We start from the raw sequence: 56,152 nt of genomic DNA, 5'->3' as shown, positions 1-56,152 counted from the left end.
AGCGGGGCGACCCCGAAGTTGGACGCCGCAGCAGCGAAAAGCACCGGAGTGGCCCGACCGGCCAAGAAATCTTCCCCGTCAAAGCCGCCATTGAGGGCGACGGCCATGTCGCAGTCTTCGCGGGCGGCTTCCCACGAGTCCCCGGCGTCCAGGGCGGCCTCTTCGGGGCTCAGTTCGTCGGCCTGTGCGAGGCTGGCGCCGGCATTGGTGCGAGATAAGCGCGTGTAGGTTCCGCTTTCCGGGTTGTACAGGCCACGGAAGTCGCCTGCGATGCCCACGGGCCAGTTCAAGGGCACCGGCATCCTGCCGGTGGCATCCTGGACCTCATCTAGCAGCTGCAACGTTTCCTGTCCGGGACGGTCCCATTTGTTGAACACGGTGACCACCGGCAGCCCAAGTTCCTTGCAGACGGCAAAGAGCTTCAGGGTCTGGGTTTCCATTCCCCGTGAGGAATCGACAAGCATGATGGCGCAGTCCACGGCCGTCAGCACCCGGTAGGTGTCCTCGGAGAAGTCCGCGTGCCCCGGGGTGTCGAGCAGATTGAAAATGACATCGCCGTGTTCGAACCGCAATGCAGTGGAGCTGATGGAGATCCCGCGTTCGCGTTCCATGGTGCCCCAGTCGGACATGCTCGCCTGGCGCCCCTGCTTACCGTGCGTCACACCTGCCTTCGTGATGACCCGCGCATGCAGGGCCAAGGCCTCGGTCAATGTCGACTTGCCGGCGTCGGGGTGCGCAATGATGGCAAACGTCCGGCGCCTGCGGGCCTCGTGAAACACGTCATTGCCGTCGGTGTTGGGAGGGGAGTCGAAATCAGTGAAAGTGCTGTGAACCATCCCTAGAATCTACACTCGCGCGAGGGCTGCGCTAAGCCGAGCGGCTTCGCCTTGGACTGTCCGGGTCCGAACCTGTCCCGTAAACAGGCCTCCCGGCACCCTTCCGACCAGTGGCTTGCGCGGTGCCAGGGGGTTCCGGGCTACTGCTTCAACTCGTAGCGGAAGGTGACCCCGGTGTCTTCCATGATGCACCTGCCGCAGAGACCGGGATACGGCATTTCGCACGCGCCGTGGCCCATGATCTCGACGCCGCCGGCGCCTGGCCGGGTGCCCGAGAGCTTCTGCACAAACGACGCGGCCTGCGCGCAGCTCATGCCGGAGTCCGCCAGATCGAAGGAGCAGAGCGCGCCTGCGCGGGGGCCGCCTGCCCCCGCATCGGCCTGCGGCGTGCCCGAGGCCGCCTGCGTGGTCCGTTCCAGGGAGATCATCATCGCCTTGAACTGTCGGTACTCAGTGGTCTTGGCCGACTGCCACAGTCCTGCCGTGCCTTCCTGTTGCAAGGCGAGTCCGCTCCGGTTAATATTGGGCACCCCCAAAGCAAAGGAGAGTCCCGTGGGCAAGGTGGTCATGTACGGATCGGTGTCGGTGGACGGCTTCGTCGCGGACGAGAACGACCAGCCCGGACCGCTGTTCGACTGGTTGTCCGCCGGCGATGTGCCGCTGGATGAGAGCGGGGCGTTGAAGGTGTCGCAGGCGTCCTACGACTACACCCGGCCGTACTGGGACCAAATCGGGGCGACAATTGTGGGCCGCCACGTCTTCGACATGACCGAGGGCTGGGACGGGAAGCCCCCAAGCGGGGTAGACCACGTGGTCGTCGTGACGCACCGCCCCAAGCCGGAGGGCTGGGACCCCGAGGCTCCATTTCACTTCGTCGACGGCGTCGAGGCAGCCGTGGCCAAGGCTCAGGAGCTCGCGGGTGAGCGCATCGTCGAGGTCTCCGTTGGCGACGTCGGTGGCCAGGTGCTTGCCGCGGGCCTGGTCGACGAGGTGCGCATGGACGTCGTACCCGTCGTGTTCGGGTCAGGCAAGCGCTACTTCGGGTCAGTCCGTGCACAGCACCTGTTGGGGGATCCCGACGTCGTGATTCAGGGCAACCGGGTGCTTCACCTGCACTACTTGGTGCGCCGTTGACCGATCCGGGCCGGGGCCCCGTGGCGCCTCCACAGGAAAAATCCGAGCACGACGATGGCAACCGAGAGGAGTAGTCCCGTTGCCGGCACCTGGGCGAAGAGCGGGACGAAAGAGACCAGTGCCCCCGCAAGGAGAAGCCCGGCGGCGAGTCGCGGATAGACGCCGGCACGGAGTGTCGCGATGGCGAAGAGAACCCAGCCGACGGCGGCGATCAGGAAGGAAAGCGCGAATCCCGTGAATCCCAGCTCTCCGGTCGCCACATCCGGGGCTTGGGCCGCCAAATCGGGGACCACGAAGAACTCGAACCAGATCGCCCCCACCGTCAGCGCGGTCCCGGCGAAGGCGAGCAGGAATCCGGCAAAGCCAAGAATCCCCGCGGCCCGGGACTGGCTGGCGTACAGCCCGGTCAACCCGAGGAGCAGCAACACGGTGCCGAGCAGGTAGAAGCCAAACACGATTCTTTGCGAGACGTCGCCGGCTGCGTCGGCGGCCTCCAGGTCGACACCCAGGCTCAGCACATCCCCGATGATGGAAAGAATCCCTGCCGCGATCGCGGCCAAACCGGCTAGCCGGAGCAGCTTCTCGGATGACATGGAACGGTTCCTCTCGACGGCATTGTCGGAATCCGCACCGTCCGGTGCGCCGATCAAACAATTCCAGCCCATTGGCTGGCAAGATCTCGCGTTGACCCATTAACAGCCGCCGCGGGGCTTGATGCGTTGCCCCACTTGAGGACCTCTGCGAATCGGCACGGGATCCGATGGGGGCAACGCGGCGTTGGCTACGGAATCGGCCGGGAGCCACGCCGCCGGGCGGGGTTCGAGGGTCCGCTGGTGTCGCTGGCGCGTCAAACGCCTAGGGGTCGTACATGGGTCCGGGCGTTTCGTCGGTTTCCAGCGGCTTGAGGTCCTCGTCCCCGAGGTAGAGGTTGGTGCCCGTCTGGTCCTTGAGCGTGATCGTGGCAACCAGCGAAACCGCGACGAGCAGGAACAGGTAGGTCGACACCGCCACCGTCGTGTTGAACGATCCCACGAGGGCGGTGGCGATGGTGGGGGCGAAGGCCCCGCCGAGCACCGCGCCCAGGGCGTAGCTGATGGAGGATCCGCTGAGCCGGATGCGGGCCGGGAACAGCTCGGCGTAAAGGGCCGGCAGCGGTCCGTAGGACAGGCCCATCACCGCGCCGAAGACGATCAGTGCCAAGGCGACCATGGCGATCTCTCCGGTGTCGATGAGCAGGAAGAGCGGGTAGAGCCAGGCGAGCATGGCCACCCATCCGATGATGTACATCTTGCGCCGGCCGATGCGGTCCGAGGCCACCCCGGAGACCCAGGTGGAAACCAGCCAGGCCACCGAGCCGATGGTGATGATGTTCAGGATGGTGCCGGCGTCCAGCCCCAGGCGCTTGGTGGCGTAGCCGAGGATGAAGCCGCCGGTGAGCATGTAGCCGGCGGCGTTGTTGCCCATGAAGACCAGCGTGGCCTGGACGACCTTGCCCGGGTGCTGCCGGAAGAGGGTGGACAGCGGTGCGGTCTCGGTCTGCTTCGTGGCCTCCATCTGGTGGAAGACCGGGGACTCCTCGACCCGGGTGCGGATGTAGTGCCCGATCAGGATCAGCACGAAGCTCAGCAAGAAGGGCACCCGCCAGCCCCAGGCCAGGAACTGCTCCTCCGTCAGCGCCGCGGCGAAGATGGCCGTGACCCCGGCGGCCAGCAGCATTCCGGCCGGAACGCCCAGCTGCGGGAAGGCCCCGAACCTGCCGCGCCGATCGGCCGGGGCATGCTCGACGGCCATCAGCGCCGCCCCGCCCCACTCGCCGCCGGCGGAGAAGCCCTGGACGACGCGCAGGAACACCAGGAGGATCGGCGCCCACACCCCGATGGTGGCGTAGGTGGGCAGCACGCCGATCAGCGTGGTGCCCGCGCCCATCAGGATCAAGGTGATGATCAGTACGACCCGGCGCCCGTAGCGGTCCCCGACCCGGCCCATCACCACCGCGCCGAAGGGGCGGAAGAGGAAGCTGATTCCCACGGTGGCGAACGAGACGATCGAGGCCACCGTTCCCTCCAGCTGCGAGAAGAACAGCGGGGCCAGGACCAGGGCGGCGGCGTTGGCATAAATGAAATAGTCGTACCACTCGACCGTGGTGCCGATCATGGTGGCCCCCGCCACCCGGCGCTGTTCGGGGGTCATTCGCTGGGAGGCCTTCGGTGTGGTGCCCATGGAAATTCCTTTGTCCGGGGATGAGGGTCCCGGGTCCGGTGGGCCCGGTGCCACTCGCCTGATGCTCACATTGTAGGGCTTCCCCCACCCGCGGGCGAGGGTTGTCGAGGCCCGGGAATAGTGCCCGTGAAATGGGGTTCCCCGTACCTGTCGACGGCGCCCGGCGCCGGCCGAGGTGCGGCCCGCACCCCGGCCGGGCCAGGCCCCGCGCTCCGGGATCCCGGCCCGGCGGCCCGGCGGCTCGGCGTCCCGGCGAGCTTAGGCGGAGGCCCTCCGGTTGCGCCGGCGCCGGCGCAGCACCAGGTAAAGGCCCAAGGCCACGCAGAGCAGGTAGATGCCGGCGACGGCCGTCCACCCCAGCGCAAAGCCGCCGGCCGAGCCGACCAGGGTCCCCATGACCAGCGGGCCCACGGTGAAGCCGCCGAACTGCCCGGCGGTGACCATCCCGGTGGCCATGCCCATCGAGGAAGACGGGACGCTGCGCACCACCGCGGCCATGAGCACCACCGAGACCCCCAGGGCCGAGGCCCCGTGCAGGGCCACGGCCAGCCAGAGCAGCAGCGCCGACCCGGTGGCCCCGGCGGCCAGGAACACCCCGGCACCGGCGAGCGCCAGCAGGGCAAGCAACAGCAAAAGCGGCGGGGCCGCCATGCCGCGGGACATCATCCGTCCCCAGCCCACGCGCGCGGCCACGCCGATTGCCCCGGCCGCAGCGGCGGCCACGCCGCCGAGCACCAGGGAGAAGTCGAGTTCGCGCACCGCATAGAGCGAGAGGTAGACGTTGGTGGCCTGCACGCCCATGCCGTTGACGAAGCCGAAGGCGGCTAGCGCCCAGATCAGGAACCTGGTGCTGGGCGGGGCCGGGGCCGGGCCGCCGGCGGGCACCTCGCCCACCGGTATCGGGATCTTGGGCAGCAGCGGGACGGCCTTGAGCACGCGCAGCGCCACCACGCCCAGCAGCACCGCGGCCGCGGCACCCGCGCCGCTGGCCCCGTGCCAGCCGATCCAGGCGGCCAGGGCGGGGAAGCCGAGGCTTGCCACCAGCTGGCTGACCTGCACGCCTGATTGCTTGATGCCGATCCAGCCGATGCGCTGTCCTTCCGGGACGCGTTCGGCAAGGATCCGGTTGGTGACGCCGTTGGGGAAGGACTGGGCCAGGCCGGCAAGGCCCGAGGCGACCAGCAGCAGCACGTAGCCGCCGGGGATCGCGGCGAGCAACAGGGACAGTGTGGCCAGGGCGAAGACCAGCGCCAGCAGGCGGGCATCGGGTTGCTTGTCGGTGAAGCGGCCGAAGGCGGCATTGCCGACGGCCCCCGCGCCAAAGCAGACGGTGGCCAGCAGCCCGAACTGCGCCTCGCTGATTCCCAGCTCGGTGATGACCAGCGCGCTGACGGCGCTCAGCCCATAGGTCAACAGGGGGCCGATGCCGACGGCGACCAGCAGGATCGCCAGCAGGGAGTATCCGGGGCGCCCGGCGGGTTCCTTCATCCAGGCTCTCCTCATGTCAATGGGGCATTCCGGGGGATCCGGGGCCGGGCTCCAGTGTTTCACATCGGCGGCGGGTGACAGCTACCGCGTCGGGGCCCTTGAATGCCACCCGTCCCGGTGCTAGACCTGAAGGCACATGGCTTCGGCCCGGTGCCGGAGCGTATTCCGACCGGGCCGCGGGAGGTCCGACGAAGGGGCTCTGATTCCCATGGCAGGCAAGCCGCTGAAGGACGACGTCACCGACGAGAACCTGGCGGTGGGCCCGCCCAAGCGCAGCGCCGGGGGCCTTCCGGGGCTGTTGGCGTCCATTCCGCTGGCCCTGGGGGAAATGGGTCCGCGGCGGGCGGCCGGTACGCTGCTGCACATGAACCAGAAGGACGGCTTTGACTGCATGAGCTGCGCCTGGCCCGATCCGCCGCACCGCAAGGTCGCCGAGTTCTGCGAGAACGGGGCCAAGGCGGTGGCCTGGGAGGCCGACCCGCTGAAGGTGCCCACCGAATTTTGGGCCGGGCACCCGGTCTCCGAGCTCAAGGAACGCAGTGAGTACTGGCTGGGGCAACAGGGCCGCCTGGTCGAACCTGTCTACAAGCCCCCCAACAGCGAGCACTACCGACCGGTCTCCTGGGAGAACGCCTTCGGCCTGATCGCCAGGGAACTGCACGCGCTGGCTTCCCCCGACGAGGCGACCTTCTACACCTCGGGCCGGGCCAGCAACGAGGTAGCCTTCACCTACCAGCTTTTCGCGCGCGCCTTCGGCACCAACAACCTGCCCGACTGCTCGAACATGTGCCACGAATCCACGGGAGTGGCCATGACCGAGAGCATCGGGGTGGGCAAGAGCGCGGTCCAGTACGAGGACTTCGCCAAGGCCGACCTGATCATCATCATGGGGCAGAACCCCGGCACCAACCACCCGCGGATGCTCACCGCGCTGGAGGAGGCCAAGGAGGCCGGGGCCTCCATCGTTGCGATCAACCCGCTGCCGGAGGCCGGACTGATCAACTTCAGGAACCCGCAGCGCCCGCGCGGCCTGGTCGGACGGGGCACGGACCTGGCCGATGCCTACCTGCAGATCCGCCTGGCCGGGGACATGGCGCTGATGCAAGCGGTGGCCAAGCGGGTCTTCGAGGCCGAGGACGCAGCTCCCGGCTCGGTGCTGGCCCACGACTTCCTCGCCGAGCACTGCATCGGGCTCGAGGAGTACCGCCGCCACCTTTCCACCCTGGAGGAGGCCGACGTGCTGGCGGCCACCGGCCTGGACAGCGCGCAGATCGACGACCTGGCCCGGCGCTACCTGCTGGCCGACCGGGTCATCATCACCTGGGCCATGGGGCTGACCCAGCACACCAAGGCGGTGGACACGATCAAGGAAATCATGAACGTGCTGCTGCTGCGCGGGAACATCGGTCGCCCCGGCGCCGGGCCCTGCCCCATCCGCGGGCACTCCAACGTCCAGGGGGACCGGACCATGGGCATCTGGGAGCGGATGCCGCGCTCCTTCATGGACAGGCTGGCGGCCGAGTTCGACTTCGAACCGCCGCGGGAACACGGGTGCGACGCGGTGCAGAGCATCCAGGGCATGGCCGCGGGGCGGATCAAGGTGCTGATCGCCCTGGGCGGGAACCTCGTCCACGCAATTTCCGACACCAACGCCGCCCAGGACGCCATTGCAGCCACGCGGCTCTCGGTGCAGATCTCCACCAAGCTCAACCGCTCCCACGCATACACCGGGGCCGCCGCCCTGATCCTGCCCACCCTGGGGCGCAGCGACATCGACGTGCAGAAATCCGGGGTCCAGTTCGTCACCGTGGAGGACACGGTCTGCGCGGTGCACGCCTCCCAGGGGCGGGTCATGCCCGTCTCGGACAAGATGCTCTCGGAGGTCGCCATCGTGTCGCGCCTGGCCCGCCGGGTGCTGGGGCCCGAACACCCCATCGGCTGGGAGGGCTTCGAGGAAAACTACGACAACGTCCGCGAGCACATCTCGCGCGTGGTGGGCGGCTGCGCCGACTACAACGCGAAGGTGCGCCGGCCCGGGGGCTTTGTGCTTCCCCACCCGCCGCGGGACGAGCGGCGCTTCCCGACCCCGAGTGGCAAGGCGGTGATCACGGTCAACGAGCTGGCGACCATCAGACTGCCCAAGGATCGGCTGATCCTGCAGTCCCTGCGCTCGCACGACCAGTTCAACACCACCACCTACTCGCTAAACGACAGGTACCGCGGTGTGCACAAGGGACGCAACGTCATCTTCGTGAACCCGCAGGACCTGGCCGCGCTGCACCTGGCCGACGGCGGCTACGTGGACGTGCACTCGGAAGCCGGCGACGGGGTGGATCGGGTGCTGCGCGGATTGCGGATCATTTCCTACCCCAGCGCCCGCGGCTGCGCTGCGACCTATTTCCCCGAGGCCAACGTGCTCGTTCCCCTGGCAGCGACGGCCCAGGGGTCCAACACCCCGGTGTCCAAGGCAATCATCGTGCGCCTGGAACCCGCGACGGCGCCCGGCCCTGGCTAGAGGGACCGGGTGTCGGCGCCGGATGGCCCCGGTTCCCCGGGATATGCCGCCGGCTCCCCGGGACCCTGGTCCAGTCGGAACGGGGGATAGGCGTCGGTCAGCAGCGAGGTATAGGCCACGGTCCGTTGGATCCAGCGGTTCAGCCCCAGCAGCAGGTCGAACAGCCCCCGGCGGTAGGTGCCGGTGACCAGCAGGACGACTCCGGCGATGAGGACCAGCAGGCCGAGCAAGGATATCCCGGCCTCCTCCGTGTCCCAGGAGCCGCCGGAGAGCGCCGCGATGACCAAAAGGTGCGGCAGGGCGAGCAGCCAGGACTTCACCAGCACCTTCCAACGCGAAAGCCGTGCCGGATAGAAGACGTCGAATTGGGCGGGATAAGGACCGCGCGCCAGCGTGAACGGCGGGTAGCTGTCGGTGCCCAGCACCCCGTAGGCGTAGAACGACACCCGCCATTGCCAGCGCAGCACCCCGACGGAGAACTGGAACCACGAGGCCGGATACCGCCCGGTCACCAGGATCACCAGTCCCGCGGCGACGGTCACCACCAGGAAGGCAACCCACAGCAGGGCCAGCACCACCACGTGCGGGATGGCCAGGATCCACTTCACCAGCCACATCCAGCGCGAAAGCCCCGGGTCCAGGTGCCCGGAGAGGTGCACCGGCGTCGCCGGGACCGGCCCGGGCAGGGCGCTTGCCTGCGGGGCGCCGATTCCGATGCCGCGGCCCAGCCCCGCGGCGCCGACGAGGATGGCCACGATGCCCAGGGCGATCCCGGCGGCAATCAGCAGCGCGGACAGGTCAAGGTCGCGGAACTCCTTGATGGCCAGGGCTCCGAGGGAGGCGGGAATCAGCAGCGCCCCGAACAGCAGCAGGGCCAGATGGATTCCCGGCATGTGTCCGACGGGCGGTGTCTGAAGTGGGGGTGCTGGTGGGTTGGTCATGGCGTTCGTCTTTCGCGAAGTGAAGCGGGGTTGGGGGAGAGAGGTGGGGGCACGGAATTCGTGGCGGCGGAGGCTAAATGATGATGGCGATCTTGCCGCGGGCCTTGCCCGCCACCAGGTGCTGCATGGCCTCGGGCACCCGCGCCAGCGGAAACGACTTGTCGAGGTGGGGGCGCACGGCACCGGATTCGATGAATCCGGCCAGCTCCTCCAGATCGGCGGCGCGCTGGGCGGATGCGAGCATGGCCAGGCGCTGGCCGATGAAGGGCGAAAGTGCGACGGCTCGAAACTGCCGGCCCATCCCCAGCCACCTGCCGGCGCCCTCTCCGCCGACAATAATGGCAGTGCCCTTGGGTGCCAGCGCCTTGCGCAACCTGCCCAGGGTCGGGTTTCCGGCGATGTCCACGATCAGGTCGTAGTGCCCGGTTCTCTCGGCAAAGTCCTCGCGGCTGCGGTCGATGGCGTGGTCGGCGCCCAACGTGCGCACCAGGTCCTGCTTGGCCGGCCCGGCGACGCCGGTGACCTCGGCGCCCAGGGCCTTGGCCAGTTGCACCGCATAGCTTCCGACCCCGCCCGAGGCCCCGATGACCAGGACCCGCTGGCCGGCGGCAATGCGTCCCAGGCGAAGTGCCTGGAGTGCGGTGGCTGCCGACACCGGGATAACCGCTGCCTGGGCGAAGTCGAGGCTGGCGGGCTTGGCGGCCAGCCTGTCCTCCCTGGCCACCGCGTACTCGGCGAAGGTGCCCTGCCCGAATCCGTGGACCGCGTCGCCCACCGCAAAGCCGGTGACAGCGGAGCCCATCCCCACCACCGTTCCGGCAAGGTCAAGGCCGGGAACGGGGTTCCGGGGCCCGCGGAACCCGAAGGCCAGGCGCATGAGCAGCGGCGTGCCGGTCATGACATGCCAGGTTCCGCGGTCCAGGCCGGCGGCGTGCACCCGGACCAGCACCTCGTTGTCCCGCGGCACGGGAATGGGCAGGTGCGCCTCGTGGAGCACCTCGGCATCCCCGTAGCGGTCCTGCGCGATGGCCCGCATCGAGCGTTGGGGCGGAATGGTTCCGTTCGTTTCGAGTCCTCGTGCTGGATGTCGCTTGGCGCCGGTCATGGCGTTTCCTTCCGGGATGCAAGGCCTCGCGAGTCGAAACCTTACTTAGTACGAGAGACTAACTTACATTGTACGAAAATGCGATAGGATCGGGCCATGAAGTCCAAGGAAATCCGGGAAAAATCGACCGCCCGCACCCCGCTCAATCGGGAACGTGTTCTCACCTGCGCCGTTTCGATTGCCGACCGGGACGGCATGGGGGCCCTGACCATGCGGTCGCTGGCAACGGCCTTGGAGGTGAAGCCCATGTCCCTCTACTACTACGTGGCCAACAAGGGGGAGATCCTGGATGCGCTCGTCGACATGGTCTATGCGGAAATCGATGTCCCGACGGTAGGCGGGGAGTGGAGCAACGAGATGCGCCGCCGCGCGGGCTCGGTGCGTGAAGCGCTGGGGCGCCATCCATGGGCCATCGGGTTACTGGAGTCGCGCACCGCCCCCGGCCCGGCGACGCTTCGCCACCACGATGCGACCCTCGGCGTCCTGCGCGCCGCTGGGTTCTCCGTCAAGTCCGCTGCCCACGCCTATGCGTTGTTGGACAGCTACACCTACGGCTTCGCCATGCAGGAAGCCGCGTTGCCGTTTACCGGGCCCGACACGGCCGCGAGCGTCACCGATCCCATCGTGCAGATGTTCGCCTCGGGCGAGTACCCGCACCTCATGGAAATCGCGACGGAACACGTGCTGCAGCCGGGATATGACTTCGGCGACGAGTTTGGGATCGGCCTGGAGCTGATTCTCGAATCCCTGTCACGCTGGATCGACGAGGGCTAGGGTTCCCTCGTCCGCTTAGCTGTTCTCGGTGCCCAGCAGCCGGGCCGCGAGGTCCCTGACCCGGGCATGGATGTCATCGCGCACCAGTTCCATGCGCTCCCTGCCCTCGATGCCGCGGGCGCTTGGTTCTTGGGTTTCCCAGGTTTCCACCCTGACCCCGTCGAGTACCGGGACCTTGGCCTCGGCACCCAGGACCACCACCAAACCGGCTGCCCGCATGTTCTCCTCGGTCAGCGCCTTGGGCCGCTCCGCGCTGATGTCGATGCCCAGGTCCTGGAGGACCTCGGCGGAAAGACCGTTGATCGCGGCCCCGGGCTTGGTTCCCGCGGAGCTGACGTCCACGTCGTTGCCCGCCTCGTGCTTCATGAGCCCGGCGGCCATCTGGGACTTGCCGCCGTTCTTGACGCAGACGAACAGGACGGAGGGCTTGCGCGGTGCGCGTGGATTCTCTTCCATCATCATGCCTTCGGTTTCAGGGTTGCGGCCAGGGAATCCAGCGCGCCGGGAACCAGTGAAAAGTAGGCCCAGACCCCCCGCTTTTCGCGGTGCAGCAGGCCGGCCTCGACCATGATCTTCAGGTGGTGGGAGACTGTCGGCTGGCTCAGGCCCAGGGGCTCGGACAGGTCGCAGACGCAGGTCTCGGCCCCGGGGGACGAGGAAACGATGGAGAGGATGCGCAGGCGGTTGGGGTCGGCGAGCGCCTTGAAGCGCCCGGCCAGGGCCTCGGCCTCGGTCGCCTCGAGGGTCTCCTGTCCCGGGGCGGAAACGCAGCATGCAGCCCGCGCGACGCCGTCGGCCGCGGGGCCATGCTCGCGGTATTGGGGGTCGGCCAAGGTGGACATGGGCGCATCCATCGCTTTCTTCCGGCTCCGGGCCGGAGATTGACAATCATCGATATCTGCAACGATACTCGACATATCGAAGTTCGTCGATGTATGGATTGGGATGGAAGATCCTGGTGGCACGCACCGGCCGCCGAAAAGACGTTTCCCCCGGCCTTGACGAACGCGCCAGCACGGAGCACCCGCAGTGAACGCCAGGAGCAGCAGACCATGAAGCAGACCCACCCAGTCGTCATCATTGGTGCCGGACCGATCGGCCTTGCCGCCGCCGCGCACCTTCTCGAACGCAACCAGGAGGTGCGCGTCCTGGAGGCCGGAACCGGCCCGGGTGCTGCGATGCAGGCTTGGGGACACATCAGGCTCTTCTCCACCTGGCGCTACAACATCGATGCAGCCGCGCGCCGGTTGCTGGAAACCCCCGGCGACGGCTACGCCGGGGATTGGGAAGCCCCGCGTGAAACCAAGCTCCCCACCGGCGCACAGATGATCGGCGACTACCTCCGGCCCCTGGCCGAACACCCCGGCATGGCCCCGCATATCAGCTACGGGCACCGCGTCCTGCTTGTCACCCGCGTCCAGGCCGACGGCAGGAGCGCGGACAAGACCCGCTCGGCCGGTCGCGACGATGCGCTCTTCTTGGTGCGCACTGCCACCGCCCGGGGCATCGAGGACATCATGGCCCGGGCGGTCATCGATGCGTCGGGAACCTGGGGGAACCCCAACCCGGTGGGACGCTCCGGCATCGAGGCCATCGGGGAGGCAGCGGCCAGGGCCAGCGGCAGCATCACCGCGCCGTTGCCGGACCCGTTGGGATCGGACCTGGGGCACTTCGCCGGCAAGCGGATCCTGGTGCTTGGTGCCGGGCACTCCGCGGCCAACACCCTCATCAGCCTCGGGCGCCTGCGCCAGAAGCACCCGGAAACCACCGTGCTGTGGGGCTTGCGCGGGCCGGCCAACCCCGTCAAGCTCTACGGCGGCGGCGCGGCCGACCAGCTGCCCGCCCGCGGCCAGCTGGGCACTTCGCTGCGCCGCTTTGTGGAAAACGGCGACATCACCATCCTGGAAAACCTCGCCGTCACCTCCCTGGAACAGGCAGACGGGTTGAGCGTGAACCTCGCCGATGGCCGTAGCCTGGTGGTCGACTTGGTCGTGCCGGCCACCGGCTTCCGCCCGAACCTGGCCATGCTCTCGGAGCTGCGGCTCGACCTGGAGGCGATCGTGGAGGCCCCGCGCGCGCTGGGCCCGCTCATCGACCCCGAGTTCCACAGCTGCGGGACCGTCTCCGCCCACGGTGAGCGCGTCCTGGCCCACCCCGAACCAGGCTTCTACATCGTTGGCATGAAAAGCTACGGCCGGGCCCCGACCTTCCTGATGGCCACCGGCTATGAGCAGGTCCGCTCCATCGCCGCCGCCCTGGCCGGGGACCGGGCGGCCGCCGACAACGTCGCGCTGCAACTGCCCGAAACCGGCGTGTGCTCCACCGACCTTGGCGGGTCCTGCGACACACCGGTTCCCGCCGAAGCCGCGGCCGGCTGCGGCACACCGGAAACGGAATCCGGGTCCTGCTGTGACACCCCCGAGCCGCTGGCCCTAGGATTCGCCACCGGAACGCGGCACGGACACGCCGAACTGGTCGGTACCCGGGAGGAATAGTCCGGAGACCGCCTCGCCTCCGCTCCGGGGCGGTACCTTCCCGACACCAAACTGTCGGAGTCGTTTTCTGGACTGGTCCCATGGCAACGTCGTCATCGGGGAAAAGCCCGGGCCGAAAACGGCGGTTCCCGATGCGCCTGGTGCAACGACACCAAGGAAGCACCCGGTGCATCCGGCCACCGCGCCTCCGCCACCCGATCGCAGGCAGTAAACTGCGCCCGCGGTTGGCGGCGTGTCCATGGACCGTCGGAATTTTCCCCTGCTTAACAGAACACGCGACCCGCCAGTTCGGGTGGCGTCGACCGGTCGCGTTATGGTCGACTAGTTGCTGTTCATCAGTTGTTAACCAGGAGGACTCCTTGCCGCACCAGGCGAAAAAACCCATGGTCACCGGGCCCCGCTTCAATGCCCCGTCGATTCGACGTGTGGCGACGGGGCTTGGCCTCGGCCTGCTGCTCACCGGCTGCGGTGCCGACTACCCCTTGGGCGAGGCGCAACGCCAGGCGGCGGAGAACAACTCCTCCAACCTCTCCGGGACCGTCACGGGCGGCGGATCCAGTGCCCAGAACTCCGCCATGAACGCGTGGATTGGCGGATTCGCCACGATGCACCCCAAGGTGCAGGTGCAATACGCTTCCGTGGGTTCAGGCGCGGGACGCGCGGGACTGCTGGCCGGCGCCACCAACTTCGCCGGCTCCGACGCCTACCTCAAGGAATCGGAAGTCGCCCGCTCCCAGGAGACCTGCGGACCGGAGGGGGCCATCAACATCCCCACCTACATCTCGCCGATTTCCGTGGCCTTCAACCTGCCGGGGGTCAAGGAACTGAACTTCGATGCGGCAACCATTGCCAAGATCTTCGGTGGCAAGATCACCTCGTGGCAGGACCCCGCCATCACGGCGCTGAATCCGGGCGTGGCCATCCCCGATGTCCCCCTGACCGCTGTCGCCCGCTCGGACGACTCGGGCACCACCGAGAACTTCACCGACTACCTGCATGCCGCCGCGCCCGAAAACTGGGAGCACGATCCTTCGGGCTCCTGGCCCGGCGGGCTGGGGAGTGAGCAGGCCCAGGGAAACTCCGGGGTCGTCACCACGGTGGCCCGCACCGAGGGAGCGGTGACCTACGCCGATGATTCGCTCGTTGACAAAACGCTTGGCAAGGGAAAGCTGAAGGTGGGCGATTCCTTCGTAGCCGTCAGCGGCGAGTCGGCGGCCATCGCCGTCACCGCCTCGCACCGGGTCCCCGGCCGCGGCGCCAACGACATTGCCCTGGAACTTGACCGCAGCACCACCAAGGCCGGCGCCTACCCGTTGGTTCTGGTCTCCTATTTCATCGTGTGCAGCGGCTACACCGATCCGAACACGGTGGAACTGGTCAAGGCCTTCGGCCACTATGTTGTCAGCGACGAGGGGCAGAAGGTCGCGGCCGACTCGGCCAAGAGCGCGCCGATGCCCAAGGAACTTGCCAAGGATGCCGCAAGGGCGATCGATTCGATCACGCAGCGTCCCTAGCGTCCCGAATTGGCAGGAAAAACGGGAGCGGTCCAACGCCCGGTGGGGGTCGGACCGCTCCCGTCGCGTATGCGGCGGTGGACGAACTAGGCGCTGGTGGCGTCCTGCACCTCGCCGACCAGTTCCTCGATGATGTCCTCCAGGAAGAGCACCCCGGTGGTGGCGCCCTCGGCGTCAAATACGCGGGCCACGTGGGACCCGGTGCGGCGCATGGCAGCCAGCGCGTCCTCCAGCTCGCTCGCGCCATAGACCGAGGCCAGGGCCCGAATCCGCTTGGCCGGGACCGCGGAGGCGAAGGCCTCCGGCGTGGTGAGGTCCATGACGTCCTTGAGGTGAAGGTAGCCCGTGGGTTCGCCGTCCGGGTTCACCAGGATGTAGCGGGAATAGCCGTGCTCGGCCACGGTGGACTGGATGTCGGCCGGGGAGGAACCCTGCGGCAGGAACACCATTTCGCCGACCGGCACCTCGACGTCGGAGACCTTCTTGGCGGTGAACTCGAAGGCCTTGCCCAGCGTGCCGCTGGCATCTGAGAGCACCCCGTCGCGGGTCGACTGTGCGACGATGCCCGCCACCTCGTCCAGGGTGAAGGCGCTGGCGGCCTCGTCCTTGGGCTCGACCTTGAACAGCCGCAGCACGGCGTTTGCGATCCCGTTCAGTGTCCAGATCACCGGCTTGAAGATCCGGGCCACGAGCACCAGCGGGGGAGCCAGCAGCAGGGCCGCGCGCGTGGGCACCGAGAAAGAGATGTTCTTCGGGACCATCTCGCCGAGGACCACGTGCAGGAAGGTGACCAGCAGCAGCGCCGCGATGAAGGCGATGATGCCGATGGCCTCCGCCGAGAGCGTGGTCAGTCCCAGCGGGATTTCCAGCAGGTGGTGGATCGCCGGTTCGGAGACGTTCAGGATGACCAGCGAACACACGGTGATGCCCAGCTGGCTGGTGGCCAGCATCAGCGTCGCGTGCTCCATGGCCCACAGCGTGGTCTTGGCCGCCTTGGAGCCGGCCTCCGCCATCGGCTCGATTTGCGAGCGGCGGGCGGAGATCACGGCGAATTCGGCGCCGACGAAGAAGGCGTTGATGACCAGCAGGACGACGAGCCAGATGATTCCGGGTAGGTACTCGCTCATCGGGTCTGCTCCTGGGTCGAATCGTCGGCGTTGCGGTCCTGGGATGTCAGGTCGGGGGTGAACTTCAGGCGCTGGACGTGGGTGCCCACGACGCGCTCGACCCGCAGCGTTCCGCCGTGCAGGTGGACCTCGTCCCCGGGCTCCGGGATCCTGTCCAGCTCGTCGGCGACGAAGCCGGCGACGGTGTCGTAGTCCTCGCCGTCGGGCACCGTGATGCCGGTGCGGTCCAACAGCTCGTCGGGGCGCAGCGAGGCATCGAAGGTGACCGAGCGCCCGGTCGTCAGCACGCCGACCCGGGCGCGGTCGTGCTCGTCCTCGAGTTCGCCGACGAGTTCCTCCACGAGGTCCTCGAGCGTCACGATGCCGGCGGTGCCGCCGTGCTCGTCCGAGACGATGGCGACCTGCAGGCCGTGGGTGCGCAGGCGCCCCAGCAGCGAGTCGACGCCCATGGACTCGGGCACCATCAGCGGGGCGACCATCAGCTCGGTGGCGGCCACGGTTCCGCGGGCTTCCAGCGGGATCGCGAACGCCTGCTTGAGGTGTACAACGCCGAGGATCTCGTCGCGGTCCCGCCCGATGACGGGGAAGCGGGAGAACCCGGTGAGCGTGGCGGTCTCGACGATGTCCTGCGCGCTGGCCGTCGCCTCGACGGCGCTCATGCGCACGCGCGGAGTCATCACGTCGGCCGCGGTGTGCTCGGAGAAGCGCAGCGTGCGGTGCAGCAGCGTCGCGTGGTCGGTGTCCAGCAGGCCCTCCAGCGCGGAGCGGCGGACCAGGGAGCTAAGCTCCTCGGCGGTCCGCGCCCCGGAGAGCTCCTCCTTGGGCTCGATGCCGAAGGAGCGGATGATGGAGTTGGCGGTGTTGTTGAACATCAGGATCACCGGTTTGAACACCGCGGTAAAGGCCGCCTGGAAAGGCACCACCACCTTGGCGGTGGCCAGCGGCAGCGCGAGGGCGAAGTTCTTGGGCACCAGTTCGCCGATGATCATCGAGAACACGGTGGCCAGGAAGATGCCGATCACTGCGCCGACGCCGGGGACGACGGCCGCCGGGACGCCAGCGCCCAGCAGCGGGCCGCGCAGCAGCGAGCTGATGGCTGGCTCGAAGGTGTAGCCGGTCAGCAGGGTGGTGAGGGTGATTCCCAGCTGTGCGCTGGAGAGATGGGTGGAGGTGATCTTCAGGGCCTTGATGGTGGTGCCCAGCCGTTTTTCGCCGCGCTCGGCGCGGGCCTCGAGTTCGTGGCGGTCAAGGTTGACCAAGGCGAATTCGGAGGCAACGAACAAGCCGGTGCCAACGGTCAGGAGCAGGCCGATGCCGATCATGATCAACTCATGCATGGGGGCGCCCCTCTCCGGTGGTGGTCGGAATCAATCCGGCGCAGCGGTGGAGGGGCAAGGGCATGTGGGAAGGGGGGTCATCCATAGTACTTGTAAACTTTAGCGGACCGGGCGGCGTCCGGTATTCGCGTCCGGGGCCGCCGGCAGGCCCCCCGTTGGCCTGCGCGGGCACCTGCCGGCGCGACAGTGCGCCGGAAGGCGTCCTGTTTGCCGGGCCCCGCCCGCGGAGAAGATTCCAAGGGAACTCACAGCTAAAGCAGCGCGGCGAAGCCTTCCGCGGCGGCTGTCGCCCCGGCCACGATGATCTCGGCGAACGTGGTGATCTTCAGCCCGCCCGCGGTGCCCCCGGGCCGCCGCCAATGAACATCAGGACGTCGACGCCCAGCCAAGTCGCCGGGACCATCTGGCCGAAGTCCAGCGAGTTGAATCCGGCGGTGCGGGTCATGACCGACTGGAAGAATCCGGCCAGCAGCGTGTCCACCGTGGACAGCGCGCCCAGGGTCTTGGGGTTTGCCCATTCCAGGGCGCAGATGAACGCGGTGCCGGCGGCCAGCAGGGCCACCGAACAGTAGACCACCAGCTTGGTGTTCATGGTCCAGTGCAGCGACCTTCGCTGAAGAGTGCGAACCCGGCATCGTTGAACGCGGAAACGGCGTGGAAGGCGCCCAGCCACAGGCAGTGGCCCCAGGGGTTGCCCGGCCCCGCAGCGAAACGCAGGGTGAGTGCCAGGGCCACGACAAGTTTGGTTGCCACGGTGATGCGCATGAGGCCCAGCAGCACCGAGCGCACGTCGCCGAAGCCCGTGCTCTGGGTTTCCGCCGCAGTCTGGATGCGGGACTTGAGCCCCAATCTCCTGGCCATCAACACCCCGAGCAGCGAAGCGAAGGACATGATGCCAAGGCCGCCGAGCTGGATCAGCACGAGGATCGCCACCTGCCCGAAGGGAGCGGCAGCACTGCTGCGGGGGAATCCCGTGGCCGATGGGCCCGCGCACGGAGAAACACCATTGCCATTCACTGTCGGGGATTGGGGCCATAGACTCGTGCCCATGAGCATCGACGTCGAGAGCCTGTACCGCGACCTGCACGCCAACCCCGAACTTTCTTTCCAGGAACACCGCACGGCCGGAATTGTTTCCGGGCACCTGCGTGAACTTGGACTGGAAGTCCAGGAAGGCATTGGAGGCACCGGGGTGGTCGGGGTCCTGGCAAACGGGCCAGGGCCGACGGTCATGCTGCGCGCGGACATGGACGGCTTGCCGGTTCTGGAGGCGACCGGCCTGGAATATGCCAGCACCGCCACGGGCATCGGCCCAGACGGACGCCTGGTACCCGTCATGCATGCCTGCGGCCACGACGTGCACGTCACCTGCCTGCTGGGAGCCGTGGAAAGACTTGCGGGCGAGCGCGGCTCGTGGTCCGGGACGCTGCTGGCACTCTTCCAGCCGGCCGAGGAAGCAGGCGGCGGGGCCCAAGCGATGGTTGACGCCGGGCTCTTCGATATGGTGCCGGCACCGGACGTGGTGCTCGGACAACACGTTGCGCCGTTCCCCGCGGGATGGATCGGACTGCGCCCCGGCGTTGCCATGGCCTCGGCCGATTCGCTGAATATCACCCTGCATGGGTCCGGCGGGCACGGTTCGCGGCCCGAAACCACCGTGGACCCGGTGCTTTTGGCGGCAGCCACCACCATGCGCCTGCAGGGCATCGTCTCGCGGGAACTTGCCGCCAGCGATCAGGCGGTGCTCACCGTCGGGCAGATCCATGCGGGCACCAAGAACAACATCATCGCCGCGCAGGCCACCCTGGGCCTGAGCGTGCGGACCTTTGACGAGAGCGTGCGCGCCAAGATGCTCGGTTCCATCGAACGGGTCGTGCGCGGGGAGGCCATGGCCTCGGGGTCGCCCAGGGAACCGGTGATCGCGCTGGAGGAACATTTCCCGCTGACCGTCAACGACCTGGATGCATCGGCGCGGGTGACCGCGGCGCTCGTCGAGCGACTCGGTGCGGGGAAGGTCATTGACCCGGGTGCGGTGGCAGGCAGCGAGGATGTCGGTGTTCTCGCCACGGCAGCGGGGGTGCCGCTGGTGTACTGGCTGCTGGGTGGGGAGGACCCTGGCCTGATCAAGGATTTTGCCGCCACCGGAAGGATGCCGGAGGGCGTTCCGTCGAACCATTCACCGCATTTTGCCCCGCGGATCCAGCCGACCCTGAACGTGGGCATCGACGCCTTGGTCGCCGCGGCCCGGGCCTGGCTTGCCCGATGACCTGCTGTCCATGGACCGACGTTCACATGGTGCCGTGAGCGGAATCCGGCAGGTCCGGCCAAGTTCGCGGCAATACAGCGTATGGTGTGGCGGTAGGGGTACTTTCCCCTAACTTTTGGGAATGCCGAGCATTCCCGGCTAGGACGGTACAAAATGTCGAAGTCACCGCGTAAGGCCGAGGCCAAGAAACCCTCGAAGTCCATCAAGGAGAAGCGCGCCGAAAAGCGCACGAAGTCGGCGGGCGAAACGATCCTTGACCCCGTACGCAAGGTATCGAAATAACCGCCATGCGGCGTGGCTGATCAAATTGGCCACCTCGGGACCACCTGAAAATGCCTGTCCGTCGGAAGAGCACTCTTCGACGGACAGGCATTTTTGTGCTCGGGAACGAGCCGGGCGCTGCTAGCGGATGCCGGCGCCGCGGTAGACCCGCACCCAGGTGTCGGCCGTGACGCCAAGTGCCCGGCGCTGTCCGGCCACATCCACCGTCAGCGTCACGCGCCACTCCGGGCTCGGCTGGAAGGCCTTGAGCAGCGGGCCATGCAGGGTCTGGTTGCCGTCACTGACCTCGATCACGCGGCGCAGGTGCTCGGGCCCAAGGTCCTCGGCCCGGACCATGGTCTCGCGGCGGGGTCCGGCGGGGCCGCGCGGGGCCTGGACGATCTTGCGGGCCTCGCGCATGGCCTGTGAACGTCGGGCAATGCGTTCGGTCCGCTGGGCCGTGGTGCCGCTGAGGGACAGCGGGGCGGGGGAGAAACTGGGGATGGCAGTGATGCGTGAAACCGCCTGCGGTGACTTCTTGGCGACCTTTGCCCAGAATTCCTCCGGGCCCTTGCCCATCAGGATGACCGCCCGGAGATTGGGAACCAGGCGCAACAGCTTGCCCATGGGATCGACTCCGGCGTTCTGCTCGGCACCCGTGAGCCGCCCGGAAGCACCCTCGGCCCGGTACCAGGGGAAGGCGTGCCAAAGCACGACTTCCTTGGTATCGATTCCGGACTCGTCCAGCAACGTGGACAACGCCTCCGCGGTGGCAGTGTCGTCCTCGCTGGAAACGATGTCCTCGCCGGTCTCGGCACGGTTTGCAGCGTCCGGGGCCGGCATCAGGCACAGGACGGTGGCATCGGTGCCGCCGTGAAGGGGTGCAACGAAGGGGACGGTTCCGGCGCCTTCCGGGGAAATGGCGCGCAGGTCCTGAACCAGGGAATTGAGGGGTGCAACGTGTTCAGCCCACAACTCCGATTCCTGCGAGTTCCTGAATTCGGGGTCGATCATCTTGCGGGGCATGAAGGGTTCTCTCATGAATCTTTCGAGGGGGTCGAACCACAAGCATGGCACGGCCAGAAGCCGAACCCGTAGCCCGGAGGGGCTGACGTATCACGCGTCACTGGGTCGTTCCCGGCCAAGTGCCGGGAACGCGGGGAGTCGGGATGCTGGCATGCGTCACCGCCAGAGGGCGTCAAGAATCCTGCTTGCCTTCACGCAATCGGCTGGCGATTCCAGCCCAGACGCGTTTCTGTTCCTCCCGGTCGACGGTCCGCTTGGCGCCCAACGGGTGAAGTGAACGCACAATGTGCAGGTCCGGATAGCCGGACACGATCTCCGGGAGAACCGCGTCCGCGGCGTCCTGCGCCTTGCGCCCCAAGAGCAACAGCATCCTCAACTCCGTCATGAGCCCCATGACCTCCAAGAGCGCCCTTCCCCCTTCGAGCGACTGCTCCGGCGTCAGGTCCCGCTTGGGATCAAGGCGTGGCCAGGGATAGCCGTTCCAGTGGCAGAGATCCGCCGGATCGATGTCGAACTCCGTCATCAGGTGACGTTGGCGGTCCGCTGCGCGGTCCGGGTTCCTGATGCACATGAACCTGGTTTCGTCCCGTGGTTCGCCCGCGTCATTGAGCACCATCAGGGCAGGGGCGTGAATCCCGCCGTGCCACGGGGCTGCCAACGGTAGTCGCACTCCGTCCTTGCCATCACCAAGTCGGCCGATCAGCTCGTTGAGGGGAGCCACGTGTTCAGCCCGCAGGCCCTCACATTGCTGGACCCAGAACGGGTCATCGGGCTGGGCGCGCTTCCATTTGTCGGCCGGTGCCATCGAAATCCCTGTTCCTCCTTGATCCCGGGACGTCGAACAGGCCCCGGACGGACACCGAATATACCAAGGGCAAGTGGCCGTTCAGGCTCTGGCCGGCGAACCTCTGCTGGCGCCGGTGAAGGGGACTCACCGATCCTGGATCTTGAGCCGCGGTTCGTGGCTGCCCTCGTGGGCGGATGGCTGCCCGCGGCTGTTGCGATCGGCAACCGGAACCGATGCAAACGTCCGTGGTTGCTGTGCCATCGGACACGGGTCTCTGGAAATGACGTGACATGTCCCGTCAGTCCAAAACTTTCTGGCATAATGGACAGGTACTCGATTTGATGTGGCCCCTCTCTCCGCGTTGAATCCTGTCCTTTTGAAGATCTGCGGTATGGCCCGCCCCACGGGTGCAGAAACAGGGATTCGCACATGTTGAGAAAACAGGAGTGACCACTACCGTGGCCGTTAAAATTCGTCTGAAGCGTTTCGGCAAGATTCGCGCCCCTTACTACCGTATCGTCGTCATGGATGCGCGCTCCAAGCGCGATGGCCGTGCGATTGAAGAAATCGGCAAGTACCACCCGACCGAAGAGCCTTCGTTCATCGAGGTCAAGTCCGACCGCGCGCAGTACTGGCTCTCCGTCGGCGCCCAGCCGACCGAGCAGGTTGCCGCGATCTTGAAGATCACCGGTGACTGGCAGAAGTTCAAGGGCATCGAAGGCCAGGAAGGCACCTTGCGCGTCAAGGAAGCCAAGCCGGCATTCGTTGTTCCGGAGAAGGGTTCGGTCATCCTGCCCGAGGCCATCACCAAGAAGGCCGAGAAGCCGGCTGCCGGGGCCGAGGTCGAGGCAGAAGCAACCGAGGCCGAGTAGCCAGTGCTCGTTGATGCGCTGGATCACCTGGTACGTGGCATCGTAGACACCCCGGAAGACGTACAGGTTGCGTTGAAGGGGAATCGTCGCGGTGACATTCTCGAGGTGCGTGTGCACCCCGAGGATCTCGGTCGGGTCATTGGCCGTCAAGGTCGCACCGCCAAGGCGCTGCGCACCGTGGTAGCCGCTCTGGCGGAGGAACCGATTCGTGTTGACGTAGTCGACACGGACCGTCGCCGGTAGCCAGCCTCACCACACAGCCTTGTCTGGCTTTGGTCCCACGATCCATGACGGATCGTGGGACCAAAGTGGTTTAAGCCCCGACGTGCAACGCAGCCGTCAGCGGCGAGGAGCCTGCAACCACCAAGTCGCACGTAAGATTGAACCTAGAAAAGTGTGTTCACGGGATGTAGGTCCCCTGAACGCACGCCCCTGCCGGCCAAGGCCGGCAAACCACCGATTTGTATTCAAGGAGAAAACGCATGCGCCTCCAGGTCGCCCGCATTGGCAAGCCGCACGGTATCCGCGGAGAGGTGACGGTGCAGGTCCTCACCGACGCACCCGAAGATCGTTTTGCCCCGGGTGCCGTCTTCGAGGTCGAGCACCCCACCGTCAAGAAGCTCACCGTCGAGGGTGCCCGCTGGAACAAGGAAATCCTGTTGCTGGCCTTCGAGGAGCTGCTTGACCGCAACACCGCGGAAACGATGCGTGGAGCCAAGCTGTTCATCGACACCGACGAGGTCGAGGACGATTCCGAGGGCTGGTACGAGCACGAGCTCGTGGACCTGGAAGCCCGCGTGGGGGAGAAGGTCGTCGGCAAGGTCACCGCGCTGCGCACCGGCAATGTCCAGGATTTGCTGGTTGTCGAATCCACCGAAGGCGACGAGATCTACGTCCCGTTCGTGGAGAGCATCGTGCCCGAGGTCAACATCGCCGGCGGCTACATCCTGATGACCCCGCCTGCCGGCCTGTTCGACATCAATCGCGAAGACGTCGCTGACACCAACGCACCGGCAGAGGAAGCCTAGGCCCGATGCGCATTGACGTTGTCTCGATTTTCCCGGAGTACCTCGCTGCCCTGGACCTGTCGCTGATCGGCAAGGCCAGGCGGGAAAAGGTGCTGGATTTGAACGTGCACGATCTGCGCGACCACACCCACGATCGCCACCGCACCGTGGACGACACCCCCTACGGCGGCGGTGCCGGCATGGTTATGAAGCCTGAACCCTGGGGCGCGGTCCTGGACAGGATCGCCACCGAGTCCCCGCTTTCCGCAACCTCCGGGAACAAGCCCATCTTGGTCGTCCCCTCGCCGGCCGGCGCGGTCTTCAACCAGGCCATGGCCTACGAGCTGGCCGAAGCCGAGCACCTGGCCTTTGCCTGCGGCCGATACGAGGGCATCGACGAGCGGGTCCTGGAACACGCCGCAGAGGCGTTCGACGTCCGCCCGGTTTCGATCGGTGACTACGTGCTCAACGGGGGAGAGGTGGCGGTCCTGGCCATGGTGGAGGCCATTGGCCGGCTGATTCCCGGCGTCATTGGAAACCCGGAGTCGCTGGTCGAGGAGTCGCACTCCGACGGATTGCTGGAGTACCCCGTGTACACCAAGCCCGGAACCTGGGAGGGCCGGGAGGTCCCCGAGGTGCTGCTCTCCGGCAACCACGGCAAGATCGCCCGCTTCCGCCGCAACAAGCAGCTTGAGCGCACCGCGTCCCGCCGCCCCGACTTGATCGTGCAGCTGGATCCCTCCACGCTGAACCGGCACGACCGCGACACCCTGTGGCACAGCGGCTTTGCCATATCCGAGGGCAAGATCATTCCGAAGGACGAGCTCGCCTAAGGCCCACGCGATTGTAGGCCGCCTAGCGCGGTGGTTCGGCACTTTCCAGGAGGCCGACCACCGCGCTTTGCCGTCCCCGGCGGGCATGCTCGAGCGCCGTGGTCCCATCGGAATCCGCAATGGAGACGTCCGCGCCGGCGTCGATGACCAGACGCACCACTTCCTGGTGTTCGGGACCACCTGTGCCCAAAATGACGGCCTCCAGAAGGCAGGTCCACCCAAGATCATTCACGTGGTCGACGGCGACCTTGGCGTCCAGGAGCAGCCTTACGGTTTCGACGTGGGCGTGTTCGCAGGCGGGAATCAGCGCGGTGCCGCCGTAGCGATTGGTGCTTCCCACATCCGCACCGTTTTCCAGCGTGAGTTTCAGGATGTCGTTGAGCCCCTCCGCCCCGGCATACAGGAATGCCGAATCCGAGATCTGATCCTTGGCATTCACGTCGGCCCCCCGACGGATCAGTTCCCGGGCCGCGTCCACTGCGTTGGCGCGGGTTGCGGAGACCAGCACCGGCCGGCCATCGGTGCCGCGGTAGTTGGCCGAAGCCCCGGCATCGAGCAGTCTTCGTACCTGCTCGGCGTCATTGGCCACCGCCGCCGCGACCAGGGATTCCTCCGGCGCCGTCACGTCGACGGTCCCGTTATCCGACGTGCTTGCCCGTGGCGTCGAAGATTCCCGGACGCCCGTCGTGGGGATGCTGCAGGCACCCAAACCAAGGATGGCGGCAACCAGCGCCCCTGTGATCAATGCGGAAGGTGAATGTCGGTTGGACATGGACCCATCCTAGTCCGGGACGACGCCGAGGTGAGTGGCCACGGGATTACGGAGTTCAACCCGCCACAATGAACGCGTCTTCCCCGCGTTGAACGCAGGGTGAACCCGGGGAAGACGCATCCGTTCGGGCAGGTTCCCGTTGGGGGGACTACATGGGGTCGGGGATGCTACGCCTTGCTCGGTACCTCGAGCTCGGGCAGATAGACCTTGCCTCCGGCGGCCAGGAATTCCTGGCTTTTTTCGCGCATCCCGCTGACCATTTCTGCGATGGCGGCCTGCGAATCGGCCGAACCGTATTCGTCCCGGATGTCCTGGCTGATGCGCATGGAGCAGAACTTCGGCCCGCACATGGAACAGAAGTGCGCGGTCTTGGCCGGTTCTGCAGGCAGCGTCTCGTCGTGGAACGACTCGGCCGTGACCGGGTCCAGCGACAGGGCGAACTGGTCGCGCCAGCGGAACTCGAAGCGCGCCTTGCTCAGCGCGTCGTCGCGTACGGATGCACCCGGGTGCCCCTTGGCCAGATCCGCGGCGTGGGCTGCGATCTTGTAGGTGATCACGCCGGTCTTCACGTCGTCCTTGTTGGGCAGCCCCAAGTGTTCCTTGGGCGTGACATAGCAGAGCATCGCGGTGCCGTAGCGGGCTATCTCCGTGGCGCCGATGGCGCTGGTGATGTGGTCATAACCGGGCGCAATGTCGGTGACCAACGGACCAAGCGTGTAGAACGGAGCGCCCTCGCACAGCTCCTGCTGGCGCTCCACGTTCTCCCGCACCAGGTGGAAGGGGATGTGCCCGGGGCCCTCGACCATGACCTGCACGTCGTACTTCCAGGCGCGCTTGGTCAGTTCGGCCAGGGTGTCCAGCTCGGCGAACTGCGCTGCGTCGTTGGCGTCGGCGATGGACCCCGGGCGCAGACCGTCACCCAGGGAAAACGCCACGTCGTACTTCGCGAAGATCTCGCACAGCTCGTCGAAGTGGGTGTAGAGGAAATTCTCCTGGTGGTGCGCCAGGCACCAGCCGGCCATGATGGCCCCGCCGCGCGAGACGATGCCGGTCACGCGGTTGGCCGACAGCGGCACATAGCGCAACAGCACGCCGGCGTGGACGGTCATGTAGTCGACGCCCTGTTCGCACTGCTCGATCACGGTGTCGCGGTAGATTTCCCAGGTCAGTGCGTTGGCCTCGCCGTTGACCTTTTCCAGTGCCTGGTAGATCGGGACGGTGCCGATGGGCACCGGGGCGTTGCGGATCAGCCATTCGCGGGTGGTGTGGATGTCATCGCCGGTGGACAGGTCCATCACGGTGTCGGCACCCCACTGGGTGGCCCACTGGAGCTTGTCCACCTCCTCGGCGATGGAGCTGGTGACCGCCGAGTTGCCGATATTGGCATTGATCTTCACCAGGAACGCCTTGCCGATGATCATTGGCTCGGACTCGGGGTGGTTGATGTTTGACGGGATGATGGCCCTGCCCGCAGCGACCTCGCTGCGCACCAGTTCCACGTCGCAGTTCTCGCGCAACGCCACAAAGCGCATTTCGGGGGTGATGATTCCCCGGCGGGCGTAGTGCATTTGGGTCACGCGTTTTCCGGGTTCCGCGCGCCGCGGCTGGTGCCGTGCTCCCTTCCATTCGGCCGATGCCGCTCCGCGGCGCAATGCAGACTTGCCGTCATCGAGCAGGTTCCGCTCCCGACCGCCATAGGCCTCGGTGTCCGAACGATCCGCGATCCACTCGCCGCGGAAGGGCGGCAAGCCCACGACCGGGTCACTGCCGGGACCGGCGGTGCGATACACCCGCAGCGGGGCGTTGGCCGTGCCTCCGGGGGACGGCTCCAAGGCGATTTCGGTGACCGGGACCCGGATCCCCGATTCTGCGTCCTCGAGATAAGCCAGGGAATGGGACTTCAGGGACTGGATTTCGGCTGCTTCCGAGGCGTTTTGGACAGGGCTGTGCATTGAAATGGTGTTGCTCAAGGAGTACTCACTTCCTTCGCCGGCATTACCCGGACAGGTTCAACGGTCTCTTGCTGCTTCAGCTCGATCTCAGCCCCTGCAAGGGCACCCGTGTGGTCGTAAGTGAAACTATCACAACATTCAATCCGGCATCGAGTGTGACCTTGCGCACCGGCGCGGTGGGCCCTGGTCCTTTACCGGGCCTCCGCGCTTCTGGGTCCGAAGTGCCGGCGATTACCCCTTCGGGGCCAACCCAGGTGGATTATCCGGCCTTCTGCGCGGTCAGCGGCAATATTTCCAGTGGAATCTAAATGAGCGGCACCGATTTGATGGGCACGATTCGGCCATGGTGCCGGCGTTCAAGGCGGAGACCCGAGGCCAATCGAGCTTTGACGGACCTGGCTGTAAGGAAGGAACATCGCAGCTTGCCCCGGAGTGTGGCAAAATGGATTCTTGGGTCTACTGGGTTCTGCTCCTGCCGCAGGGGGAACGAATCAACAGTCCGACCTACCGCCGATCCGCAAACGGATCGCGGTACCAAGCTCCGGACCGCCACATCTTTCCCTCGACGCCTTCGCGCTTCATGAGGGACAATTACGGTCCGTGTCTAAGGTAGATGACCTGCGGCGTCTGCCTAGGAGATGCATTCATGCGTATTCTCGACTCTGTCGACGCAGCCTCGCTGCGCAGCGATGTCCCGGACTTCCGCGCCGGTGACACCGTCAAGGTTCACGTCAACATCATCGAAGGCAAGAACTCCCGTGTCCAGGTATTCCAGGGCTTCGTCCTTGGTCGCCAGGGCGACGGCGTTCGCGAAACCTTCACCGTTCGCAAGGTCTCCTTCGGCGTCGGCGTAGAGCGTACCTTCCCGGTACACTCCCCGGTTCTGGATAAGGTCGAACTGGTAACCCGTGGCGACGTTCGCCGCGCGAAGCTGTTCTACATGCGCGATCGCCACGGCAAGGCTGCGAAGATCCGCGAAAAGCGCGACTTCCGGTCTGCCAAGTAGCCAGAAAAGCGAGAACCTCTATCCAAGCCATCCTTCGGATGGCCAGGATGGGGATCCATCGTGGATCAAACTACTGAATCGGAACGTTTTTCCGCTTCGACAAAGCGCCGGTCCCCTTCGAGGGGCTGGCGCTTTGCCGTAGGCGCGCTTGCTGCGGCGGCGGTGATCACCCTTGGCGTTCGCGCCACCGTCGTTGACTTCTTCTACATTGGATCCACTTCCATGGAATCCACGTTGAACCCGGGTGAGGGCTTGCTGGTGAACCGGCTTGCCTACAAGGACGCCGAGATCCAACGCGGAGATGTGGTCATCTTCGACGGCCGCGGCTCGTTCCTGCCCTACCAGCGTCCCACTGCCCTGGATTCACTGGCCTGGGCACTGCGCCTGGCCGGAGGAGATTCGGTCTATGTAAAGCGCGTCATCGGAGTCGGGGGCGACACCGTCAGCTGCTGCGGCCCGGATGGGCGCCTGAGCATCAACGGTGTCCCCGTGGACGAGCACTATGTCCATGTCGGGGACACACCGAGTGACGTGGAATTCGATGTGCACGTACCCGAGGGTCGTCTATGGGTCATGGGCGACCATCGCTCGGTATCCGAGGATTCGCGTGCGCTGATGGGCGCGCCAGGTGGCGGCATGATTGACACGGATCGTGTCATTGGCAAGGTGGCCGAAGTGGTGTGGCCACTGGAAAATAAGCGACCCATCGATGGCTCATCCGTATTGGGTGGACTACCCCTCGCCGAATAACCGAACACCACTCCCGCAACACGTAGTGACGGCCGGCAGCCGTCGACTGGCCGTCGGCATCCTGGCAAACCCTCCTTCCGCCCCACCTCCTCGGATGACCAGAATCCTCGGCTTCTCGATGCGCGGCACCAATCACGGAGACGATCAGTCGACTTAATGGGTGGACTCCCCGTGCGATCCGGGACGTACGGGAAGTCTGCGTGCCGGTCGAAACCACAGGCAAGGAACACCCGGAAGCGACCGTTGGTGTCGCATCGATGCGCTAGGCGGATATCGGCAAACATACCTGCCGAGTAAGAACACTTCGCGACTCCGTGTCCGATTGGACTACGAAAATAGCCAGGCATCCACCGCGCGAGGCCTGGCCGTGCTGGGCAAGCGAATGAATGCTTCGTTGGGTAAGCGCCGGCTACTTGACTGCCTGCGGGTCACTAGATATTTCCCCTGCCCACGGCACCCGCATTCTCGGGCAAGGAGCGTTGGAATAATCATGGCCGATCGGCCAAACCGTCTGGCTGGTGCGCGGTAGTCGGTGCTGCCTCGAGCTGGATGGCAACTTCGATTCCCGTCGCTTGGTTGGCGTCAATGCTTCGAGATTTCGGGGACATGGAACGGTGCCGTCCAGCAGGTTGGCCGCGTGCATGCGCTCGATTCCCTCAGCCTGTGTCCGGTGTCGAACTTCAAGTATTTCCATAAGGTTTCCACAATTTTCACATTGCGTGTGTCGATGTGAGCCGGCCAGCTTTACGGCCGTCAGCACAGAAAAATGCATGGATGCTGGGAAATATCCAAAAGTTACGAGGGGAGTCGACCGAATATTGTTCCGGGCGTGTCGCGCCCAGTGACGCCCGTCTCCGTCCTGCCTTGCCGCGGGATCATGCGGAAGTGCAACTGGGTGGTTGACGCATCAATTATTCGAAACGCTGGAGTTTTGGGGAGGCGCTGCTTGTTAGGCGATATGTACAGAGGTTAGGGTTTCATTTTGGTAACACTCATTGCTCGCGGTGTGCCCAATCGGATGTCCCATGACAGCCGCGGCGCACACAAAAGCGAGGTACCACACCTTGAATTGGGAGACCTCACATATGCACGAATCCTCACGTGCGCTATTGAAGCGCGGCAGCATTGCTGCCGCGACCACGGCGCTGGTGCTAGGGAGCAGCATCGCTACCGTACCGGCGATCGCCACGACTTCAGTCGCCCCGGAGCCTGCGTCAACGGAGACTTCGGCCGTCACGAGCGCTGAATCATCACAGGACCAGAGCCAGGCGGCGCTGCCAAGCGGCCTGGAAGCGGCCGTCGAACGCGACCTCGGCATCACGATTGATGAGTTCTACAAGAACGGCGAGCTGAGCTCGGTCGTCGAGTCGCTCTCGGAGGAATTGGGACAGTCGGAACTTGCCGCCGACTTTGCCATCGAAGAGAACAAAATCAAGGTCACCGTGGCCGCGTCATCTCTTGGGGCCGTCACCACGAAACTTGACGAACTGACCAAGGGCACGGACGTTGAATTGCGCATCGTGACAGCGCCCGAAGCCGAAGCCACGGTCGCGCCTAAAAAGGTCGAGACCAAGAAGGCACCGAAGACGAAGGACCCCAAGGCTGCTCCGTCCAAGCTCCCGGTTATTGAGAGCCCGAAGACCGAAGCCACGGCCAAGCCGGAGGTCGTGGCCAAGGCGATGCCCAAGAGCGCCGAGTCGCTGCTCGAGGCATACGTCCAAAGCGTTGACCCGAAGGCTGTTTCCCAGCTTCAAGCGGTCATGAAGACCGGATCAAACAGCTTTGTCATCCGTACCGGCGGAACCGCCGACGTGGAGGGCAAGAACGCATCCGAGACCCCCAAGGCCACGGCCCTGCGGTTCGGCGAGAAGATGACGCCGGAGGAATTCGCCCAGCAATACACCAAGGTCACCATCGAGAAGGCAGAAGGGCCGGCAAAGTCTGCGGCAGCCGGCGATGTGCTCGGCGGCATGGGCTACGGTGCCCGGACAACCGGCACGGCTATCGCGCTGTGCTCAATTGGCTTCAGCGGCTTCAACGCCGACGGTGGCGACGCAGCAATTTCGGCAGGGCACTGTGAGCAGGACGGTGACATCACCAAAGTCAATATCATGGAGCACACTGCACCGAACAAATTTGCGGGGATCGGCGCGCCCTTGGGAACCTTCGGATTCTCACAGTTCGGCGGGCCGGGAAATTCGCCGGTGACAGGCATCGACACTGCAACGAAGGTCGAGGACCTGGGCAATGTCGGGACCGACATCTCCGTCATCGACAACATCAACCCGGACCTAACTCTCAAATCCACGGTCACCGACTGGAAGGGTGCCGACGAGCGCGACTCCGGCACCAAGGTGACCGGAGTCGCCAGTGCCGTCATCGGCGCCGGAATCTGCAAGTCCGGACGCACCACCGGCTGGACCTGTGGCACCGTGGACGAGGTGGGCATCTTCCTGGTCGGCGGATACAACGGCGCAGACGACGTCCGCGGTGTTCGCGGCTTCGGCATGGCCAACGTGGGCTTGAAGAAAGCCAACGAGGGCGACTCCGGCGGATCGGCCATTTCCGGCGGCACAGCAGTAGGCGTCACGAGCGCGGTCTCGTCGAACGATGAAGGTCGTGCGTACTTCACCGACATCAAGGACGGGCTGAAGCACGCAAAGGGCTACTCCATTGCACTGTTCCTCAATGCCCCGGCGGTGGCCTCGCCCTCCAACGGTGCCGACGTCACGGCAGGCTCAACGATCTCCGGCACCGTGGCTGGCGCTCCCTCCGGATCGCACGTCCGGGTCGTCTCCGGCGGCAAGTTGGTCAAGAAGGCCACGGTCACCGCGGGCAAGTTCAGCTTCAAGGTTCCCGAGGACTTCGGCACGTACGACTTCACCCTGCAGACTGTCAACGGATTCAACAAGTCCGTCACCACTGCAGGATCGGTGAACGTCGTGATCGGTGCACCGGTCATCACCACCCCGAAGAACGACGCCACGCTCAACGCACCGGTGTCCACCATCTCGGGAACCGGCGTTGTCGGGGCCACGGTGACACTCGCCGGGGATGCCACGGGCACCGCAACAGTCGCCGCAGACGCCACGTGGAGCGTCAAGCTTCCCACCGCGCTGTCTTACGGCGAGTACGCCATTTCGGCCACCCAGGCCAAGGGCGGCGAAACCTCGAAGGCCACCACCAGTTCCTTCAAGGTCCAACTCGCCGCACCGGCCATCACCGGCCCGGCAAACGGTAAGACCTTCACCGAGGCACAGTCCGTGATTTCGGGAACCGGCGTTGCCGGCGCAACCGTCAAGTTGACCGGTGCCGTCACGCGCGAAGTTGTCGTGGGCAAGGATGGTGCCTGGAGCGTCGAGCTTCAAGAAGGCCTGTCCTACGGATCCCACAGCATCACCGCTGTGCAGAACGTCGGCGAGACCACGTCTACTTCGGTGAAGAGCGACTTCAAGGTCGTACCGGTGGCACCGTCGATCGATTCGCCGACCGATGGCCAGGAGTTCGCCTTCGACGAGGCCCCGAAGACCATCAGTGGTTTCGGCATCAACGGGGCCACGATCAAGGTGAGCCTTGACGGCACCGAACTGTCCTCCGCTGTTGCTGCCAACGGCAACGTCGCAGAAACCGCTGACGCGGCAAGCGGCGAACCCGAGGTTGCCGCGGTCGTGGTCAATGGCGCCTGGACCGTCATGGTCCCGGAGGACCTGGAAGCCGGCGACCACAAGGTCACGGCTGTACAGGTCATTGACGGGGTTGCCTCGGCGGCCATATCGAACACCTTCACCGTTGCCGCGGCACCGAAGCCGGAACCGACCGAAGAGCCAACCGCTTCGCCGGAACCCACGCAGGACTCCGAACCTTCCAAGGCTCCGGTCGTTCCGCAGGGCGAGATCAACGGCAATGACAGCGGCAACGGCGGCAACGGCGGCCTGGCCAACACCGGCGCGAACGCCGTCCTGCCAATTATTGCCGCAGGCGGTGCACTGATGGTTGCAGGCGGGTTCTTCATGCTCTTGCGCCGCAAGAACAACTCCGGGCTCCACAGTGCCTAACCACGTGGTCCTCGGCTAGCCGGGACTCGTGAGTGAGGGGGGCCTTCCGCGGAATTGCTAGTCATTCCGCGGAAGGCCCCTGCTTTTCCCACGCCTCATCCAGCCAACGCCCCGGAACCTCCATTAGACTCGTCCCACATCAGAAGGTGGTCACTCATTTGAACAACCCCATGGCACGAACCGCACTGGGCGGAGTCGCGCTGGCGGCGGTGCTCCTGCTTTCCGCCTGCGGCAGCGAGACCGGAAGCCCGACCTCCTCCAGCCCGACACCCCCGGCGACACTCAGCGCCACACCGAACGAGAGCCAGGATCCGGATTTGCTCCAACTCAACGAATCACTCAAGGAAACCCTGGGGGACAACTACTCCGAGGGTTGGATCGAGGGGAACAAACTGCACGTTGCAGTCATCGACCAGGCTTCCGCGGCCACCGTCACGGAGGCCGGTGCGGTGGCACACCTGGCGAAGCATTCGGCCGCCGAACTCGAGGCCGCCATCGGCAAGGTCATGTCCTGGCAGCGCGAACAGGGCGGGGACGTCGCCACTGCCATCCACCGCTACCTCCCGTCCGGACGCGACGGCTCCATTACACTCGCCGTCGACTCCGCCCAACTTGCGGGAATCGAGAAGGGGCTCAAAGATGGCAAGGTCACCGGAGACATCGAGCTGAAGTTTGTGGAATCCGACGGACCGGCAACCCCCGCCAGCTCCGGCTGACAACTCGCGCCCCCAGTGTTCGTGGTGCGCCTTTCGCCCGCCGCAGGCGCGCCACGAACTAACAAGATGCGGAACGCGACGTAGGGTTGTACCTGAGGGACCGTATTTGGGCTTCGGCAGTATTCCGGGGCAGACAGATCGGAAGCATCCCGCATTGATAGCGAAGACAGAAAATTGAAAGGGCCTTCACCCACGTGAGCCACGCCAGCGACGCAGCCGCAACACCCGATCGACCGCGGAAAAAGCGAAACCCCGTGTGGGCCGCCATCCGCGAAGTCCTGATCATCGTCGTGGTGGCCTTGGTGATATCACTGGTCGTCAAGACATTCTTCTTCCGCGCCTTCTACATCCCCTCCGGCTCCATGGAACAAACGCTGCAGGTCAACGACCGCATCTTCGCCAACCTCATGGCACCGGGCCCGTTCGAGCTCTCGCGCGGCGACGTTGTGGTGTTCCGCGACGAAGAGGGCTGGCTGCCCCCGATCCCTTCCCCGGAGAGCAACGCCGTCAGCGATTTCTTCACCTTCGTCGGACTGCTTCCGGACCCGTCCAGCCAACACCTGATCAAGCGGATCGTCGGCATGCCCGGAGACACCGTCGAGTGTTGCTCCGCCGACGGCAGACTGAGCATCAACGGCGTGGAAATCACCGAGCCTTACATCTACCCGGGTGACAACCCCTCGGACTCCGAGTTCACCAAGACCGTCCCGGAGGGCAAGATCTGGGTCATGGGCGACCACCGCGGTGCCTCCGCGGACTCCCGCTTCCACGAGGATTTGCAGGACGGCTTCGTCGACCTTTCAGCCGTCGAGGGACGGGCCGCGGTCATCTCCTGGCCGCTGGACCGCCTGGGCGGCATCTCCGGCGAGGACGAGGTCTTCGCCGGCGTCCCTGTGCCGGCGAACCAATGACATCGACTGCACCCACCCTGGAGCATGAACTGGCACTGGCCGCCGCGGGCGGCCACCGGTTCATCGGAGCTGCCGACGAGGTCGGCCGTGGTTCCCTGGCCGGACCCGTCTCCGTTGGTTATGTCGTGATCGACCCGGACGCTTCGCCGCAGCTGCCGGGGGTGCGCGACTCCAAGCTGCTCTCGGCGGCGCTGCGCCACGAATTGGTCCCGGCGATCAAGGACTGGGCAGCCTCCTGGGGCGTGGGCCACGCCAGCGCAGCGGAGATCGACGCGCTGGGACTGGTTCCTGCCCTGCGCCTGGCCGGGCTGCGGGCAGCCACCTTCGCGCATGGCGTCCAGGAAGCCGACGCGGTGCTGCTTGACGGAAACCTGGACTGGCTCTCGGCCACCGCACAGCCCACGCTGCTGGATTCCCTGGTTCCCGGTTTCGGAGCCACCCAGGACATCGACGGCCTACAGATTCCTGTGCACACCCTGATCAAGGGCGACTTGCTCGCGCTGTCCATCGCAGCAGCTTCCATCTTGGCCAAGGTCGAACGCGACGCGCTCATGGATGGTTACGATGTGAGCTACCCGGCGTACGGTTGGATACGAAACAAGGGGTATGGCACAGCCGCCCACCGCGCCGGCATCGCCGAGCACGGGGCGTGCGAATACCATCGGAAGACCTGGCAGCTGACACCCAAGGTGCCGGGAAAGAACATCGAGTCAGGGGGCGAGGGGAAAACACCATGAGTGCCGAAGACCTGGAGAACTACGAAGCGGAACTCGAGCTACAGCTCTACCGCGAATACAAGGACGTGGCGAACCTCTTTAATTACGTCGTGGAAACCGAGCGGCGTTTTTACCTGGCCAACAACGTTGACCTGAAGACCCGCTCGGCCGACGGCGAGGTCTTCTTCGACCTCACGCTCACCGACGCCTGGGTCTGGGACGTCTACCGCACCGGCCGCTTCGTGCAGTCGGTGCGCATCGTGACGTTCAAGGACGTGAACATCGAGGAACTGAACCGCGTCGATGACCTGTCCATCCCCAAGGAGGGGCTGAACTAGCCGCTGCCGCCACGATCGCCTTGTCCTGGCGGTCCCTGCCCCCGAAGCCATCCCGCCGTGCGCGGGGCGGATTCGGGGGCAGTCTTGTTTCCGGCTCCGGACCGCCGCCGCGGACTGCGACGTGCTCGCCCCCCAAGCCCGCCACGCAACTCCCGATTTCACCATCGAAGTCACGAACAGTGAAGTGGTGGACCACTGCGACCCCCGTGTCGGCATCGACAAGCTCAAGCCCACGCGCACGGCGTTCCTGGTCCTGGACATCACCGCAACCCTGGACGCCAACGTCTCAAAGAACGTCGGCGGAGACGGCGGCGAGCTGTACATGCCGTTGGTGGCGGAGACCTTCTCGGTGGCCGGCTCCAACGGGGCCCCGGACCGCAACGTCACATCGGAAACGGCCTGGGGCTGCTTCGATGACGCCGTGTTGTTGCCTCCGGTGGTCAACCCCGGCCAGAGCGTCACGGGCAAGTTGGTGCTTGACGTGGATGCCCTCACGGGACAGGTCACCTACGACCCCGAGAACAACGGCGGATGGTCGTGGCCGTACGGAGGCTAGCCCGGTCAGGACTGAGGGGCCGAGCCGCCCTTTGACCCGAGCTCGGGCGTGAACCTCTCGGCCACCAGGCCGAAGGTTCGATATCCAAAACGCCTTACTCGTCGACTTCGCCGGAGATTTCCCGGTGAAACCCGGATTTCGAACATTCTGACGCTATGATCAAGCGGAAGCATAAAAACTCGATTCGGCGTACGTATGGCGGATCAAGATCCTTCGCACGGGCCACCACCACGGCAGTGCGCAGCATCGAGTGGAACCAGGACCAATGGGGGGATCCGATTGCAGAAGAAGCGAATCATGACGGCGCTGGCACTTGCCGTCGCGGTGACAGGAAGCAGCACCGGCTTTGTGTTGCCGGCGATCGGTCAGGTACACGCTCCGGCAACGGGAGCGGCCGGGGCAGCGCCAACGGTCCTGGAGCCAAGAGCGGCTGCGGCAGGCATCGCCGCGAAAAAGCTTAACCTGAAGAAGGTGACCACCAATAACCTGAATCTGCGCCAGGCCAAGAGCACCCGGACGAGGGTACTGCTGACGGTCCCGAAGAACACCACCGTCACCGTCACCGAAACCAGCGGCACCTGGAGCAAGACAACCTATAGGGGCAAGACCGGGTGGGTGTCCTCCCGGTACCTCAAGAACGCGCCCGCCGCCCAGAAGACTGCGCCCAAGTCACAGTCGATCGCTCACCGCTACACCACCGGCTTCACCACCCTGCGAAAGAGTGCATCCACCAAGAGCCAGTCGTTGGGTTCCTACCAGCGCCGCGCCAAGGTCGAATTCCTCTCGGCCTCCGGGGCGTGGACCAAGGTCAAGGTTTCAGGCAAGACGGGCTTCATGGAATCCACCCGTCTTTCCAAGACCAATCCCGCCGTGGTCAACCGATGGTTGAAGTCCAAGCAGGTCGTTTACAAGAGCACCAACAACAAGTCCGCCAGGGTCGCCACGGTGGAGAAAAATGCCAAGGTCGAATGGCTGCGCACCGGCACCGGCTGGACCGCCATACGGACCGGGAAGGGCAATGGGTGGGTGCTGACCTCGGCCCTGGCCAACACCGCCATCAAGCCGACTGCCCCCAAAAAACCTACACCCAAGGCCAGCTACCGCTGGACAACGGCGAAGGTGAACATCCGCAAGGGCGCCGGCACTTCGCACAAGAGCCTTGGCTTGGTACCGGCCAACGAGCGAGTCACCTACCTCAAGACCGCCAACGGCTGGTCGAACATCAGGTCTTCCAAGGGCACCGGCTGGATTTCGAACAAGTACCTGGACAAGACCGGCCAGTACTCGTTCGCGGTCTACGGAACGTTGCGCAAGGGGCAATCGGCGTACTACATCCTCAAGGGGAAGACGTCCAGGGAAACCAAGACGACGATCGCCAGCCACAGCATGTATCTGCAGCCGAACAAGACTTGGCTCTCCTACGTCATCCCCAGCAAGAAGGCCTCCGACAAGGTGGTTGTCGAGCGGATGGACATCAAGCCGGCCAGCTACCGGGCCACCGTGGCCAACATGGACAAGTGGGAACGCTTCAACCCCAATAAGCCGCTAGCCGACCAGAACTACAACCGCGTGCTGGTCACCGACAAGGACGGCAAGAAGTCCTGGGCCTACCTGGGATCGAAGAAGATCGGCAAGTACCTGACCAAAAACGGAATCCGCGTAACTTCCGGCGACTATCTGAAGAGGTTCTGACCATGAAAAAGCAGGGCAAGATCGCCACCGGCGTCGTTTCAGGCGTTGCAGCCGTCGGCCTCGCGGCCTGGGGCATCGGGATGGCCGGTGCCGCCAACAGCACGGAGTGGGAGCTCCCCGGCGACCTCGTCGCGGGCCCCGCAATCGCCGAAGTCGATCCGTCCACCGGCTCCGAGGTGAAGACCGACAGGTTCGACAACGTCCAGAAAAAGGCGGGCGAAAAGGCCGGCCTGGTCGATGAAGAGACGAACAAGAACTATTTCACCATCGAGGTCACCAACACCCAGTTGCTGGGCCAGTGCACGTCACGCGTGGGGAACCAGACACTCAAGCCGATGCGCACCAAGTTCCTGGTCCTGGACGTCGAGGCGACCCTGGCAGCCTCCGTCTCCTCGAAGGTCGGTGGCGGGGCACAGGAGCTGTACATGCCGCTGGTCGCCGAGGCGTTCTCGGTGACCACCTCCAGCGGGTCCGCGGACCGCAACGTCACCTCGGAAACGGCCTGGGGCTGCTTCGATGATTCGGTGTTGCTGCCGCCGGTGGTCAACCCGGGCCAAAGCGTCAAGGGCAAGGTCGTCCTCGACGTGGATGCGCTAACCGGGAAGGTCGCCTACGACCCCGAGGACAACGGCGGCTGGTCCTGGCCCTACGGCGGCTAGTCCGGAACCAACTGCCCCAGCCCCGAGCCATGCACCAGAAAGAAATCCACGCAGATGACCGAGCAGCCAGGCAAGCCCGACCCCGAGGACCCAAACGGACCGGGGGATGCCCACGGGGAAGAACCCGAACCCGAGGACTTCGGGTTCCTCGCCGGTGGCCACTCTGAGGACAGCTCGCTGTCCTTCGAGTTCGGCGGCGTCGAGCACGATCCCGAGGTCGGAAAGCGCGCCTTCGACGCTTCCATCCCCGCCCTGAACGCGGCACTGCTGGACTACGCCCAGGCACTGGAGGACCGCCAGGGACGGATCTCAGATGCCCTGCGCCGGCCAGAGCTGGCACCGGAGCTGATCGCTGCCTCCCGGGGCGTCCATGTGGCGCTGGCCGAGCTCTTGGAGGCGCACCAGGTGTACACCGGCGAGGGCCTGCCTGAGGTGCCGGTGGATCGGTCCCTCCCGGACGAGGCCCCCGCCCCGGAAGAATGGGCGGCACTGCTCGCCGCCAACGAGTCCACCGAGGATGCCGACGACACGCATTGGCCACGCCCCACCGAGCTCGGTGCAACCGTGGTCCTGGACCGGGTGATCCACCAAACCCCCGCCGAGTTCGTACGGCTGGACACCGCGCAGGTCTTCGGCAACGGGTGGCTGCTGATGGTCGACTACGTCAACGTGCGCGGACCGCGCGAAGACGGGCTGATCTGGTTCCGCCGCAGCAACGAACAGCACGGAAACGTCGAGATCTCCCTGCAGCTGGGCAATGCGGCCACAGGCGCGCCGCAGCGTTGCTCTCCGCACCGGGCCGACGGGAACGTGGGCCCGCACTGCTACACGCTGAGCCACCAATTCTGGATCCATCCCGCACCGGAGGCCGAAGAGCTCACCGGGACCCTCACCGTTCACGACGCAATTGCCGCCGACGGCAGCACCGAACCCCTGGAGGTCCAGTTCCGGTTGGAGACCTCCGTGCTGCGTGGGGCAGCCGGCCGCATCCGCGCCTTCGGGCCCCGGGAGCCGGATATGTGAGTCCCGGGCGCTGGGTGCCGGGCACCTTCGCGGCCGGGCCCTTGGAACGGTGCGGTCAGGTAGAAACGATCACCACGCTGGCGCTGTCCGGTACCTTCGGCTGAGATTCCCACTGATGTCTTGTTCGGCGACGAACGCAGTTTCGGCGTGGCCGAACTCAGGAGCGATGCCTTGCGTCGCGGGAACGTCAGGTTTGCTGGCTGAACAAGACGATTCCCACCGGAGTGGATTTCGTACTTATGGAGGGATCAGCGGGAGGCTTCCTCGGCGGACTCTCTCCTGGCTACCGAGGGCTTGGTTAGGGCGGTCCGCAGGAACCTGTAGCTGAAGTAGATGGCACCTGGCTGTGGCCGATGCCTAGGATGAAGACGCATCTCCATCTGTGCCGCCCGGGCTACACGGCATGACGTCGCGCTCGCCGGAAGGGATTCGCGCTTATCCACACCTCTGTCCGGTTGGGCTTCGTTGCCGTGCCGAGGCGCGCACCCTTGACATCAGGCCGCTTCCGTTCAACCGTCTTCCGACGAGCGACGTGCGGCCCAGAACGGAGAGGAGTCTGCTGATGGGCCACAACCAGGAACTGGGCGCCGCGGGCGAGGAACTTGCCGCGACCTATCTCACCGGCGCCGGATACACGGTTCTGGAACGCAATTGGCGCTGCAACTTCGGCGAGCTGGACATCGTCGCTGAAACGGACGGCCAGGTCGTCGGGGTGGAGGTCAAGACGCGCAGCTCGATGGGCTTCGGGCACCCGGCCGAGGCGGTCAACCCGCAGAAGCTGCGCAGGCTCTCACGCCTGGTGCGGCGCTGGTGCGTGACCCACCGCCGCAATCCGCACACCGTGCGCGTGGACGTGGTGGCGATCCTCATGGCACCGGGACGCGAACCGGGCATAGAACACCTGATCGGGGTGGAATCGTGAGCCTGGCCCGCACCCTCGGCATCGGCCTGACCGGTCTCAATGGCCAGATCATCGAGGTGGAAGCCGACGTGGGCAACGGCATCCCCGCCTTCATCCTGCTGGGGCTGCCCGACGCGGCACTCAACGAATCGCGCGAGCGCATCCGCTCCGCGGCCCGCAACTCCGGCATCCCGCTGCCCAACCGCCGCCTCACGGTGAACCTGACGCCCGCGACGCTGCACAAGCGCGGCTCCGGATTCGACCTGGCGATCCTGCTGGCGGCGCTGGCCGCGGACCGGTCCATCGCCCCGGCCCCGGGCGTTGTCTACCTTGCCGAACTCGGGCTTGACGGATCGTTGCGTCCCGTTTCCGGGGTGCTTCCGGCCGTCATGGCGGCCGTGCGGGACGGCTACCCGAACGTCGTGGTCGCCACCGAGAACCAGGCAGAGGCGAAGCTGGTTGCCGGGGCCACGGTACGGTCCTACGCCCACCTGTCCCAGGTGCTTGCCGAATGCGGCGCCGATCCGCTGGATCTCCGGTACCGGGCGCGGCACGACTCGCCCTCACGGAAGAACGCCAGATGGTCGGCAACCCGCACACCGGCCATGGACCTCTCCGAGGTGGTGGGCCAGGCCCAGGGACGGTACGCGTTGGAGGTGGCAGCCGCCGGCGGCCACCACCTGCTCTTCACCGGGCCTCCCGGGGCCGGGAAGACCATGCTCGCCCAGCGCCTGCCCGGTTTGCTGCCGGACCTTGACGACGCCCAGGCGCTGGAAACCACGGCCGTGCATTCTTTGTCGTCCGGCGGGCGACCCATCAATTCCTTGTTGCGCCGCCCGCCCTTCGAATCCCCGCACCACAGCGCCTCCATGGTGGCGCTGATCGGCGGAGGCAGCGGCATCCCACGGCCCGGCGCCGCCTCGCGCGCGCATCGAGGCGTGCTTTTCCTGGACGAGGCACCGGAATTTTCGGCTACGGCCCTGGACGCGCTGCGCCAGCCGCTGGAATCCGGCGTGCTCACCCTGCACCGGGCATCCGGCACCGCCAGCTACCCGGCACGGTTCCAGCTCCTGCTGGCCGCCAACCCGTGTCCGTGCGGGCGGAACCTGGGTAAGGGCACCGACTGCACCTGTACCCCGATGCAGCGCCGCCGCTACCTGGCCAGGCTCTCGGGTCCGCTGCTGGACCGGATTGACATGCAGCTCTTCGTTCCGCAGCTCTCTGCCCGGGAACTGGCCGGGCGTGGAACCGGCGAATCCTCCGCCGTGGTCGCGGCGCGCGTGGGCGAGGCCCGTACGGCGGCACGTGATCGGCTCAAGCGCTGGGGTATTGGCACCAACGCGGAGGTCCCCGGGTCGATCCTGCGCAACGAGCTGCGCCTGCTGACGGCCACCTTGGCCGGACTGAACCGGGCCACGGAGTCGCTGCGGCTCAGTGCACGCGGCTACGACAGGGTGCTGCGCATCGCGTGGTCAATCGCCGACCTGAACTCCCACGCCTGCCCCACGTCGGACGACGTGGATGTGGCCATCCAGCTGCGCCAGCACGGCAAGGGCGACGTGGGATAGCCGCGTTCGCCGAGGAATGCCAACTTATCGGTCGATTGATCGACGGGCAGGGGACACTGCCTTGGCCAGCAGGGCCAGCAATCCGTCGAGCACCAGTGCGAGGCCGGTGACCAGCACGGCACCGACCAACACCTCGCCGTAGTCGAAGAGGGCCAGCCCGTCGAAGATGTAGCGGCCCAGCCCACCCAAGTTCACGTAGGCGGCGATCGTGGCCGTGGCCACGACCTGCAGGATCGCCCCGCGCATCCCGCCCAGGATTAGCGGCAGCGCCAGGGGAAGTTCGACCTGCAGGATGATCCGCGAGTCCTGGGCTGGAGTTGCCTACGCAGACTCGCCATGCACTGGCGGAGGAATAGTCGCAGGCCCTGGCAGTCGGAGTATCCGTCCTGCCCTCAGCGAGCATCAGGGTCGCCAGGCGCAGTCGGAGCTGGTTGCGCCACACGGGGTTGCCCATGCCGACTTCGTCGCGGAACAGGTGGGAGAGTATGCGCTCGCTCGCCCCGACCTGGCGGCCGAGCTCGGCCAGGCCGGGCAAGGCGGTGCGAGGATCCATTACGGGTCGGCCAGATTCGACGCGACATTGGCGTGCTGGCAGGGATCTGAAGCTCGCTTTTCGTTCGTTTACGAGCACATCACCAGACCGATACACACTCCTCCCCGGGCAGGGAAGACGATGCTCGCGCAGCTCCTGCCGGGGCTGCTCCTTGACCTTGACGACGCCCAGACGCTGGAAACCATTGCCGTTCACTCGCTGGCGGCCGAAGGGCGTCCCATCACCTCACTGTTGCGCAGGCCGCCCTTCGAATCCCCGCACCACAGGCGTCCATGGTGACGCTGATTCGCGGCGGCAGCGGCATCCCGCGGCCCGGTGCCGCCTCCCGTGCCCATCGGGGCGTCCTTTCCCTGGACGAGCAAGAGTACGCGAAACACCCTCAAGCGTCAGCGCCCCGAAAACAGGGGAATCATGGCCAAAAAAAGCCCCGGGATTGCTAGGTTTGCCAGATGAATGAGAGCCTTGTACGGAAGGCCTGGAACGCACTGGCGATAGAGGCTGCTGAGTTATGTGTCCCATGGTGGTGAGAAGATGAGCGCTGGTGATCGAGCCATTTATTAGGGATTGATCGAGGCAGTCAACCAGGCTGCTGACGGGCACGATCGTGTTAGCGAAATTGGGGGAGAAGGATGACACTTGTAGTTGGCCCACCATCAATTACGGACTGGATATCTGCTGCGGCCACGGTTCTGACATTAGGAGTCGCGGTATGGGCGTTGTTCTATGCGCGGGGCCAGGTAAGTGAATCGAAGAAGGCACGACGTCAACTCGATGACATCGAAAGGAAGAAGTCGGAACCAGCCGTAGTGGCATATATGGAACCAGCTGCTTCGCCGTTTATTCAAGAGATTGTAATCAAGAACTTTGGTCCGACGCCGGCCTATGACGTCAAGTTCGTTAGTGATCCAGCGATTCAACGAACGGGCGATGTGAATCGCGAGGAGGTCGATGATGTAGATATTCCCGCCGTGATTCCGTTTTTGGCCCCTGGGCAGGAATGGAGAACTATTTGGGATGTGAGCCATGAGCGGTCGAAGAACAAAATATTGGCAGACCGACACGAAGTCGAAGTGACGTTCAAGGGGTTGGAGGACGTCGAGCTAAGGAGTCGGGCGATCTTGGATTGGGCACCGCTGAAAACGAAGCGATTCATGGATACGCTCGGCGTTCATGATCTGGCTAAAGCCGTGAAGGACATGAGTACCCTTCAAAAGAAATGGAGTGAAACTCCCCGCGGACTCCAAGTTTGGGTCCGGTCGGGCGACGAAAAGGATGCGAAACGCAGAGACGCAGCACTCCGGTTCCGGGCGATCAACGAAACTCAGCGCGAAGAGTTAAAGCGCTCGTTTGAAGATACGTCTACACGCGATTCACAAGAAGAGCCGCCACCTCTTGAGCTTGACTCGGATCAACCTTCGCAGGAACACCGCTAGCCGCTGTCGATTTCTTCACGTATTTCTGTAGATTGAACATTGCATTCATTTACATTTAATTATATCAATTTGTACAGCTAGGTAAAGAGTAAAATGGTACTCCCCGCAACCTGCGCGTATTAAGGAGGCTTCTCTCAATGCTCTGTTGATAAGCTTGTTCGAGTATTCATCGCAAGCAGGGGGAGCATCTTGAAGGTCTTTATCAGTTGGTCAGGTAAGAAAAGTCATGCAGTGGCTGAAGTTTTGCATGAATGGTTGCCAACGGTCCTAAATTCCGTGGAGCCATGGATAAGCTCTGAAGGTCTCCGCGCTGGCTTGAAGTGGAACCAGCAACTGGAGAAAGAACTGAATGGCACGAGTTTCGGCATCATCGTCGCGACGCCTAGGAACCAGCACGCACAGTGGCTTAATTTTGAAGCCGGCGCTCTATCCAAGAAGGTTGGCGGGGCAGAATCCCGAGTCGCACCATTGCTCATCGATTTTAAGAAGGCCGTTGACCTGGTCGGCCCGCTGGCCAGCTACCAGGCAACGATGCCCACGCGCGCGGGTTTCCATGATCTGGTTTCCTCGATCAATGAAGCATTAGGCGACGACAGTAGAAGTGTTGAACTCCTGGATCGTGGTTTTAAAGTATGTTGGCCAGCGCTGGAATCGAAGTTGGTCGAAGTGAATGATAAGTATGAGGATGAGGCCGACCCCGTAGCGCTTCCGGACCCCGTAGCGCCGCGATCGCCCGAGGATATGTTGGCTGAGATACTCGAGACCATGCGCGACATGAACCGCTCAGACACGAGACTGAAGAACGCAATTGATGACCGGAGAATATCTTCGATCTCTCACACAATCAGTTCAGGAAAATCGCGTAAACGTGGTGGGTCGAGTACCGCAGTCGCTGAAGCTCTGGACTCTCTTGGCTACAGCTCGGTGGGGGTTGATCAGTCACTTGACGGAACGACCGTCATCTTCTTGCCGCAAAAGATGTCGGACGACGAAGAAGGAACTGTATTCGATTTCCTTAGCAGTCGCGATCTTGTTCCGGGTCCGGTCAGGTTTGAATACGTAGATCCTTCTGGTGTCTCAAATCAGCGATTCAGAGTTCCGGTGAAACCTGCGAGCAAAATCTCCTCTAGCTAGTGTTGAGTGTGGAAACTGAATCGTTCTTGGTAATTTTATTACAGCAATAGTATTGACAAAACAATGTGAAGTCTCATAATCATGCGCAGAAGTGATCGCAACCAGTGATTGCTACGCACATGAAAGTAGGTGAGTCGGGGGCATGGGTAAGTCGCAAGGTATCTGATCTATCGGGCAAGGAAGGTAAGGACGACGCGTTCACGAACGTGGTTGTCCGTACCCATCCAGGCCTTGAGGAGTCGGTCCAGTTCGACGCATTGCCGGATGAGCTGAAGGGTTTGAAGCCCCTTGAAGATCTGGTTCAACTGGAGCTTCGCCACGGGACTGAAATTGTTGAGCTCGTCGTGACCTTGGAAGAGTTCAACAAGCTCTCTCCCAAGATTCAGGAAGTGCTGGACAACGCGGATGGCCTGAAAGGCCGACGCAAGAACTTTCGCCCAGGTGCAGCTGTCTAACCGGCAGCAGCCCACAACATACGACCCCAGTCTTACGTTCGAGTTTACTCACGTAGGACTGGGGTCTTTTCAATTTCCGGGCATGAAGAAACCCCTACGATTTATGAACTGGTCCCCGAAAGTTGGACTCGGTAAGTAAAAGTCTACGCAGCCAGTGCCTGGGCCCGGTATTTCATCGGGCTCAGGCACTCGAGCGTTAACGAGATGCGGTCATAGTTGTACCAGTGGATGTAGTCGTCGAGCTCGGCGGTGAACGCCTCGACGCTGGTGTGTTCGTGGTGGTGGAACATCTCTTCCTTCAGGTGCCCGAAGAAGTTTTCCATCACGGCGTTGTCCAGGCAGTTGCCCTTGCGCGACATGGATTGGGTCATGCCGGCGTCGGCCAGCAGCCTCTGCCAGCTGGCGTGCTGGTACTGGAATCCCTGGTCCGAGTGCACCATCGGCGCCTCGCCCGCGGCCAGGGTCCCGATGGCCTCGCTAAGCGATTGGTTGGCGAAGGCCACGGTCGGGGACTGCGACACCGAGTAGGAAACGATCGAGCGGTCGAACAGGTCCAGCACCGGCGAAAGATAGACCTTCCTGTCGGCAATCTTGAATTCGGTCACGTCGGTCACCCACTTCAGGTTCGGTGCCTCGGTGTCGAACTGGCGCTTCAGCAGGTTTTCGGCGACCTTGCCGACAGTGCCCTTGTAGGAGGCATACCTTCGCTTGCTGCGGACCTTGCAGACCAGGCCCTCGGCGCGCATCAGCTTCAGCACGGTCTTCTTCGCCACCTGCCACCCGCCGCCGAGCAATTCGGCGTGGATGCGGCGGTGCCCGTACCGGCCCATGGCCTTGGTGAAGATCTCGTGGATCCGTGCGCGGAGCTCCGCGTGCCGGTCCGGTGCCTTGAGCGCGGCCTGGCGGTGGAAGAACGTGGAGCGGGGAAGCCCGGCAGCGGCCAGGAGCAGGGGCAAGGGGTGGGAGGCCTTGAGGGCGATCACCGCGCTGATTTTCAGCGCGGTGGTTGGTTCCTCAAGGCCCGAACTTTTTTTAGGTATGCATTCTCCGCCTGCAGCCGCTGGTTCTCGCGGCGCAGCTTCTCGAGTTCGGTGGGTCCACCCGCTTCGGCGCCGGAAGCGGTCTTGGGACGGCCCTTGGCCTTGGGACGCAGCCCGTCCTCGCCCTGTTCCCGGTAGGTCCTGACCCAGGTCCTGAGAAGGTTCGGGGAGCTGAGCCGGTGTCGTTGGGCAAGCTCCATCAGCGTCGCCTCGCCGTCGAGGAACTGGCGGACGACCGCGAGCTTGAACTCGAAGGAATACACCTGATTGGTCGGTTTGCTTTCCAACGCTGCCCTACCCCAAATCCTGAACCGTTTCTCGAGCCCACGAACGGCGTGTTCACCGGCGTTCAGTCTTGAGGATACCGCCTTATGCCCGATTCCCTGCTCGAAAAGATCGACGGCAGCCAGCCGCTGCTCGGCGGTCAATGAACTATTTTGACGCATGAAAAACTCCCCGAAAGTAAGGATCTGAATTATTCAGTCCAACTTTCGGGGAGCAGTTCAATTTAGGTGGGGTTTCCACGATCAAACTGGGACGACTCGAACGTTGTCGACTAACGCCCACCTGCTCGCCTTCACCAGCGCGCTGTTGTAAGCGTCAACCCAATTGTCAAAGGTCACCTGATTGCCGCACCATGTATCGGGGCTTTCAATCGTTGTCACCTGGTACTTGTAGGTCCCGTGTTGAACAGCAGCTCTATGAGCTCGTCAGGCACGTCCTGGGTGGCTCCATCTGCATCGGGGCGACCGATGATCACAACATCGCCACGAAGCGCAGTGTGGCCACGGTTGCGGCTGTTGTGGAGCCACAGAACCAACGATGCTCGGCGGTTGATGTCCAGCCTGCGCAGCAGTCCTTCCTCGTTTGAGAAGATCGTTGCATCGGGTCGGGCAATATCGGAGGCTTCAATGAGGCCGTCAACGTCGCCTTGGTAGTCGATGAGCTTTTCGTACTTGCGGACTTCAATGTCGTATTGCTCGCCCGCCGGGAAGAAGATTCCCTTGACCATGATGATCACTCGTTTCGATCGTGGGGTCTGAATCTGAAGCTTCGATTTGTAGCTCCAGATGTAGTCCCGCGATCGGGTGACTACTTCTTCTCTTTCTTGACCTTCTTGTTCGAGCAGTATTGGCAGTTTTTCACCAGGCGCTTCTTTTCGCCTGGGCTGATGATGTTGCCACCTCGACACTCGCGCCAAGATGAACGGCTTTCGCTCGGGGTTATTTTGTCGGGATCTAATACTTCGCCGCTACCGATTTTGACAATAGGGGCACGTAGCTTCTTGATCTCGATGCGGTGTTGTTGAGTCTCCGCAATAAGGTCGACTAGGTCGCTGAAGCGGACAGTTGCGAGTATTTCATCATCCGCGCGGAAGACGACGGTTGGAATGCGGTTAAAGCTTGCTCCACCGACAACCTGACGCCACCATTCTTTGATCTTGATGACTTTGTGATTCTTGCACTCGATATCAAAGGGTGTGTCTTGGAAGTAGTCCGTAATGTCGTTCTTCTGGTGGCTACCGGCACCACTGCGTTTGTCACGGGCGACACGAGCGCCCAATTTCTTCTTTAGTAGCTTGGCTACTTCGTTCTCTAGCTTCTTGCCTTTTTCGCTGCTAACACTCACGTCACCTCCTTGGTGTTAATTGATAAATGGATGCCTAGTCCCACCGGCAACTTAAATGGTTCAATCACAAAGACCGACAAGTTACCGAGAGGACAAGGCGCTGCACGATGGTGAAAAGGTGTAAACACCTTCGTGCAGCACTGCTTTGTCAGAGCAGACGAGTAAACGGGAAAGAAAACTCATCTACCCAGTTGACCGCACCAGGTTGAGGTGCTGCGATCAACTGGTCTATGTAAGCATGGCCCTTAAGATGATTGGCTCGAAAGCCGCACGCTGCCGCAGATTACTCTTTTGGCTGCCCTCCTACATAGTCCAGTTAGTGCATAAAAGGCAGGGAACTTCACCCTGCACGTTGGTCTCTCGGCGCTTACTTGCTTGGCTCTGGTTTGCAACCCATCGCCAAGCAGAGTCTTGCCGTGTTCGTCCTTACCGTCGTAGAGGGACTCCTTTAGTTCGCAGCCTATAAAGGCTTGATAGTAGCTCAGGGGTTATGGACGCAATGCCAATCCTCGTGTAAGACGCCGAACGTACGATGGCGCTCAATGGTTTTTCGTTTGTATTTCCCCAATGAGCCAACCTGACGACGTGTAGCCCCTCAGCTGCTATCGAGCCAAAAAACTGTTTGGTGCTATCAAGGATTCTTAGAATTGCCGCTCTGTCCATCCTGACAACGGCGACCTGCTGAATCCTGGATAGTGAACGTGTACACAACGTGACGAGTGGCGATACTAATGCCGGACACCGTAACCAATCGAGCCGTGCAAGCATGGGGCCCACGTTTGAAGCGAGTTACTAAAGAGTGCATCAGCCGCAGGGCTCCCTAGCAGGGGAGAGAGGAGCTAATTGTCTGGTGCATCATCGGCAACAGGTTTTGTTTGGTGTCGTTGAGCCAGCTCATTCAATGCGCCAGTGCCAAGTACGGCGTTTCGTGAACCTGCGGCGGCATCCTTCGGCGTGATTCCAAGGTCATCCAATAGGGCCTGAGTCCAAGGGAATCCTGTTTGGACGTAAAGAACTCCAAATGCGACGACGAGCCAGACTGCTGACGATATAACTGTGAGGACAAATACGCGCTGCCCAGGGGTTAGCGCTGCGTAGCCTTTACTCCGCTTTACTAGTTGAGCTACTTCGGGACGTTCTTCAAGAATCTGTGCGGCCGCTGCTTGCTCGTCAGCACTTAGTTCAGTCACGCCCAGCTCTTTGGCCTCAGCCACTATTTCGTCGAACGGATGCCGTTCCAAGTACTGCTTTATCGGCTTCTCTACCTGTATGGTCGGCGAGACCTGAGTGACCAGCCCTCTAAATGTCGAGCTCCTAGCCAACTTGAGCATCGATGTGTCGCCCATTGCTTGAAACGCGTTCACCTTGCCAAACGGATAGCGGCTAACGTCCCCGAAAATCTGCTGCGACTTCATCAGTTCGCGCAGGCTATTGTTTACGATCTGGGTGGCGCCGGTCAGGTGTGAGGTAATCGGGATCGTCAGCGAGTTCATTGGCCGGCTAACTTCCTTGTGCCAAGCCATCAAGCCAGAGTCCAGGGCAGCAATTCGCACCATTTCTCGCGCCAATCCGCCGCCATGAGCGTTCTTTATCGCCTGGTTCCAAAGCGGGGAAAGTCTGCTACGTGTCCCCAATGCATCGTTGCTATTGAAGATGCTCGCTAGGGTGGTCACATTATTTCCCCAGACTTGCTTGCGGGCGTCCTTCCCGAATACCTCCTGGATTACACGTCGCTCATTTCCCAATGCCTTGAATTCCCCAGTCATACATCCAGAGTAGGTGATCGTGCCTACGGGTTGGCGAAGATCCCCCGCAGGATCTGGAGGCATTTCGTCGCAACCCCAAGCTAGGATGAGCCGTATCGTACGAGAAGCGTATGTGGATACAGAACGTGGGGATTCAAAGCATGACGTCAGAGCTCATTGAACTTGCTGGAACTCAGATCGGCGCGCGTCGCCTCGGCTTGATCACGTCGATCAATGACAATGCAGTTCGCGCTGGAAGCGAAGTATCAACCAAGCCATTCGAACAAGACCACGAGGATTACCGCCAGGACTGGCATGTTATGCAGAGCGACCTCCGATGGATGGACAAGATCGGCTGGATCATGTGCGACGAATCAGCGGCAGGAATTGACGGGGTGCTTATTCAGTCGGATGGTGTCGAAGTCGCACGAGCCTTCAAGAGCGCTCGCGAAGATGTCGCCGCCAGGGTCAAGGTCGCTCGGGAGAACTACCTTCGGTGGCTCTACAACTGCGACCACAACGAGGAATCGCGAATCACTTACGACGATTTTCGGGCGAACGCGCTTGGTGTGTATCTAGGCAAGGAATTCACTGACAAGGAAATTCGCCGGGCAGCACAGTGGCTAGTAGATGGCAGCTACATAACGGGGCAACGAATGCAGACGGGCTCCTACTCAAATCCTCAGATCACCAACGACGGCAGCGACGTCATAGATAGGTACGGATCATTGGCAGACACTCCAGCTTCACCGCAAGGAAACGTAACCACACACATCAGCCTGGCTGATTCTCATGGCAACAACCTTAATGTTGGTGGTAGTAATGTCTCGCAATCTACCAACGTCACTGTTGAGCAATTGAAAGAGGCCACAAAGTTCATTGGCAGTGCCAAGGGGCTCGTGCCATTGCTCGACCTGTCGGCTCAAGACCAGGCGCGGGCGTTGGAAGCTATTTCTCAGCTGGAGCTTGAGACGACCGGGCCGGCTCCAAAGCAGGGCCGCGTGAAGGAACTCATTGCTAAGGTCACTGAGATCGCCGCTCTCGGAACAGCTCAGGGGATGGTCGATGCCCTCGTGAGTATGGGGGAGACTGCAATGGCCGGTTTTGGAGGTTAGCCCTCATCTGAAGTGGTGCACTTATCGGGGATATTCAAGCCATCTTCTTATTCACGCCGAGCCTTCTCTGACATGAAGCCAAGCGCCATGACTCCGCCACCGGCAAGAGTCGCTACATCTATGGGCTGCGCGCCGATATCTTCCATAATGGCTCCGACCATTGGGTAATTCGTTTCTAGCATCAGTGTGCCAAAAGCTGCGCCCAGCCATACGAATACAGCTGCCATACCCAGGAGGAGTTTCCGATAGGTTGGGGTAGCCGACTGGTACACGGGCGTCGCGACAACAGCTTCTGCGATCTCTGGGTATGTTTCCAGTATCTGTGTTGATGCTTCTTGCTCTTCTTCATCAAGCTCGGCGGTCTCGAGTTCGTTGATTTGGTCTATCAAACGTTGGACGGTGGCCTTGTTGATGGCGTTACCGAATACCTGGCTGACGTTCGCAGCTAGTCGAGCTGCTTCCCTACTCGTCTGAAAGGTAGATTCCGGAATCGCGCCCGTCGACTTCATTATGCTCAATAGTTTGCTGCTGATGCCTGTAGTGGCTTCGATCAGCTTCTTGTTCGTAATGGGCATTGGTTTTAGCTGTGCGTCAAGACGGGCTTTGAGCTCCGGCGTCATCGACGTTTCTATGACTTTCTTGGCCAGATCAGCCATCGTGCCATTCAAGTCAGGGTATGCGGCGGCCACTAGTTTGCTGTAGTTTTTGGTCGCGGGCGCGAAGTCTAGATCCTTAGGTACGGCATCCAAACTCCTGAGCAGGTCTGAAAAGACTTTACCCAACGGAGGGTTTGTGCCCTGGAGTGAAGCGTTGATTAGCGACTTACTAGGTGCGTTTGTGCTCATTGGTTCAGCTTACGTAGGCGAGAACTGATTTGACAGTCACACCGGCCGATCAAAGTCACCATTGACGGAATTCTTATACCGGTTCACATTAGTGGGCATATGGAAGAATCACGATCTATTTACGGAGAACTACAATCAACACCTGAATATAGGGAACTAGATGACGACGTGCTATGGCAAAAGCTCCTAGAAGAAGCGCTGACGCTCGAGCCCGGCGAAATGACTTCATACAATCGCTTCTACAACTACTCCATGCTGAACCAGCTACTGCTTCGCAGCCAGGGAGTTCGAGAGCCTGTAGCTACTTACGCGAAATGGCAAGAGCTAGGCCGCCAAGTCCAAAAGGGCAGTAAAGCCAAAGCGATCCTCCGTCCAATCTTTTTCAAGGGCACGAACGATCAAGGCGGAGAAGAGCAGAAAGTCAAAGGCTTCAAGATGGTCAACTGCTTGTTCACCGTCTCCGAGACTGAGGGGGAGGAGCTACCCGAATACGAACGACCTACATGGTGAGTATTCGACGGTTTGGGGACCACCCATTATTGCCGTTGGGGGCCAGTGATATTGCCGTTGGGGGCCAGTACCTCCCTGGGCGGGAGCCACCGGTCCCCAACGGGCCTGGCTATGCCTGGACGGCGCCGGTCTTCTCTCTCATGTTGTAGCTACCGGTCTCGATCCAAATGGTGTTGTGGATGATCCGGTCCATGATCGCGTCGGCGTGGACGCCGGAGCCGAGGCGCTGGTGCCAGTCCTTCTGCTGGTACTGGGTGCAGAACACCGTCGACGTCGACCCGTAGCGCCGTTCCATGAGTTCCAGGAGCATGCGGAGGAAGTCGCCGCTGGGGCGGTCCAACAACCACTCGTCTACGACCAGCAGCGTGAAGGCCCCGTACTTTTTCAGGAACTTCGCGGCGCCCAGCGGCTTGTCCTGGGCCTGGACCCATTCCTCCTCGAGGTCCGGCATGCGCACGTAGTGGGTGCGGATCCGGTTGCGGCAGGCCTGCTTGGCCAGGGCGCAGCCCAGGTACGACTTTCCGGAACCGGTGAATCCCTGGAAGACCACGTTCTGGTTCTGCTCGATGAAGGCGCAACTGCCCAAGGCGGTGAGCATACTGCGGTTCAGCCCGCGTTCCTCGACCAGGTCCACCTGCCGCAAATCGGCGTTGGGGTAGCGCAGCTTGGCGCGGCTGATCAGGCCGCCGACCTTGGAAGTGGTGAACGTCGAATGCGCCTCGTCGACGATGAGCCGCACCCGCTCATCGAAGCTCAACGCCATGCTCAGGATTTCGTCCTGTGCCTCGAAGGCCTGGAGCATCTCGATGGCGTTCATCTCGCGCAGCTTCCGCTTGGTCTCGATATCCAGTGAGCTCATCGGGTGCCTCCCGCGTAGTAGTCGCCGCCGCGGACATAGCCGCCGTCGTTGTGGAAGAGCTCGGGCTGTGTGGCCAGGTTCTGGTCCTGGCCTGTTTCCAGCAGCGGGCGCAGGTGGGCGTAGCGTGGGGAGCGGACCTGACTCTGCAGCGCGATCCGGCAGACCGCCTCCAGCCGTGCCGGGCCATAGCGCCGGCTCAGGCGCAGCACCGCCAGCGCGGCGTTGAGGCCCTGCTCTTGGACCTGTACGGCTTCAAAGATCCGTTCCACCACGTTCAGCGTGCACGGCCCGGTGCGCGAGGCCCACTCCTTGACCCGGGCGGTGTCCCAGTGCTGCCACTGGCGCTCGGGCGGGATGTCGGCGTCGTTGGTGCGGTACTGGTTCAGGGCCTCGGCCGGCAGCAGCCGGTGGCTGGTGAGCCGCTCGTGGTTCCGATAGACCTCCAGTACGGACTCGGTCAGCCGCAGGTCCACGGTGGCGCCGATGCTGGACATCGGCACCGAGTAGAAGTTCTTCCGCCACGAGACGTAGCTGTTCCGGGCGACCTTCCGCCCGTAGACCCAGGTGCTGATCTCGTAGGCGGCCGCCGGCAACGGGTTCATCAGGGGCTGCTCCTCGGCCAGGAACACCGATTTGCGGGACCCTGCACGTTTCTGGAAGGGCTCCTGGTTGTAGGCCTCGACGCGCTCACGGATGGCGGCCCGCAACTGCCCCAGCGACCCGAACGTGGTCTTCCGCAGCCCGGCGATCACCCACGTGGCCACGTGGCTCACGGTGTTTTCCACGCTGGCCTTGTCCTTCGGGGCCCGGACACGGCCCGGCAGCACCGCCGCCCCGTAGTGGGCGGCCAGGTGGCGGTAGGAATCGTTGAGCACGATCTCGCCCTCGGCGGGGTGCTTGATCACCCCGGTCTTCAGGTTGTCCGGCACAATGCGTGGCACAGAACCGCCGAAGGCCTCGAACATCGCCACGTGCGCACGCAGCCAGCTGTCCTGCTTCATGTCCAAGGTCGCCTCCACGAAGGCGTACCGGCTGAACGGCAGGCACGCGACGAACAGGTAGACCCTGCTCCGCGTCCCGGTGACCGGATCGACCAATTCCATGGTGGGGCCCGACCAGTCCACCTCGATGCTCATCCCGGCCTTGTGCTGCACCCGGGATGTTGCGTGGGACTCCAGGACGAACCGCTGATATGTCTTGCAGAAGCGGTCGTAGCCCATGACCGCCTGCCCGGAGCCGGCCTGGGAATCGAGGTATTCGCCATGCAGGAGCTTCAGCGTCACCCCGACCTTGGCCAGTTCACGGTGGATGGCGCCCCAGTCCGGCTGGGCGAACACGCTCTGGTGGTCGCCGCGGCCCGGGAACAGCAGGGCGTACACCTCGCCCTCGGACTTTTCCCGCACCTCGTCCCAGCCGACGCATTGTTGCTCGGCCGCCTCGAGAACGGTCGTGATACTTTTCCTCGAGGCCCCGACCGAGGTCGAGATCGCCCGGCCCGAAAGCCCGTCTGCGCGGAGCTTGAGAATAAGCTTCGCCTTGATCCTACGTACCATTGAAACTGTTCCTTCCACCATGTGGCCGTCACATGGTGGAAGGAGCCTATTTGGTGGCTCCCAAGAACACTACGGGTGGCCCCCAAGGACAATAATCCCGTTTTCCCGCGGTGGCCCCCAAGCGCAATATTGCTGGCCCCCAAAGAGTCAAATATTCAACATGGAGCAAAGAACGCGCTCTGGGAGCCCTTGCGATAGCCCAAGTGGACTTCGAGCAGATAAATGGCAATGTGGCCGGCTACAGCTATGAACGCAACGTAGCGGTCAGCCCAGTGGCCAAGTATCCGTTCAAGACGCTCATGCATGAAATTGGGCATGTCGTCCTGGGGCACACGTCTGAGCAAGGCCTGGAAGACTATCGCGAGCACCGGGGGAGCAAAGAGTTTCAAGCTGAGTCCACCGCCTACCTGGCGCTAAACGAGCTAAGCGCTACGGACCAATTCGATGCTGCTGAGAGCCGCGGTTATATCCAAGGCTGGATGCGCAATGAGCGGCCAGATAATGCATCTATACGGCAGGTGTTTACTGCTACCAACAAGATTCTGAAGGCTGGTCGATGCTATGCCGAAAATGTATCAATGTGACGGAGGCGGTCAAGGGTTTCGGAATTTATGACATCGATGTCAACCATACTGAGGACGGTCTGTGTGGACTCTTCCACTTTGTTCCAACCCTTCCTTAGGAGAATCGTAGATATGATGAGGCCAGCGAAAAGAACTAAGATCCCAACCAATGGTGAGCCGCTTCTAAATCCCGATACTGATTGATAGATGGAGATCGCAAGAATTGGCGGTGCTATGCCCAATCGGAAGTCCGCTTCACTTCGAGCTCGATCATATACATCGTAGAGCTCCTTGTTGACGTGCAGGAGTTTGTTTCCGAGATTCGGGATTTCCCGTTCGACACCCAATTCAATGGCAGATCGTACATGATTTAGGGCCTTGCCAATATTCTGTTTTTGCACCATGTAATCGTCTCTAGCATCGTCGATAAGGTCATTTGGTATTTCGCCGTCAAATTTCCAATACACCATCTGCCAATTCACATCTTTTTGATGTGCGCGTTCCAGTGCGTTGCCAACGAGTCTTCTGACGGGCATTGATCGGTCGTTAGGATCGCCGATTGGCT

Annotated in this window: 57 protein-coding genes, 1 pseudogene and 1 riboswitch (2 of these 59 only partly in view); of the genes and pseudogenes, 31 read left to right on the top strand and 27 right to left on the bottom strand. The window is 63.6% G+C overall.

Annotated elements, in window-relative coordinates:
* Both ABD687_RS03935 and ABD687_RS03930 read right to left on the bottom strand, forming a co-directional pair.
* Positions 1-836, bottom strand: partial view of a peptide chain release factor 3 gene (locus ABD687_RS03935; protein ID WP_302265967.1) — the 5' portion only. The gene continues 790 nt to the left of window position 1, outside the view; the window shows 836 of its 1,626 coding nt (coding positions 1-836); it begins with the start codon at positions 834-836; its stop codon lies beyond the left edge, outside the window.
* 140 nt (positions 837-976) lie between these two features.
* Positions 977-1,405, bottom strand: a complete 429-nt coding sequence (locus tag ABD687_RS03930; protein WP_264269726.1) for a hypothetical protein — start codon at positions 1,403-1,405, stop codon at positions 977-979.
* Between ABD687_RS03930 and ABD687_RS03925 the strand changes: the two genes are divergently transcribed.
* Positions 1,389-1,970: a dihydrofolate reductase family protein gene (locus ABD687_RS03925; protein WP_302265968.1), complete on the top strand. Its 582-nt coding sequence runs from the start codon at positions 1,389-1,391 to the stop codon at positions 1,968-1,970. The genes ABD687_RS03930 and ABD687_RS03925 overlap by 17 nt on opposite strands.
* Here ABD687_RS03925 and ABD687_RS03920 read toward each other — a convergent pair.
* From ABD687_RS03920 to ABD687_RS03910, 3 genes are all read right to left on the bottom strand, one after another.
* Positions 1,952-2,563 carry a hypothetical protein gene (locus ABD687_RS03920; RefSeq protein ID WP_310287040.1) on the bottom strand — a complete coding sequence of 204 codons (612 nt, stop codon included), beginning with the start codon at positions 2,561-2,563 and terminating at the stop codon, positions 1,952-1,954. The two genes, ABD687_RS03925 and ABD687_RS03920, sit on opposite strands and share 19 nt — an antisense overlap.
* 262 nt (positions 2,564-2,825) lie before the next feature.
* The gene (locus ABD687_RS03915; protein WP_310287041.1) at positions 2,826-4,190 is read right to left on the bottom strand and encodes an MFS transporter; all 1,365 of its coding nucleotides are present in this window, start codon (positions 4,188-4,190) and stop codon (positions 2,826-2,828) included.
* 258 nt (positions 4,191-4,448) lie between these two features.
* Positions 4,449-5,678, bottom strand: a complete 1,230-nt coding sequence (locus ABD687_RS03910; protein ID WP_310287042.1) for an MFS transporter — start codon at positions 5,676-5,678, stop codon at positions 4,449-4,451.
* A 208-nt stretch (positions 5,679-5,886) separates the two neighbouring features.
* Between ABD687_RS03910 and ABD687_RS03905 the strand changes: the two genes are divergently transcribed.
* On the top strand, positions 5,887-8,193 hold the full coding sequence (locus tag ABD687_RS03905) for an FdhF/YdeP family oxidoreductase (protein ID WP_310287045.1): 2,307 nt from the start codon (positions 5,887-5,889) through the stop codon (positions 8,191-8,193).
* Here ABD687_RS03905 and ABD687_RS03900 read toward each other — a convergent pair.
* On the bottom strand, positions 8,190-9,134 hold the full coding sequence (locus tag ABD687_RS03900; RefSeq protein ID WP_310287047.1) for a DUF4389 domain-containing protein: 945 nt from the start codon (positions 9,132-9,134) through the stop codon (positions 8,190-8,192). The two genes, ABD687_RS03905 and ABD687_RS03900, sit on opposite strands and share 4 nt — an antisense overlap.
* A gap of 73 nt (positions 9,135-9,207) precedes the next feature.
* The gene (locus ABD687_RS03895; RefSeq protein ID WP_310287050.1) at positions 9,208-10,239 is read right to left on the bottom strand and encodes an NAD(P)-dependent alcohol dehydrogenase; all 1,032 of its coding nucleotides are present in this window, start codon (positions 10,237-10,239) and stop codon (positions 9,208-9,210) included.
* Positions 10,240-10,335: 96 nt separating this feature from the next.
* Here ABD687_RS03895 and ABD687_RS03890 point away from each other — a divergent pair, with 96 nt between their 5' ends.
* Positions 10,336-11,013, top strand: a complete 678-nt coding sequence (locus ABD687_RS03890; RefSeq protein ID WP_310287052.1) for a TetR/AcrR family transcriptional regulator — start codon at positions 10,336-10,338, stop codon at positions 11,011-11,013.
* A gap of 15 nt (positions 11,014-11,028) precedes the next feature.
* Here the strand turns inward: ABD687_RS03890 and ABD687_RS03885 are convergent, their stop codons facing one another.
* Together ABD687_RS03885 and ABD687_RS03880 are read right to left on the bottom strand one after the other, a co-directional pair.
* The gene (locus ABD687_RS03885) at positions 11,029-11,469 is read right to left on the bottom strand and encodes an arsenate-mycothiol transferase ArsC (RefSeq protein ID WP_310287055.1); all 441 of its coding nucleotides are present in this window, start codon (positions 11,467-11,469) and stop codon (positions 11,029-11,031) included.
* A gap of 2 nt (positions 11,470-11,471) precedes the next feature.
* Positions 11,472-11,855: an ArsR/SmtB family transcription factor gene (locus ABD687_RS03880; RefSeq protein WP_302265976.1), complete on the bottom strand. Its 384-nt coding sequence runs from the start codon at positions 11,853-11,855 to the stop codon at positions 11,472-11,474.
* A gap of 210 nt (positions 11,856-12,065) precedes the next feature.
* Between ABD687_RS03880 and ABD687_RS03875 the strand changes: the two genes are divergently transcribed.
* Together ABD687_RS03875 and pstS are read left to right on the top strand one after the other, a co-directional pair.
* Entirely contained in the window at positions 12,066-13,508 is a 1,443-nt protein-coding gene (locus tag ABD687_RS03875) for an FAD-dependent oxidoreductase (RefSeq protein WP_310287058.1), read from the top strand.
* A gap of 383 nt (positions 13,509-13,891) precedes the next feature.
* Positions 13,892-15,022, top strand: coding sequence for a phosphate ABC transporter substrate-binding protein PstS (pstS, locus tag ABD687_RS03870; RefSeq protein ID WP_310287062.1), 1,131 nt, complete (start codon positions 13,892-13,894; stop codon positions 15,020-15,022).
* Between the two features lie 86 nt (positions 15,023-15,108).
* Here the strand turns inward: pstS and ABD687_RS03865 are convergent, their stop codons facing one another.
* The 4 genes from ABD687_RS03865 to ABD687_RS03850 all read right to left on the bottom strand — a co-directional run bounded on the left by ABD687_RS03865 (position 15,109) and on the right by ABD687_RS03850 (position 18,407).
* Positions 15,109-16,149, bottom strand: a complete 1,041-nt coding sequence (locus ABD687_RS03865; RefSeq protein ID WP_310287065.1) for a hemolysin family protein — start codon at positions 16,147-16,149, stop codon at positions 15,109-15,111.
* Complete coding sequence (locus ABD687_RS03860) at positions 16,146-17,486, bottom strand: hemolysin family protein (protein WP_302265980.1); 1,341 nt, start codon at positions 17,484-17,486, stop codon at positions 16,146-16,148. The genes ABD687_RS03865 and ABD687_RS03860 overlap by 4 nt, the downstream gene beginning before the upstream one ends.
* A 325-nt stretch (positions 17,487-17,811) precedes the next feature.
* Positions 17,812-18,078, bottom strand: a complete 267-nt coding sequence (locus ABD687_RS03855) for a potassium transporter TrkG (RefSeq protein WP_310287069.1) — start codon at positions 18,076-18,078, stop codon at positions 17,812-17,814.
* Complete coding sequence (locus tag ABD687_RS03850) at positions 18,075-18,407, bottom strand: potassium transporter TrkG (RefSeq protein ID WP_310287072.1); 333 nt, start codon at positions 18,405-18,407, stop codon at positions 18,075-18,077. The genes ABD687_RS03855 and ABD687_RS03850 overlap by 4 nt, the downstream gene beginning before the upstream one ends.
* A 127-nt stretch (positions 18,408-18,534) precedes the next feature.
* On the opposite strand from ABD687_RS03850, the gene ABD687_RS03845 reads away from it, so the two are divergent.
* Together ABD687_RS03845 and ABD687_RS03840 are read left to right on the top strand one after the other, a co-directional pair.
* Positions 18,535-19,752: an amidohydrolase gene (locus ABD687_RS03845; protein WP_310287075.1), complete on the top strand. Its 1,218-nt coding sequence runs from the start codon at positions 18,535-18,537 to the stop codon at positions 19,750-19,752.
* Between the two features lie 153 nt (positions 19,753-19,905).
* Positions 19,906-20,034 (top strand): hypothetical protein, encoded by a 129-nt coding sequence (locus ABD687_RS03840; RefSeq protein WP_256449130.1) that lies wholly within the window; start codon positions 19,906-19,908, stop codon positions 20,032-20,034.
* 120 nt (positions 20,035-20,154) lie between these two features.
* Here ABD687_RS03840 and ABD687_RS03835 read toward each other — a convergent pair whose 3' ends face one another.
* Both ABD687_RS03835 and ABD687_RS03830 read right to left on the bottom strand, forming a co-directional pair.
* Positions 20,155-21,054 (bottom strand): uracil-DNA glycosylase family protein, encoded by a 900-nt coding sequence (locus tag ABD687_RS03835; protein ID WP_302265983.1) that lies wholly within the window; start codon positions 21,052-21,054, stop codon positions 20,155-20,157.
* A gap of 157 nt (positions 21,055-21,211) precedes the next feature.
* Positions 21,212-21,844 carry a uracil-DNA glycosylase family protein gene (locus ABD687_RS03830; RefSeq protein WP_302265984.1) on the bottom strand — a complete coding sequence of 211 codons (633 nt, stop codon included), beginning with the start codon at positions 21,842-21,844 and terminating at the stop codon, positions 21,212-21,214.
* Between the two features lie 440 nt (positions 21,845-22,284).
* Here ABD687_RS03830 and rpsP point away from each other — a divergent pair, with 440 nt between their 5' ends.
* The 4 genes from rpsP (at position 22,285) to trmD (ending at position 24,538) form a co-directional block, all read left to right on the top strand.
* Positions 22,285-22,698 carry a 30S ribosomal protein S16 gene (gene rpsP, locus ABD687_RS03825; RefSeq protein WP_310287081.1) on the top strand — a complete coding sequence of 138 codons (414 nt, stop codon included), beginning with the start codon at positions 22,285-22,287 and terminating at the stop codon, positions 22,696-22,698.
* Positions 22,699-22,701: 3 nt separating this feature from the next.
* Positions 22,702-22,941, top strand: coding sequence for an RNA-binding protein (locus ABD687_RS03820; protein ID WP_264269707.1), 240 nt, complete (start codon positions 22,702-22,704; stop codon positions 22,939-22,941).
* 239 nt (positions 22,942-23,180) lie between these two features.
* The gene (gene rimM, locus ABD687_RS03815; RefSeq protein ID WP_302265985.1) at positions 23,181-23,726 is read left to right on the top strand and encodes a ribosome maturation factor RimM; all 546 of its coding nucleotides are present in this window, start codon (positions 23,181-23,183) and stop codon (positions 23,724-23,726) included.
* A 5-nt stretch (positions 23,727-23,731) separates the two neighbouring features.
* Positions 23,732-24,538, top strand: a complete 807-nt coding sequence (gene trmD, locus ABD687_RS03810) for a tRNA (guanosine(37)-N1)-methyltransferase TrmD (protein WP_310287084.1) — start codon at positions 23,732-23,734, stop codon at positions 24,536-24,538.
* A 22-nt stretch (positions 24,539-24,560) separates the two neighbouring features.
* On the opposite strand, the gene ABD687_RS03805 is transcribed toward trmD, so the two are convergent.
* On the bottom strand, positions 24,561-25,310 hold the full coding sequence (locus tag ABD687_RS03805) for an ankyrin repeat domain-containing protein (protein WP_310287086.1): 750 nt from the start codon (positions 25,308-25,310) through the stop codon (positions 24,561-24,563).
* Between the two features lie 167 nt (positions 25,311-25,477).
* Positions 25,478-27,262, bottom strand: a complete 1,785-nt coding sequence (gene thiC / locus ABD687_RS03800) for a phosphomethylpyrimidine synthase ThiC (protein WP_310293313.1) — start codon at positions 27,260-27,262, stop codon at positions 25,478-25,480.
* 12 nt (positions 27,263-27,274) lie between these two features.
* A riboswitch (TPP riboswitch) is annotated at positions 27,275-27,382 on the bottom strand.
* Between the two features lie 526 nt (positions 27,383-27,908).
* Here thiC and rplS point away from each other — a divergent pair.
* The 13 genes from rplS to ABD687_RS03735 all read left to right on the top strand — a co-directional run bounded on the left by rplS (position 27,909) and on the right by ABD687_RS03735 (position 42,153).
* Positions 27,909-28,268: a 50S ribosomal protein L19 gene (gene rplS / locus ABD687_RS03795; RefSeq protein ID WP_264269703.1), complete on the top strand. Its 360-nt coding sequence runs from the start codon at positions 27,909-27,911 to the stop codon at positions 28,266-28,268.
* A gap of 60 nt (positions 28,269-28,328) precedes the next feature.
* Positions 28,329-29,018: a signal peptidase I gene (lepB, locus tag ABD687_RS03790; protein WP_310287089.1), complete on the top strand. Its 690-nt coding sequence runs from the start codon at positions 28,329-28,331 to the stop codon at positions 29,016-29,018.
* A 1,085-nt stretch (positions 29,019-30,103) separates the two neighbouring features.
* The gene (locus ABD687_RS03785; RefSeq protein ID WP_310287092.1) at positions 30,104-33,073 is read left to right on the top strand and encodes an LPXTG cell wall anchor domain-containing protein; all 2,970 of its coding nucleotides are present in this window, start codon (positions 30,104-30,106) and stop codon (positions 33,071-33,073) included.
* 170 nt (positions 33,074-33,243) lie between these two features.
* Complete coding sequence (locus ABD687_RS03780; protein ID WP_310287093.1) at positions 33,244-33,789, top strand: hypothetical protein; 546 nt, start codon at positions 33,244-33,246, stop codon at positions 33,787-33,789.
* Between the two features lie 194 nt (positions 33,790-33,983).
* Positions 33,984-34,700 carry a signal peptidase I gene (lepB, locus tag ABD687_RS03775; RefSeq protein ID WP_310287095.1) on the top strand — a complete coding sequence of 239 codons (717 nt, stop codon included), beginning with the start codon at positions 33,984-33,986 and terminating at the stop codon, positions 34,698-34,700.
* Positions 34,697-35,437 carry a ribonuclease HII gene (locus ABD687_RS03770; protein ID WP_310287096.1) on the top strand — a complete coding sequence of 247 codons (741 nt, stop codon included), beginning with the start codon at positions 34,697-34,699 and terminating at the stop codon, positions 35,435-35,437. Before lepB (ABD687_RS03775) ends, ABD687_RS03770 begins: the two co-directional genes overlap by 4 nt.
* Positions 35,434-35,754, top strand: coding sequence for a DUF2469 domain-containing protein (locus ABD687_RS03765; RefSeq protein WP_217388199.1), 321 nt, complete (start codon positions 35,434-35,436; stop codon positions 35,752-35,754). Before ABD687_RS03770 ends, ABD687_RS03765 begins: the two co-directional genes overlap by 4 nt.
* 121 nt (positions 35,755-35,875) lie before the next feature.
* On the top strand, positions 35,876-36,310 hold the full coding sequence (locus ABD687_RS03760; protein ID WP_310287100.1) for a hypothetical protein: 435 nt from the start codon (positions 35,876-35,878) through the stop codon (positions 36,308-36,310).
* A gap of 297 nt (positions 36,311-36,607) precedes the next feature.
* The gene (locus tag ABD687_RS03755; protein WP_310287103.1) at positions 36,608-38,002 is read left to right on the top strand and encodes an SH3 domain-containing protein; all 1,395 of its coding nucleotides are present in this window, start codon (positions 36,608-36,610) and stop codon (positions 38,000-38,002) included.
* Between the two features lie 2 nt (positions 38,003-38,004).
* Positions 38,005-38,661 (top strand): hypothetical protein, encoded by a 657-nt coding sequence (locus ABD687_RS03750; RefSeq protein ID WP_310287105.1) that lies wholly within the window; start codon positions 38,005-38,007, stop codon positions 38,659-38,661.
* Positions 38,662-38,715: 54 nt separating this feature from the next.
* Positions 38,716-39,684 carry a hypothetical protein gene (locus ABD687_RS03745; RefSeq protein ID WP_310287108.1) on the top strand — a complete coding sequence of 323 codons (969 nt, stop codon included), beginning with the start codon at positions 38,716-38,718 and terminating at the stop codon, positions 39,682-39,684.
* 562 nt (positions 39,685-40,246) lie between these two features.
* Positions 40,247-40,606 carry a YraN family protein gene (locus ABD687_RS03740; protein WP_310287110.1) on the top strand — a complete coding sequence of 120 codons (360 nt, stop codon included), beginning with the start codon at positions 40,247-40,249 and terminating at the stop codon, positions 40,604-40,606.
* Positions 40,603-42,153: a YifB family Mg chelatase-like AAA ATPase gene (locus ABD687_RS03735; RefSeq protein ID WP_310287112.1), complete on the top strand. Its 1,551-nt coding sequence runs from the start codon at positions 40,603-40,605 to the stop codon at positions 42,151-42,153. The genes ABD687_RS03740 and ABD687_RS03735 overlap by 4 nt, the downstream gene beginning before the upstream one ends.
* Positions 42,154-42,177: 24 nt before the next feature.
* On the opposite strand, the gene ABD687_RS03730 is transcribed toward ABD687_RS03735, so the two are convergent.
* Positions 42,178-42,447 (bottom strand): ABC transporter permease subunit, encoded by a 270-nt coding sequence (locus ABD687_RS03730; RefSeq protein ID WP_344761016.1) that lies wholly within the window; start codon positions 42,445-42,447, stop codon positions 42,178-42,180.
* 358 nt (positions 42,448-42,805) lie between these two features.
* Between ABD687_RS03730 and ABD687_RS03725 the strand changes: the two are divergent.
* The 4 genes and pseudogenes from ABD687_RS03725 to ABD687_RS03710 form a co-directional block, all read left to right on the top strand.
* Positions 42,806-43,065: pseudogene (locus ABD687_RS03725) on the top strand (ATP-binding protein); the annotation flags it as partial.
* Positions 43,066-43,335: 270 nt separating this feature from the next.
* A complete protein-coding gene (locus tag ABD687_RS03720; RefSeq protein ID WP_310287115.1) occupies positions 43,336-44,139 on the top strand; it encodes a hypothetical protein in 804 nt (267 codons plus the stop codon).
* 189 nt (positions 44,140-44,328) lie between these two features.
* Complete coding sequence (locus ABD687_RS03715) at positions 44,329-45,273, top strand: TIR domain-containing protein (RefSeq protein WP_310287118.1); 945 nt, start codon at positions 44,329-44,331, stop codon at positions 45,271-45,273.
* 119 nt (positions 45,274-45,392) lie between these two features.
* Positions 45,393-45,728 carry a hypothetical protein gene (locus ABD687_RS03710; protein WP_310287121.1) on the top strand — a complete coding sequence of 112 codons (336 nt, stop codon included), beginning with the start codon at positions 45,393-45,395 and terminating at the stop codon, positions 45,726-45,728.
* A 143-nt stretch (positions 45,729-45,871) separates the two neighbouring features.
* Here the strand turns inward: ABD687_RS03710 and ABD687_RS03705 are convergent, their stop codons facing one another.
* From ABD687_RS03705 to ABD687_RS03685, 5 genes are all read right to left on the bottom strand, one after another.
* Positions 45,872-46,711 carry an IS3 family transposase gene (locus ABD687_RS03705; protein WP_255257244.1) on the bottom strand — a complete coding sequence of 280 codons (840 nt, stop codon included), beginning with the start codon at positions 46,709-46,711 and terminating at the stop codon, positions 45,872-45,874.
* Positions 46,712-46,722: 11 nt separating this feature from the next.
* Positions 46,723-47,214: a helix-turn-helix domain-containing protein gene (locus ABD687_RS03700; RefSeq protein ID WP_255257245.1), complete on the bottom strand. Its 492-nt coding sequence runs from the start codon at positions 47,212-47,214 to the stop codon at positions 46,723-46,725.
* A gap of 215 nt (positions 47,215-47,429) precedes the next feature.
* A complete protein-coding gene (locus ABD687_RS03695; protein WP_310287126.1) occupies positions 47,430-47,780 on the bottom strand; it encodes a DUF3846 domain-containing protein in 351 nt (116 codons plus the stop codon).
* Positions 47,781-47,860: 80 nt separating this feature from the next.
* On the bottom strand, positions 47,861-48,397 hold the full coding sequence (locus ABD687_RS03690; protein WP_310287128.1) for a putative PDDEXK endonuclease: 537 nt from the start codon (positions 48,395-48,397) through the stop codon (positions 47,861-47,863).
* Positions 48,398-49,236: 839 nt separating this feature from the next.
* Positions 49,237-50,163 (bottom strand): hypothetical protein, encoded by a 927-nt coding sequence (locus ABD687_RS03685; protein WP_310287132.1) that lies wholly within the window; start codon positions 50,161-50,163, stop codon positions 49,237-49,239.
* A gap of 140 nt (positions 50,164-50,303) precedes the next feature.
* Between ABD687_RS03685 and ABD687_RS03680 the strand changes: the two genes are divergently transcribed.
* On the top strand, positions 50,304-51,257 hold the full coding sequence (locus tag ABD687_RS03680) for a hypothetical protein (RefSeq protein ID WP_310287135.1): 954 nt from the start codon (positions 50,304-50,306) through the stop codon (positions 51,255-51,257).
* Positions 51,258-51,304: 47 nt separating this feature from the next.
* Here ABD687_RS03680 and ABD687_RS03675 read toward each other — a convergent pair whose 3' ends face one another.
* Positions 51,305-52,102, bottom strand: a complete 798-nt coding sequence (locus tag ABD687_RS03675) for a hypothetical protein (protein ID WP_310287137.1) — start codon at positions 52,100-52,102, stop codon at positions 51,305-51,307.
* A 99-nt stretch (positions 52,103-52,201) separates the two neighbouring features.
* Between ABD687_RS03675 and ABD687_RS03670 the strand changes: the two genes are divergently transcribed.
* Complete coding sequence (locus tag ABD687_RS03670) at positions 52,202-52,612, top strand: ArdC-like ssDNA-binding domain-containing protein (RefSeq protein WP_310287140.1); 411 nt, start codon at positions 52,202-52,204, stop codon at positions 52,610-52,612.
* 109 nt (positions 52,613-52,721) lie between these two features.
* Here ABD687_RS03670 and ABD687_RS03665 read toward each other — a convergent pair whose 3' ends face one another.
* Both ABD687_RS03665 and istA read right to left on the bottom strand, forming a co-directional pair.
* Positions 52,722-53,471: an ATP-binding protein gene (locus ABD687_RS03665; protein WP_310287143.1), complete on the bottom strand. Its 750-nt coding sequence runs from the start codon at positions 53,469-53,471 to the stop codon at positions 52,722-52,724.
* A complete protein-coding gene (gene istA, locus ABD687_RS03660; RefSeq protein WP_310287146.1) occupies positions 53,468-55,024 on the bottom strand; it encodes an IS21 family transposase in 1,557 nt (518 codons plus the stop codon). Before istA ends, ABD687_RS03665 begins: the two co-directional genes overlap by 4 nt.
* A 203-nt stretch (positions 55,025-55,227) precedes the next feature.
* Between istA and ABD687_RS03655 the strand changes: the two genes are divergently transcribed.
* Complete coding sequence (locus ABD687_RS03655) at positions 55,228-55,608, top strand: hypothetical protein (RefSeq protein WP_310287149.1); 381 nt, start codon at positions 55,228-55,230, stop codon at positions 55,606-55,608.
* Here the strand turns inward: ABD687_RS03655 and ABD687_RS03650 are convergent.
* Positions 55,584-56,152, bottom strand: partial view of a hypothetical protein gene (locus ABD687_RS03650; protein WP_310287150.1) — the 3' portion only. 340 nt of this gene lie beyond the right edge of the window; 569 of the gene's 909 nt are visible here — the last part of the coding sequence; its start codon lies beyond the right edge, outside the window; it ends in the stop codon at positions 55,584-55,586. The two genes, ABD687_RS03655 and ABD687_RS03650, sit on opposite strands and share 25 nt — an antisense overlap.

Origin of the sequence: Paeniglutamicibacter sulfureus, from assembly GCF_039535115.1 — a bacterium.
Taxonomy (GTDB): Bacteria; Actinomycetota; Actinomycetes; order Actinomycetales; family Micrococcaceae; genus Paeniglutamicibacter; species Paeniglutamicibacter sulfureus.
This window is presented reverse-complemented; position numbering and strand designations above follow the sequence as displayed.

Coding starts and splice junctions, on each gene's coding strand:
- ABD687_RS03930 (WP_264269726.1), bottom strand. CDS start 1,405: ATGACCACCTTGCCCACGGGACTCTCCTTTGCTTTGGGGGTGCCCAAT.
- ABD687_RS03920 (WP_310287040.1), bottom strand. CDS start 2,563: ATGTCATCCGAGAAGCTGCTCCGGCTAGCCGGTTTGGCCGCGATCGCG.
- ABD687_RS03915 (WP_310287041.1), bottom strand. CDS start 4,190: ATGGGCACCACACCGAAGGCCTCCCAGCGAATGACCCCCGAACAGCGC.
- ABD687_RS03910 (WP_310287042.1), bottom strand. CDS start 5,678: ATGAAGGAACCCGCCGGGCGCCCCGGATACTCCCTGCTGGCGATCCTG.
- ABD687_RS03905 (WP_310287045.1), top strand. CDS start 5,887: ATGGCAGGCAAGCCGCTGAAGGACGACGTCACCGACGAGAACCTGGCG.
- ABD687_RS03900 (WP_310287047.1), bottom strand. CDS start 9,134: ATGACCAACCCACCAGCACCCCCACTTCAGACACCGCCCGTCGGACAC.
- ABD687_RS03895 (WP_310287050.1), bottom strand. CDS start 10,239: ATGACCGGCGCCAAGCGACATCCAGCACGAGGACTCGAAACGAACGGA.
- ABD687_RS03890 (WP_310287052.1), top strand. CDS start 10,336: ATGAAGTCCAAGGAAATCCGGGAAAAATCGACCGCCCGCACCCCGCTC.
- ABD687_RS03885 (WP_310287055.1), bottom strand. CDS start 11,469: ATGGAAGAGAATCCACGCGCACCGCGCAAGCCCTCCGTCCTGTTCGTC.
- ABD687_RS03880 (WP_302265976.1), bottom strand. CDS start 11,855: ATGTCCACCTTGGCCGACCCCCAATACCGCGAGCATGGCCCCGCGGCC.
- ABD687_RS03875 (WP_310287058.1), top strand. CDS start 12,066: ATGAAGCAGACCCACCCAGTCGTCATCATTGGTGCCGGACCGATCGGC.
- pstS (WP_310287062.1), top strand. CDS start 13,892: ATGGTCACCGGGCCCCGCTTCAATGCCCCGTCGATTCGACGTGTGGCG.
- ABD687_RS03865 (WP_310287065.1), bottom strand. CDS start 16,149: ATGAGCGAGTACCTACCCGGAATCATCTGGCTCGTCGTCCTGCTGGTC.
- ABD687_RS03860 (WP_302265980.1), bottom strand. CDS start 17,486: ATGCATGAGTTGATCATGATCGGCATCGGCCTGCTCCTGACCGTTGGC.
- ABD687_RS03855 (WP_310287069.1), bottom strand. CDS start 18,078: ATGAACACCAAGCTGGTGGTCTACTGTTCGGTGGCCCTGCTGGCCGCC.
- ABD687_RS03845 (WP_310287075.1), top strand. CDS start 18,535: ATGAGCATCGACGTCGAGAGCCTGTACCGCGACCTGCACGCCAACCCC.
- ABD687_RS03840 (WP_256449130.1), top strand. CDS start 19,906: ATGTCGAAGTCACCGCGTAAGGCCGAGGCCAAGAAACCCTCGAAGTCC.
- ABD687_RS03835 (WP_302265983.1), bottom strand. CDS start 21,054: ATGAGAGAACCCTTCATGCCCCGCAAGATGATCGACCCCGAATTCAGG.
- ABD687_RS03830 (WP_302265984.1), bottom strand. CDS start 21,844: ATGGCACCGGCCGACAAATGGAAGCGCGCCCAGCCCGATGACCCGTTC.
- rimM (WP_302265985.1), top strand. CDS start 23,181: ATGCGCCTCCAGGTCGCCCGCATTGGCAAGCCGCACGGTATCCGCGGA.
- trmD (WP_310287084.1), top strand. CDS start 23,732: ATGCGCATTGACGTTGTCTCGATTTTCCCGGAGTACCTCGCTGCCCTG.
- ABD687_RS03805 (WP_310287086.1), bottom strand. CDS start 25,310: ATGTCCAACCGACATTCACCTTCCGCATTGATCACAGGGGCGCTGGTT.
- thiC (WP_310293313.1), bottom strand. CDS start 27,262: ATGCACAGCCCTGTCCAAAACGCCTCGGAAGCAGCCGAAATCCAGTCC.
- rplS (WP_264269703.1), top strand. CDS start 27,909: ATGCGTATTCTCGACTCTGTCGACGCAGCCTCGCTGCGCAGCGATGTC.
- ABD687_RS03785 (WP_310287092.1), top strand. CDS start 30,104: ATGCACGAATCCTCACGTGCGCTATTGAAGCGCGGCAGCATTGCTGCC.
- ABD687_RS03780 (WP_310287093.1), top strand. CDS start 33,244: ATGGCACGAACCGCACTGGGCGGAGTCGCGCTGGCGGCGGTGCTCCTG.
- ABD687_RS03770 (WP_310287096.1), top strand. CDS start 34,697: ATGACATCGACTGCACCCACCCTGGAGCATGAACTGGCACTGGCCGCC.
- ABD687_RS03765 (WP_217388199.1), top strand. CDS start 35,434: ATGAGTGCCGAAGACCTGGAGAACTACGAAGCGGAACTCGAGCTACAG.
- ABD687_RS03755 (WP_310287103.1), top strand. CDS start 36,608: ATGACGGCGCTGGCACTTGCCGTCGCGGTGACAGGAAGCAGCACCGGC.
- ABD687_RS03750 (WP_310287105.1), top strand. CDS start 38,005: ATGAAAAAGCAGGGCAAGATCGCCACCGGCGTCGTTTCAGGCGTTGCA.
- ABD687_RS03745 (WP_310287108.1), top strand. CDS start 38,716: ATGACCGAGCAGCCAGGCAAGCCCGACCCCGAGGACCCAAACGGACCG.
- ABD687_RS03740 (WP_310287110.1), top strand. CDS start 40,247: ATGGGCCACAACCAGGAACTGGGCGCCGCGGGCGAGGAACTTGCCGCG.
- ABD687_RS03720 (WP_310287115.1), top strand. CDS start 43,336: ATGACACTTGTAGTTGGCCCACCATCAATTACGGACTGGATATCTGCT.
- ABD687_RS03710 (WP_310287121.1), top strand. CDS start 45,393: ATGAAAGTAGGTGAGTCGGGGGCATGGGTAAGTCGCAAGGTATCTGAT.
- ABD687_RS03700 (WP_255257245.1), bottom strand. CDS start 47,214: ATGCGTCAAAATAGTTCATTGACCGCCGAGCAGCGGCTGGCTGCCGTC.
- ABD687_RS03695 (WP_310287126.1), bottom strand. CDS start 47,780: ATGGTCAAGGGAATCTTCTTCCCGGCGGGCGAGCAATACGACATTGAA.
- ABD687_RS03685 (WP_310287132.1), bottom strand. CDS start 50,163: ATGACTGGGGAATTCAAGGCATTGGGAAATGAGCGACGTGTAATCCAG.
- ABD687_RS03680 (WP_310287135.1), top strand. CDS start 50,304: ATGACGTCAGAGCTCATTGAACTTGCTGGAACTCAGATCGGCGCGCGT.
- ABD687_RS03675 (WP_310287137.1), bottom strand. CDS start 52,102: ATGAGCACAAACGCACCTAGTAAGTCGCTAATCAACGCTTCACTCCAG.
- ABD687_RS03670 (WP_310287140.1), top strand. CDS start 52,202: ATGGAAGAATCACGATCTATTTACGGAGAACTACAATCAACACCTGAA.
- ABD687_RS03665 (WP_310287143.1), bottom strand. CDS start 53,471: ATGAGCTCACTGGATATCGAGACCAAGCGGAAGCTGCGCGAGATGAAC.
- istA (WP_310287146.1), bottom strand. CDS start 55,024: ATGGTACGTAGGATCAAGGCGAAGCTTATTCTCAAGCTCCGCGCAGAC.